The following is a 43395-nucleotide window of genomic DNA, read 5'->3' as shown; positions in this document are numbered from 1 at the left end:
CCTCAACACGTTAAAGAGGGCAGCCGTTTCTTGCGCTGTGAGCGTGGCCGTCGGCTCATCCAGTATAAGCAGGCGAGCTTCTCCGGCTAACGCACTTGCAATCTCAACAATACGCTGCTGTGCAACAGGCAGCGTCCGCACGGGCCGCTTTAGATCGATTGTTACGCCGAGTTGGGATAGTATAGCCCGTGCTCGCTCTTCAACTGCGGTCCGGTCTACCCACGACAGGAGAAGTACTCGCCGAATGGGAAAATCTGAAAGCGAGATATTTTCGCCGACGGTCAAGTCGGGGACGACGTGGATTTCTTGAGGGAGCACACGGATTCCCAGCTGCCGCGCTGCACGTGGTGACTGGAAAGTTCTTTCAATACCATCAAATCGTATTGTGCCACTATCTTTATTATATTCTCCCGATATAATCTTTATCAGCGTAGATTTCCCAGCGCCATTAAGACCAAGAAGTGCCACAATCTCGCCGTAATCTACATGAAAGTCTACGTTATGCAGGACACGCATAGGACCAAAGCTTTTCGTAATGCCCTTGACTTCCAGAAGTGATCTCCGAGTACTCCTCTGCTCGCACATAATCACAGCATCACCCTCTTTTGGGTTACTTCAGTAGCGCCTGGTAGTCCTTCAGGTTGGGATCCTTGCGAAGCTGCTCAACGAACAGCCGATATTCCTGTTCGGGAAATGTAAATACAAAATCAGGCTTACGCTTCGTACACTGGTACTGAGGATAGAATTCACAGATATTTGCTGGTGTTACCATAGGATGTTGAATCAGTACGCCAGGTGGCACAGAATAACCTGCGAGCATCATCAGTGCAAGAGGAATGAGGTAGTTACCGTAGCGCTCAGGGAAGAATCCCACCGAGCCGATCATCCGCTCTTCGGCCATCATCGTGTCGAGCTCGTCAGCATTCATTCCCACAGCCAAAAGATCGTTATAACGACCGGCGGCCTTCACCGCCTGCAGCATGCCGATCGTAGACCCATCATTAATCGCTGTAACCAAGATAGGGGCACCTGCTGGTATCCGCCCTAGGAGATTCGCCATTTCTGTGTACGAAACCTCACGAACATTCTTTGTGTCAATCGTAAGAAGCTGTTCCTTGGGTAAGTCCTTGAGAACAGCAAGGATACCGGCCTTCTCACCGTCTGTACGCATCTTGGGGACGACACCTGATTGAGGCAGTTCGCCCACCACCGCATAGACGTCCTTCATTCGGTCCTGTCCCCAAAGTGCGATCGCGGCTTGGGCAAGATATGCCCCTGCAAGAAAACCGGCGTAGGGGTTATTTGCACCGAAGAAAACGGCATCACCGAGCGGTATGTCGATAGCAACGACTGGGATGTCGGCATTCTTGAACTTCTGCCAAATCTGTGGGCCGAAGTTGACGTCCGTCTGGAACTCAATAACAAAGTCAACATTTCGCTGAATAAAACTGTCAGCTACTTGCAGAGCGACTGGGCCTGAGGCTTGATTATCAGCAATAATCAGCTCAATGCCAGCCAAGTCAGTGTTCTTCTTTATGCTCTGCTCAACAAGCAGGCAGAAATTGATGTCACGAGCCAGATTAGCAAACCCAAATACGTATCTGTCGCCATTCTTTGGCGGGCGCTTTGCCTTTGCAGCTTCAACCATCTGCTGCAGCGTCTCAGAAGGCATTAGACGGCCGTCGTAATTGTCCGGGTTAAAGCCGAAGAACTCTACGGCAGTCAGTGTTGCTTGTGTAGTAGGAACTACTGTGGGGGAGGTCTGAATTGCCACGCCAGGAACTGTGGGGCTAGGGGCCGGCGCCGATGAGGGCGGAGCACTAGTTTCCTGGGTAGCGGTAGGCGCTGGGGTTGCTTGGCGACATGACGTGAGCAGTAGTGAGGCCAAGCCTGTACCCGCGAGTCGCATCATGTCGCGCCGTGTATAGAAGCGTTCTTCAGTATTACCTCCCTCTCGCATTTTCATTCCCTCCTGTTTCAAGCACTTTTGGTTGCCCTCCATAGCATCTCCTCCTTCTATCAATCCGCCGCGGCTCGAGCTACCAATTCATCTTCGTTAACTGTCCATGTTCACCTCCAGATTCTCCTTACCTGCACCCCCATGGCCCGTAGCTCCGCCGCACGCTCCTCGCTGGTATCGGCCAGCAGCACCTGGGAGACAACCTTTACTTGTCCGATGATGTGTAGGCCGTACTGCTGAAACTTCGTCCCGTCCACGAGCAGTATAGCTTCCCGTGACTGCTCAATCATGGCCCGCTTGACGTCCGCCTCTTGGGCGTCAGGATCGGTAAGGTTGCCGTTCGGGGTCACTCCTTTGACACTAAAGAAGGTCTTATCAGCATAGAGAGAGGCGATATCGGCCAATGTCCGCTGGCCAACAAATGACAGCGTCAGCTTGCGCAACGCACCCCCTATCCCGATCAGCTCCAATTGCGGTACCTGGCTGCTGGCAACCAACTCCATGATCGGGAGAGAGTTGGTCGCGATAGTGATTGCAAGCCCGAGATTGACAATACGCCTTGCAAGGTAATACGCCGTTGTCGACGAGTCAAGAAAGATCGCTTCTCCAGGATTGAGCATCGCGGCGGCAATCTCTGCCAACAACTCCTTCGCTTCCACCGCCCGCTCGAGACGTTGGGCAAATGAATCCTCGTGTTGGGCGAAGCTCGGGAGGATAGCTCCTCCATGTGTCCGCTTAAGCTGCCCAGCTCGCTCGAGCGCATCTAGATCCCGACGAATGGTCATCGGCGAGATCCTGAAAAGCTGCCCAAGTTCGGCCACTGTAATGCTTCCGCGCCGGTGCAGAAGTTCCAGAATCTGACGACGGCGCTCCTCTGGCAGTGTGCGAGTCGACGAGCGAATCTGGTCGATCATGGCCTTAATTCGCGATGATCTAGACGAACTCATCCATACAATAGCACACATTCGATCAATCTGCAAGAGATCGACGGGACGGCCCCATTGCTCGGCTGTGCTAGACACGCGCCTGGCCGGAACTCGATGGAGCTCAGTCCAGTGCAGGCAATAGCAGTAGATCCCAGCGGGAGCCGTCGCCGCTATACTCCGCACACCATTTATGGCCACTCTAGTGCGCTAATTCCCGGCGGGGCCCACTGAATGCGTACGAGCCCACTCCCCGTAAAGGCTAGGGAACCAGCATGCGCCTCGCATCGCAACGGTTTCTACTGCCGCTAGCCAGAATACCATTGACGGAGAGAGTGACGCGAATCGAACGTTATGCGGGCAGGCACGCGCCTAGGAAAGGGGGTAGAGGGGCAGACCCTTACGGGGAAACTCGAATGCCTCGTTGCCTTGAGTATGCGCAGCCTCTGCCAGCCAGGTTTTCCCTGAAGCGAGTCTTCCAGCACCTAGATCCCGTGTCCACGCCATTGAGCCCGACGTAAGCCCTCCAGGGTTATTGTTCGAGTAACGCCACATGTTCAAATTAGGAAATGCGAAGCTAAGTCGCCCAGTCAGGGGCACGGCGAGAGTATAGTGCGCTTCGTGAAGCACTTGCGGCATCTAGTCACCATCTTGTGGAACCAATAGGTTAGCCACATCTTCGGGGTTGGACTCTGTAGCAGTTGGCTCGCCGGCAACCTGCTCTTCCACTAGTCACGAGGGATTCCGCCCAAAAGGGGTTTAACAAATAGTTAGGTAACTCAGACACTCGGCCAGGGAGAGACTCCAGCCGCTCTCTCTGTACCACCGGTTCGGGCATCGGCCGGATGCGCCGAAGCTTATCCCATAGAAGCTGCAACCATTCCTGCTGGGACGATTGTGTCCAAGCGGAAACTTGACCATCACGCGCTTGGTGCTCGTGCTGTCAGAGAAGAATAACTGGATGCCGTTCACACGAGCACATGTCAGGTTTTGAGGTAGTTGCGGCTGAACCGGGCATTCTCGCCAAGGTTATCCCGTCAAGATGCCCGTGATGCATGGGTCGGACGCGAATGGCCCAGTGTAGTTCTCGTTCCACAGCTTGCCCTATAGGAGAGTGTTTACTACCGCAGTTGTGCTTTTGAGCGATTGGTCACAATCGGTTGGATTGAAGTAGGGGCACGGCTTGCCGAAGTTGCAGTGGACTGGTTACTGGATCTTGTTAATGATGCCCTTGATCTGATCCCGCCAGTCGAACAGCAGCGAGTGCAACCACAGTGCGCAGTGCGACCCCAGGGAAGTCTGCCGGCGAAGCGCTGCCGGGAAGGCAATCTTGACGAGCACCAGTCTTCATCGCCTGACAACGTAGCGCCCGGCGGGTGTAATCCGCTCGCCGCGCGGCACCGCGTGATTGAACCTCCCAGCCTCACGCACTCAGTGCCGTGGAGTAACGGATCGCCTCAAGGCGCCAAGAACACTAGCAGGGCAGATCGACTCGGCGTATCGGCACACCCACGAACTTAAGAGGTCCGGTGTTTGGGTGCTGGGGATCAGTGCGGAGTGGCGGCCTGTCAATTTGGGAGTTCAGGAGTGCACCCAGCACCTTTGCCTCATCGCTGCAAAGGAGAGTAGTCGCGACTGCCACTACACGAGTTTAACGAATTGAACCAGATCGCAACCAAAGCGATCGAGGCTGTTCCGCAGGGCACGGATATCCTAGATCTTGCATGCCTTAATTAAAATCCTAAGCACTTCACACACGCAGTACGGCGCGTCACCGCCGCTGCGCCACTCAAACCGCACGTGGTGAAGCGCGCCGAAGTAGGCGCCTGAGCTTCCCGCCGCCTTGGCGAGCCAAATACCATTTATGTCTAAGCACTGGGTCAGGACCTTGATCGCCAAGATCAGTTGCGCAGGGTCAAGGACGCGCGACACCCTTACTGTCTTGGCTCCGTGGGGGAAGTCCACGCCTGACACGACCAGCTCAGCAGTCTAGTACGATCAGCCTAAGCCAGAGCTTCGAAGGCACAGGCAAGGGAGTCGACCAGCAGCAATGTGTTAGACGAACTCACTGATATTAACAGGGTAAAATCTGTACGTAAGTAGCTGTACGTAAATAGCCCCACAGCAGCGGACCCGGAGCCAGTCGTGTGTAGGCCTGAACCATCATGTAACCCTTCTCCTCTCGTTTCTGCTCGCACGCCGCGGGGTGGAGCAGCGGCAGCTCGCTGGGCTCATAACCCAGAGGTCGTGGGTTCGAATCCCACCCCCGCTACCACTCCTGAGCTGAGCACCTGGTGATCGCCGGGTGCTTTGTCGTCTTCGGCCGGTTCTGAAAATGTTGGGCCGAGATTCCGCCCACACGACGTGCCCGGTCAGCACGGGCTCCCCTCGATACCGTTCTCGCTGCGAGTCAAATTGTCGTATGCCTGCGCTTGCCGAGTACTGTGGTGTCCTTATCTACCTCTGCAGGCACGCAATGCGACCAATGAGCCCAGCGTGGGGGCGTCTCCGCGCCTTCCACGCTGGGCTCGTTGCGCGCTGGCCGAGTCACTCACGTCGGGGTGATCACCGCGCGTCCAAAGTATCGCCCGTGTTTGAAGTCATCGATCGCCCGGTTGATCTCTTGGAGCGTGTAGCGCTGCGTGAACACGCGGACCTTCCCGCGAGCCACGAGATCGATCAGTTCGACCAGTTCCTTGTAGTTCCCAACCAGGCTCCCGGCGACCGTCAACTCGCCAAAAATCATGCGCACGGTCGGAATCTCCAATGTCCCCCCATAGCCGATGATGAGATGCGTCCCTCCCTTGCGGAGCATCTGCCAGCTCTGCTGCTCGACTCCCTGCTCACCGACGAAGTCGAGCACGACGTGTGCACCACCACCGGTGAGCTCACGAATTTCCGCAGCCAGATCAGGGCTCCCGGCCAGAACATGATCCGCCCCGAGCTCGCCAGCCCGCTCCCGCGCCAACGGCGACCGGTCGACAGCGACGATCCGCACCCCTGCGAGAGCCCGCAGGACCTGGAGCGCGATGTGCCCGAGTCCGCCGATACCGATGATCACCACCCATCCATCCGGTGGGGCAATGCGGCTCGCCCGCTTGGCTGCTCGATACGCTGTCAGCCCCGCGTCGGCCAAGGGTGCGATATCGACCAGATCGACGTCCTCAGGCACCTTCACCAGCGCCCGTTCGGTCGTGACGAGGTACTGGGCGAATCCGCCGTCCGAGTCCAATCCTGGGAACCGCGCGCTGGTGCAGTACATGTCCTCCCCGACCCGGCAGCCGAGACAGAGCCCGCAGGTCGCCTGTGGGTGGCAAATCACGCGATCTCCCACGCGCACGTTGCGCACGGCACTGCCAACTGCCTCGACGATACCCGTGTTCTCATGTCCGAGCGTGTACGGGAGCAGCTTTCCCTCCGGATCGAGAATCGGGCGCCAGACTCCCTCGATGATGTGGAGATCGGTCCGGCACAGCCCCGCTCCCACGATACGGACGATCACCTCGTCCGGTTGCCGGATCGTCGGATCCGGAACGGTCTCGAGGCGCAGTTCTTCCTGCATCGCCGGGTCATACCGATACAGCCGAGCAGCCAGCACCGCCTATCCTCCTCTCGCCCGATGAACTGGGTGCGCCGCGCGGCGCACCCAGTTCGCTTTCCGCCTCGCCCCCGATCAGCTCAGGCCGCCTGCTGAGCAGCCAGCCTCTGGCCGATCGGATCCTGCGCCAGCTTCGCCTTCTGCGCCGCAATGTCGATGCCGTACAGGCGCGCCGCGTTCTCGCCCAAAATCTTCCGCTTGGCCTCCGGCGTCAGATCGACCCCGTACTCCTCTTTGATGTCCTCCGGCAGCTCGAACCGCGCAAACGCCTCCACGATCCACTTCGGTGTCCAAATCGCATAGTCGCTCCCAAACAAGATCCGGTCTTCACCCACCCAGTAGAGCAGGTTGGCCATGATCTCCGCAAAGTAGCGCGGGCGCGTCGCAATGAAGGCCGAGGCCACCGCCAACCCCGCATACACGTTCTTGTCCTGCTTGGCGATCCAGCAGAAATCGTCCAGCCGCGGCAACCCCACATGCTCGATGATGAAGTTCAGCTCCGGAAAGTCGGTCGCCGCATAGTCCACATCGTGCACGTCAAAAGCATCCTTGCTCAGCGGATAGACCGTCGGCCCTTTGTGAACATGCAGGTTCTTGATGCCCAGCTCGCGACACAGCTCCAGATACCGATAGGCCATCGGATCGGTCAGCTTCCAACCACGCGACCCGTCGTACCACTCCGCGGTATAGAGCTTGAGCCCGCGGATCGGATACTGCTCGACCATCCGCCGGAACGTCTCCAGCCCCGCCTCGCCCCAGCGCGGATCGAACGAGCCGCACAGAATGAAGCGATCCGGATACTTCTGGACCAGCACGTAATTTTGCTCGTGCGTGTTGAACCCGTTCTTGAAGAACTCACGCAGGTACGTGGAGTTGAAAATCCCCATGTCGACGTGGCCTTCGAGAAACAGATCCCGAACCAAGTCCTCCTCGCTGTACTTCATGAACTTCTCGAACGGCCAGACCGCCTCCTTCGGACTCAAGGCCAGATGGTAGTCGTAAAAGCACTTGATCCAGCCCTCGCCCCACTGATTCCGCCAGTTCTCCGGGCTGCCATCCCAAAAGTGCATGTGCCCGTCGATGACGAAGACCTCCTGCCCATCGATCGTGATCATGGAACAGCCTCCTTTCGCTCACGAACCCACCACTGTTGCCGACTTTCCAGGAGTGCCTCACACAAGGCGGTACTCGCCCGCAGATTGACGACGGTCGCGCGGAGCCGACGGAGCTCATCGGCCAACTCGCCTTCGGCGATCGCGCGACCATCGGGCCGCAGGAGCAGGGGTGCGTCCGCATCCATGGAAAGCCCGAGCTCGGCACGTCGCGCGAGATACCGGTCGACGAGGCGAGCACGAACCGGTCCGTACCGGTTGTCCTCGGCGCACAACCACGCATCTTCGCCCTTGCTTACGAGGGTAGCCAGCGTGGCTCTCGTCAGAACCGACTCGGGTGCTCCCGCGTTGCGCAACGCTTGGACCAGAACCAGTAACCGACTCAAGTACCCTTTGAGGAGGAACCGTTGGCGGAGTTCTTCGAGGTCTTCGGTCGCCTCATCGGGAAACAGCTCGCAAAAGGAGCGACCGGCACTCACTCCCCGCGAAAGGACATCGCTCGCGAAGTGATCTTCCAGGACAATCTCGACCTGGGAGATTTCCGACCGCTCGAGCAGGGCACGCCGCACACCATCCGCCATGAGGTAGGCAAAGTTCGGCGAGCACCAGTAGGTCGGTAGACGCAGCACGACGCGAACGCGCTGGTCCTCCTGTTCGACGCGCTGCACAAAACCGAGGCGAACGATCGATTCGTCGAGTTCCGGGTCGAGGACTCGCTCGAGCTGCGCCCAGAGCGTTTTCGTCTCCATCGCTGGCTCCCTGATCGATCGATGCTCGGGCAATTCTCGCGAAGAGCTTAGCTACTCGAGGAACCTGGCTCAATGGATACGAGCATTCTTGGCAGATACTGCCAAAAGGACCGGAAAGTCCGATCACGAGAGGGAAGCCATACTCGCAACGCGGCGCAAGACTCCGACCAGAAGCTCACTCTCAGCAGCGAACCGCCGAACCGGCACACTGATCGCAAGGGCGACCGCTACCCGGCCATCTTCGCGTGCCAATGGGACAGCGATGCAAGCCGAACCGAGCGCGTACTCCTCGCGGTCGAAGGCGACTCCGCTGGCTCGGACCTCACGGAGCTCGCTCTGGAGCTGAAGCGGCGATTCGATCGTAGTCGGAGTGAATCGGGGAAGTCGCTCTTGTCGAAGATAGTCCGGCCACTCCTCCAGACGACGATCCACGAGCAGGAGCTTCCCGAGTGCAAGAGCATGCGCCGCACCGCGGAAACCGCGCCCCAAACCCGGCAGCTCACGCACACCGCGCCGACCGTGGACGAAGATCACCTCCACGTCCCGGTCCGACCAGACAGCTAAGTAAGACCGGCAACCCGTCAATTCACTGATCCGGCTCGCCACCGGCTCGAGTTCGATCGGGTGCAGGCGCCCCCCCAGCAGCTGGTTCGATAACCGATAGAGCGCGGGTCCCGGCCGCAGGCAGCGATGCGGCTCCAAAATGACATACCCCGCAGCAGTCAGGGTGTGCACGAGGTGATAGGCCGTGGAAAGACTCACACCCAGTTCAGTCGCCAGCTCTTTGACAGAAAGCCCGGGCTGACGCTCGACGACGAGCTGTAAAACTTGGAGGATCCGCTCTCCCGTACTGAGCGTGCGCGCAGGCCGCACCACTGTCACGAGCCCCTTTCTCGTCGGCCTCGACCGGGCGGTGACATGCTCACCTTACGGCATCGAGAGCCGGCACGTCAAGGGGCGGGATCCGCGATTTGGGGTGCCAGCCAGAATTTCCCGCGTTCGCATGAGTCCGCACGACAAAAGAATGGGATAGCGGAAAACTGGTGGAAGCGAAGGCTCGGCAGCGACGTGCCGGCTCTGTCTGCCGACAGAAGTTCCTGTCGCGCCCGGTACGGCATTCCCCATCCCTGGTGGAGCGGCGCACGTTTTCCGCGCGCAGGGTGGTCCACAGCGCTGCACGATACCCGCCACGACCTTGCCCACCTTGCTCCGCGATGAACGCGCTGTTGGGTGATCGGTGAGGCCGGCTCGGTATCCACCCAGCAGCGCGGGAGCGACCGTCGCTCAGCCTGGCGGCTAGGACAAGGAAAGACGGCGCACCCCTTGACAGACGGCCATCCGAGCGCGCAGAATGAATCCCGACTGACGTGGTCGGGATTCTCCGGTGGCCACCGAGCCCGAACAGTCGGTCCCCCACTGTGGGACGAAGGGAGACGGAGAGACTCGACGACTGAAAGGGGAAACGATGCGTCGCCGCGATCTTCTCCGCGTCGGCGGACTCGGGCTCGCTGCCGGATGGTCACTCCTCGCCGCCTGCCAGAGCGCGGAGCCGACCGTGACCCCCGTACCCCCGACACCGACAGCCGCCGGGACAGGCATGGCGCCGCAGGCCTCACCCACGTCAGGAGCTGCTGCGACACCAACGGCTGGCGCAACACCGACCGTGATGACCCGTCGCCAAGGTGCAGTCGTGACCATCTATTCCGGACGTTCCAAGTCGCTGATCGGGCCACTCCTGGACCGGATCGGTCAGGAACTCGGATTGGATGTGCGGGCGCGCTACGGCGATACCGCCGAATTGGCGACCGCGATCCTGGAGGAAGGGGATCGTTCGCCCGCGGACCTCTTCTTCGGACAGGATGCTGGGGCCTTGGGCGCACTGGCCAAGGAAGGTCGCTTGGCCCCGCTCCCCAGCGAACTCTTGCAACGCGTCCCACAAACCTACCGCTCTCCGAAGGGACTCTGGGTCGGTATCAGCGGACGCGTCCGCACGGTCGTCTACAACACCCAGCGGGTGAAGCCGGAAGAGATCCCTGCCTCGATCCTCGACTTTGCGGGGAACGAGCGCTGGCGTGCCCGACTCGGCTGGGCGCCGACGAATGGATCCTTCCAAGCATTCGTGACCGCTCTTCGTCGGTTGCGCGGAGAGGATGTCGCTCGCTCTTGGCTCGAGGGGATCAAAGCGCTCGACACACGCGTCTTCCCCAACAATGCGAGCATCGTCCAAGCCACGATCAAGGGAGAGATCGAAGCTGGGTTCGTCAACCATTACTACCTCATGCGGGAGCGTGCACAGGCTGGTCGACCACTGCCAGCGGAAAACCATTTCTATACCAATGGTGATCCCGGCGGGTTGGTCAATGTGGCAGGCGTCGGCGTGTTGGTGACGAGCCGCGCGAGCGATGCCGCTCTTCTGCTCGTCGATTATCTCCTGAGCGAACCAGCGCAGCGGTACTTCGCTGAGCAGACTTTCGAGTATCCGCTCCTCGCGGGTGTCCCGGCTCATCCGGATCTGCCGCCGCTCTCGTCGCTCAACCCGCCAGCACTCGATCTCTCCGATCTGGACGATCTCGAAGGAACCCTGGCTCTCCTTCAGGAGGTCGGTCTCCTGTGACAGCGTCAGCAGGGCGAACGACCATCGAGCACTCGCTTCATCGGCGCCGGAGCCTCGCGGCGATCCGCCCCAGCGAAGTCGTGGCGATGATCATCGCGGCGATCGCTCTGGTACCGGTCCTGTACTTGGTCTGGCGCGCCCTGGAGGGAGGCGAGCGGGCACTCGCCTCCCTCACCCATCCTCGTACTGCTTGGCTCGTGCTGCGCAGCCTCGGACTCGCTGTCGCGGTCGCGGTGAGCAGCGCGCTGATCGCCTTCCCACTGGCTGTCCTCACCGAGCGAGTCGCTTTCCCTGGTCGGCGGTGGTTGGCGATCCTGCTCGCCGTACCGCTCGCCGTGCCCAGCTATGTCATGGCGTATGCGGTCGTGGCTGCGCTGGGCCCGCGCGGAACGCTCGCCTCGCTGCTCGAGCGGAGCGTGGGGGTAGATCGGCTGCCGGAGGTATACGGGTTCTTCGGGGCGTGGCTCACCCTGACGCTCGTGACGTACCCCTACAGCTTTCTCGCGCTGCGCGCGGCGTTGCGCGGACTCGATCCGGCCTTCGAAGAAGTCGCGCGCACGCTGCACGCGGGGCGCTGGGCGACGTTGTGGCGCGTCACCGTTCCCTTGCTCGGGCCAGCCTTGCTCTCCGGGATGCTGCTCACAACGCTCTATGTGCTCAGCGACTTCGGCGCGATCGCGATTCTGCGTTACCCGACCCTGACGTACAGTATCTACAACCAGTACCGTCTCTCGTTCGACCGCTCGGCTGCGGCGGCACTGGCGGTGCTCCTGGTCGTCCTCTCAGCGGTCCTGCTGATCGCCGAACGGCGTTGGCAGCGTCGCGCCGCTTTCTATCGCACCGTGGGGACTCGCCGTCCACCGGTCTTGCACCGGCCAGGGTGGGGGAGTTGGCTCGGACTGGGCCTGGCACTGATTTGGGGCACTTGTGCGATCGGTTTGCCAGCGGGCATGGCGACGTTCTGGTTCCTGCGCGCGCGGTCATTGGGGGAACAGCTGCCCGGAATCGGGGAACCGCTCGCGCATTCCCTGCTGGTCGGAAGCGCGGCCGGACTCGTCACGGTCGCACTGGCGCTTCCTGTCGCCTGGGCGGTGGTGCGCGGGAACGGCCGCTTCGTCTCGCTCATCGATTTACCGCTCTGGATCGCCTATGGTCTCCCGGGTATCGTGCTGGCGCTGGCGCTCGTCTCGTTCAGTGTCCGCTTCCTCCCGTGGCTCTACCAGACACTCCCGCTCTTGATCGTCGGGTACGCATTGCGCTTCTTGCCAGAAGCCACGGGGGTCCTACGCGCCACGCTGGCACAACAGAATCCGCGGCTCGAGGAAGCGGCGCGGACACTGGGCTTGCGTCCCTGGCGAGCATGGCTGCGCGTCCTGCTACCACTGACACTCCCAGGGATCGGAAGCGCCTTCGCGTTGGTCTTCCTGACGACCGTCAAAGAACTCCCGGTGACCTTGCTTTTGAGCCCGATCGGTTTTCCGACCTTGGCGACCGCAGTCTGGAACGCGACCGCCGATGCCTACTGGTCGCACGCGGCGCTACCGACACTCTTGCTGCTGGGCATCGGTGTGGTACCGATGGCACTCTTCAGCTGGTGGCAGGAGCGCGGGGCGGGGAGGAGTACCACGTGAGCGAAACGTGCGCGGTCCGCTTGGCGGGAGTCTGGAAGTGGTACCGAGGGTCAGCTGTTCCGGCGGTGCGCGATCTCTGGCTGGACGTTCGCGCCGGAGAACTGCTCGCCATCCTGGGGCCGAGCGGATGCGGGAAGACGACAACTCTGCGACTCATCGCTGGTCTCGAGCGGCCGGACGCGGGGGCGATCGAGATCGGCGGGCGAGTGGTGGCCGGGGGAGGCCGTTTCGTTCCGCCGGAAGAGCGAGGGGTCGGGCTCGTTTTCCAAGATTACGCGTTGTTTCCGCACTTGACGGTCGAGGAGAATATCGCGTTCGGACTCCGGGGATCGACGCGGCAGGAGCGCACTCGGCGCGTTCAGGAACTGCTGGCGCTGACCGGGTTGGAGGCTTTTCGAGCACGCTATCCCCATCAGCTCTCGGGGGGACAGCAACAGCGGGTCGCGATCGCCCGGGCACTGGCACCGCGCCCGGCGGTACTCCTCTTGGACGAACCGTTCGCGAACTTGGACGTCGAACTGCGCCTGCGCATGCGCGAGGAACTGCGACGGCTGCTGCGCGATGTCGGCGTGACCGTGATCCTGGTGACCCATGATCGCGACGAAGCGCTCGCCTTGGCCGACCGCGTGGCCGTGATGCTGGAGGGGACCATCGTGCAGGTGGATACCCCAGAACGGGTGTACCACGAGCCGCGGACGCGTGACGTGGCACGTTTGCTCGGCCAAGCCAGCTTCGTCCCAGCCAGGGTGCTCGGTCGGCTCGGGCGCAGCGACATCGGGTCGTTCGCGCTGGAAGGGGCGGAGGAGTCGACCGAGCAGGTCGAGTTGCTTCTGCGGCCACGCGATGTGGTTCTCGAACGCCATCCGGAGGGGCTCGGAGTCGTCGTCGACCGCCGCTTCGTCGGTGCGGAGACGATCTACCGTGTGCTCTTGCGGTGCGGCATCACCATCGAGACGAGCCAACCGCCTTCCATCGAGTTGGCGATCGGGGAGCGGGTCGAGGTGCGGTGCAATCGGGCGCGTGTCGCGGCATTCGCTGGCGACGAGCGGATCGGGTTGGCAGCACTGCTGGAACGTTTGGGACGAACGCGCCCAGCCGACGCTCAGGCCCCGGTGGCTGGCGGCACCGACGAGGCCGCAACGGGCTGACGACTCGAACGGGGAGCAGCGATTCGGGAGTCCGAACCGCGCCGCGGCGTGGCGCGGGTTTCCGGCACGCCAGAGGACGTCCTCGGACAACTCGGGGCGAGTGGGTTCCACGGGTGGAACTGCACCATCTCTCGGATGCGTATAACTGTGCTTATGCGCTGATAGCAGCGATGACGCGAGCTCGGGCCGCTCGATGGATCACAGGCAGCGATCCGAAGACACCGCGTCGGTCGCCGCACGCCGGCGCGGGCAGGACCAGCGGCGTGGTCCAGCAGCGTGACGTCTGAGCAGCCGCTTGCGGTGCGCCCTTGTTGGCCAGCTCGGCGGCTGCGCAGCTGTCTGCGTGCGACGCAACGGGCGTGCCGGCTGTGCCGGCACGTGCGAGCGATCGGCTCGTGCTGCTGCCTCGCGGCTGGAACGCTGGAGCAGCGAGCAGCCCGCTCACCGCGACGGCGAGCACTCCGTCCGTTCAGAGGGGCTGCGCCCACCACACCCCTACCCTTTTCCGATGCATGATGTTCTGTCGATAGTGGTCGGCCGATGCGGGGCACGGGCTGGACTCTGCTCGGCCGAGCAGCGAGTGGTGGGACGGGTGATGGGTGCTGACCGCTCGGTGCACGATCAGAGGAGGCGGATGGCGACCCCGATCGCTCCACCGACGACGATGAGCCAGGCCGAATTCACCTTCAAACGGACGAGTGCGACGAGCGCTCCGAGCGCCACGAACGCGCTCAGCGGATCGCTGAGCACCGGGCGGCCGAGTTCCCATAGGACACCGGCCATGAGCGCGACTGCTGCGACGTTGAGACCATCGAGGAGCGAGGCGAGTCGGGCCGAGCGACGCAGGCGCGGCGCCACGGGACGGACGGCTGCGACGAAGACGAAAGCAGGCAGAAAGATCGCGATCGTGGCCAGCAATGCTCCCGGAAGGCCCGCCACCAGATACCCGACGAAGGTCGCCGTCGTGAAGACCGGTCCGGGCGTCACTTGCCCGACCGCGATCGCGTCCAGCAGTTGGCGGTCGGTCAACCAGGCGAGCCGTTCGACGAAGTCGCGCCGCAGGAAGGCCAGGAGCACGTAGCCGCTCCCGTACAGGACCGAGCCGATCTTGAGGAAGGTCAGGAACAGTTCGAGCAGACTGACCGGTGTGCTCGGACCACTGACCAGAAACGCGCTGGTCGCGAAGGCTCCCACGGGCGCGAGTGCGAACGAGCCGGTGCGCGGGCGTCCAGTGCGGAACCCCAGCATAGCGAGTGCCGCACCAGCCAAGAGGAGGAGCTCGTGGACTCCCGCGAGGTAGAGAAGGAAGATCGTCGAGGCCAGCACGATCCGGCTCGTTCGCCGCGTGGCCAGCCTCCCCAAGTTCCAGATCGCCTGACCGATGATCGCGAGAAGAACGGGCTTCACTCCCTCGAGGAGCCAGATCGCTGCCGGCACAGTGCCCCAACGGACGTAGAGCCAAGCGAGGACGAGCACGATCGCAGCGGCCGGGAGGATGAAGAGTATCCCACCGACGAGGAAACCAGGCCAACCGGCCCGTCGATAGCTGCAATGGATGACCATCTCGGTCGAGTTCGGTCCCGGGATGAGGTTCGTGATTCCGAGAAGATCGAGGAACTCCTGCTCGCTGAGCCAGTGCCGGCGAACGACGACCTCTTCGCGCAGCATCGCGATGTGGGCAGCCGGACCGCCGAAGGCGAAGCAGCCGAGTTTGAGCGCCACGATCGCAACTTCAGCGAGAGAGCCGCTCTGTCCACTGTCCGTTTCAGCACCGCTGCTGCGCACCGGCGGTGTCTCGCGCACGCTCGTCTCCCAACGGTCGAGCGATGCCGGCCTCGGAGTGCCAGGATGCGTCGGTGGGTCCACCCTGGTCTATCACTATCATGACCGGAGCGAGACGATCGCGCAGCGTTGCAAAAGTTCGTGAACCGGACTCGCCTGCCGACCCAGCGTTTCCCCATGATCGCGCGTCCCGATACGCTGGAGACAGCGCACCCCCCCTCGAGCGGTCGAGTGCCGATCGGCGCTCCCTCGATGATGCCGATGGGACACGCGACAGGTTCCTTCTCTCTGTGCCAGCAAGGCAACTCTTGACTGCGAACAGGTGTTCTACTACGATGCATACGAACGTATGTGCGACTCTCGGCACGGGAAGGGGGACATGTGCCGGTCTCGCGAAACTCTCGCCATGGAGTGAGCACCCTCGAAAGCGAGGCGAGCTCCGTTCCGGAAGTCGTGGACGCAGGCGGCGCGGACGATGCTCGGCGCGAGCGGATTGCCTGGCTTCGCCAGCTCATCGCCGAGCGCTTCGGCCCGCACGTGCTGCTCGACCCGGCACGCCTGACGGTCGACACTGCCCCGATCCACTCAGCGATGCCGCCCCGCTCGACCATGGGTCCGCGGTTCCTCTCGACCGATCTCCTCGGGCTCGATCTCGCGCTCGGCGGTGGCCTTCCCCGCGGCCGGTCGATCGAGCTGGCTGGCCCACCCTACTCCGGCAAGCGGACGCTCGCTAGCTGGTTCGTTCGGTCCGTCCAGCGTGCTGGTGGCTGGGTCGCCTACCTCGATGCAGCGCACAGCGTCGACTTCGATCGCCTGCATCACTGGGGTGTCGCTGTCCTCGATCTCCTCGTCGCACTCCCGCAATCCGTCACCGAAGCACTCGAACTGGCTCGTCTCCTCCTACTGTCCGGAGCGCTCGACCTGGTCGTACTCGATCTCCCACCGCATCGCGCGCTGCGCCCGGAACTCGACCGTGGTCTCCGCCAGCTCCGGCCGCTCCTGCGCGGTCGGCCGACGGTATTGGTCGTCGTCCGGGATCGAGTGGATACGAGCGCGCTCGTTGCGGCACAGGTACGACTCCGGCTCGAGCCGCTCGCCCAGCTCGTCCGACCTGGACCGCTCGCCGCGCAAGCGTTGCCCGAGGGCTTGCGCGCCCATGTCCGCATCGAGCGTGGTCCATTGTGGCCACCGCGCGATCCACCGGTACCGATCGAGTTGTGCCGACGCGAAGGAGTGCGGGTCGCGCTCGAACGGATCGATCTCGGCCTGGCGCTCGGCGTCATCCACCCGCATCCGCTCGGCCTGGTTTTCGCTGAGACCGTCCTCGGGCGAACTCGTGAGCGAGCAGCAGCCCGTCTCCAGAGTGATCCGTCGCTCTGGTCCCAGTTGGAGGAGGAGATCCGTGCCCGTTGGTTATCTGGCGATCGATCGCTGGCCGCATCGACCACTCGATGAACTTTTCGCCCCGCTCACGCCAGCGATCCAGAAAGACGAGCAAGAGCGGGGCGTTTGGTTCGACGCGAGCGGTATCCGGCTCCAGTATGGTGATGAGGGTCGGTACGGACGAGCCGTCCTCGCTACGATCGCGCGTGCTGAAGGAACTGGCCGGATCGGGATCGCCGCGACTCCCTGGGTCGCTCGGCTGGCTGCCCGGCTCGCGACTCCGGACGAGGTCATCGTCGTTCCAGAACCGGAGACGCGCGCCTTCCTCCGCCCACTGCCACTCGAGTGGCTTCCGTTGCCATCCCGCATCCAGGAGCGACTCCGCGCGCTCGGCATCGTGACCATCGGCCAGTTCGCTGATCTCCCGCTCCAGAGCCTCCGCCGGCGTTTTGGAGCCGACATCGCACTCGCGCATCGCCTGGCCCATGGAGACAACCCGACTCCGTTCCGCGGTCGGACGCCGCTCGCTCCCCTGTCTGCAGAGCGCGCGCTCGAGCCACCGGTCGCAACTCAGGATGCTCTCGAGCCAGTGTTCCGTTCGCTCTGCCAACAGATCGCCGATGCCCTCGCTGCGCTCGCTCACGCTGCTCGCAGTATCCAGCTCGAGCTGGTCGAGGAAGCCGATCGGACAGTTTCGCGCTTTCGTCGCCTGCCCCAGCCGTACTGGACAGCGCCTGATCTGTTTGCTGTCGCCTGGTCGCTGCTCACCGGCATCACCATCGTCCGCCCGATCGTGCTGCTTCGTCTCACGGTCGAGGAACACGCGCCCGCGCACGCGAGTCAGCCAGCGCTCTTCGACGATGTCCCAGCACGGACTGCCGAACGCGAGCGTCTCTGGCAGACCGCGCAGCGGTTCGCGGGGGGGCGAGTCGTCCGCCTACTCGAGCATGTGCCCGCTGCTCCGCTTCCGGAACTCCGCTGGCGCGTCCAGGGTACGAGGAATCTCGCTGCGCATCCGCTCCACGGCGAGCCGGTGCACCTGGCACGTCGCCCGAGCGGCTGGTGGCTCCGGCTCGGTGAGCGCTGGATCCCCATCCGACGTGGGGGGTTCTACGAGCGACTCGATCTCTGGTGGCCAGTGGAACACCACCGTCGGACAGTGTGGGTCGAGCTGGCCGATGGCCAGCGGCTGCTGCTCACCCGCGACCACCTCCCGAGCGACGGTGCGTCCGAACGACCGACCTGGCGACTCGTCGGACGACTCGATTGAGGGGAGGAATGCAGGATGTGCGCACCCTACGCCGAACTCCATGCCCATTCCTGCTTCTCGCTCCTCGATGCACCTTGCCAACCCGAGCAACTGGTCGAACGAGCCACGGCACTCGGCTACGAGCACCTGGCACTCACCGACCACGATGCGTTGCACGGTGTCGTGCGCTTCGTCCGCGCAGCCGAGCGCGCCGGTCTCCATCCGGTGATCGGAGCCGAAGTGACGATGGAAGACGGGAGCCATCTCACGCTCCTGGCTGAAGACGGACGCGGCTATGCGACGCTCGCGCGTCTCCTCTCGGCCGCGCGACTCGGCTGGCCGACGCCCGAGGGACCGGGCAGCGAGAATACCGCGCTCGCGGGCTCGCCCGTGCGGCGAGCGGTCGCGCTCCCCTGGCGCTGGCTCGTCGACTACCACGATGGGCTCATCGTCTTGACCGGTTGCCGTCAGGGACCACTCGCACGCGCCCTGACACAGGGAGATCGAGCAGGCGCGCTCGCTCGTGCCGGCTGGCTCGCTCGCGTCTTCGGTCCGGGACGCTGCTTCGTCGAGCTCCAGGACCATGGGGAACGCGGCGATCGCGAACGTTGTGCCGAGCTGGCTCAGCTCGCGAGCGCGACCGGCTTGTCGGTCGTCGCTACCGGCAACGTCCACTATCTCGACGAACAGGGCTGGCGTTTGCAGGATATCCTCGTCTGCATCCGCGAGGGTATTACGGTCGATCTGCCCCATCCAGCCCGCAAGACATCGGCAGCGTACCGGCTCGTCGCACCAGCGACGATGGTGCGCCGGTTTCGCTCCTTGCCGGAGGCTCTCGCGAACACGCTCCGGATCGCTGAACGCTGCCAGGTCTCGCTCGATTTCCGGCAGGTGCGTTTCCCGCCCCTGCCCCATCTCGTGCCACCAGGCGAGACACCGATGCAGGTCTTACGGCGCCAGGCGTACGAAGGAGCGCAGCGCCGCTACGGCCAGCTCAGCGAGCCCGTCGTCCGGCAACTCGAGCACGAGCTCGGGGTCATCGAGCGACTCGGCGTCGCTGAGTTCTTTCTCATTTGTGCCGATCTCGCCAATCGCTTCCGCGGTCGTGGTCGCGGCTCGGCAGCTGACTCGCTCGTCGCCTATTGCCTCGGCATCACCCAAGTCGATCCCCTGGCCCATCGCTTGCTCTTCGAGCGCTTCCTCAATGAGGAACGTCCCTCGATGCCGGATATCGATATCGATTTCGGCCTCGACGATCGCGAGCGAGCGATCGCGTACGTCTACGCGACCTACGGAGTCGAGCATGCCGCCATGGTCTGCAATTACGTGACCTTTCAGGCCCGGAGTGCGATCCGCGATCTCGGTCGGGTACTCGGCTTGCCAGCCGAGATCGTCGATGAGTTGGCCAAGAGCCAGGGGCGTCTGGGCGAGCCACTTCCGGTACTCGCCCGCGCGCTGGCGCCTCGCCTCTCGCCCGATCTCCGTCGCCGACTCGCCTGGCTGGTCCGCCTAGCACCGCAACTGGAGGACATCCCTCGCCACCTCTCGGTGCACGTCGGCGGGATGGTGATCGCCGGCCGGCCGGTCGTCGAACTCACCACTGTCGAGCCATCGCGCATGCCTGGTCGAGTCGTGCTCGGCTGGGACAAGCGGGACATCGAGGAAGCTGGGCTCATCAAAACCGACGTGCTCTGCGTCCGAGCGATTTCGGTCGTTCACCAGGCGATCGCGCTCATCGAGCAGGCGAGCGGTGTCCGCATCGATCTCGAGCGGTTACCGCTCGACGATCCGGCCGTCTATCGTCTGCTGCAGACGGCTGATACGATCGGCACGTATCAGGTCGAGAGTCGTGCCCAACAGCAGAGCTTGCCGCGAACGCACCCCGAACGGTTCGAAGACCTGATCGCCCAGGTCGCCATCATCCGGCCAGGTCCGATCCAAGGTGGGATGGTCCATCCCTACATCCGGCGAAGACGCGGGCTGGAGCCGGTCCGCTATCTCCACCCCAAGCTCGAGCCGATCCTGCGCGAGACGCTCGGCGTCATTCTCTACCAGGAACAGGTCCTCGAGGTCGCCATGGCGATCGCCGGGATGACGGCTGGACAGGCCGATGCGTTCCGGCGGGCGATGGGGAGCAAGCGCTCGCGCGCAGCGATGGAGGCACTGCGCGGCGATTTCCTGGCCGGCGCCGAGCGGAACGGGGTCGCGCGGACGGTAGCCGAGCGGATCTTCGAGCAGATCGCAGCCTTCGCCGAATACGGCTTCTGCAAGAGCCACGCTGCTGCACTCGCTCGCACGGCCTACGAGACGCTCTGGCTCCGCGCCCATTATCCCGCAGCCCTGCTCTGTGCGCTCCTCGACAATCAGCCGATGGGCTTCTATGCACCGGAGGTACTGATCTGGGACGCGCTGCGACGCGGTATCCGGGTGCTCCCACCGGACCTGCTCGCCAGCGCGGCATCGACGACCCTCGCCGGTGATCCCGTCCGCGGTCCAGTGCGCCTCGGGCTCACTGCAGTGCGCGGAGTCGGTCGAGCTGCTGCCGAGCGGATCGTCGCCGCACGGCTCGAGCACCCCTTCCGGGATGCTGCGGATGCCGTCCGCCGGGCGCAACTCGCTCCTGAGCAAGTCGAGGCGCTCGTTCTCGTCGGCGCATTCGATCGGCTGGCACCTGGTCGCAGTCGGCGCGAACTCTTGTGGGATCTTCTCGCCGTCGCAACCGAGCGCCCGGAGTGTCCGCGCCTCCTCGACGTTGCCGAACCGACGGTCGAGCTGCCCGAGCTCGACACAGTCGAGCAGACCTTCCTCGACTACGCCATTCTCGGCTTCTGCCTCGACCGACATCTCATGGAGCTCTACAGCACCCAACGGCGGATTCTCCGCGTTATCCCCGCCGCGCGACTGCGCACGCTGCCACCAGGCGCGACCGCACGAGTCGCTGGCCTGGTCGTCTGCCGGCAAGCACCCCCGACGGCACGCGGCGTCCTCTTCCTCACGCTCGAAGACGAGACCGGACTCGTCAACGTGATCGTCCCACCCGCCGTGCGCGAGCTGCACCGCGCGCTGCTTCGTCGACAACCGGTGCTGGTGATCGACGGGCGCGTCGAGCGCGAGGGAGCACTAGCGAGCCTGGTCGCTGAGGAAGTGCGACCGCTCGGCCGGCCGCTCAGCGGGCAACCGACTCGCGTCAGCACCCTCTCGCACGATTTCCGCTGAGCGGGCGAGTTCCGGCGGCAGGTCGTTCTCGTCAGCCAGGATCCACAGCAACGCCGCGAGCTGACGCCGCTCAGCTCGACTCATCTCCTCCCAGCCGACTAGCCGCTCGCGGATATGCTCGATCGTGGGATGCCCAGCTCGCTGACGTGTCCCGAGAAAGTAACTGGCGAGGCTGCTCGTCACCATCCCGATGACGCCGATCCCGACCAGCATCAGCACGACTGCGACCACTCGACCGACCGGTGTACGAGGTGCGATGTCACCATAGCCCACCGTGGTGACGGTCACGATCGCCCACCAGAGCGCCTCTCCATAACTCTGGACGCCGGGCTCGACCAGACGCAAAACGAGCCCACCGAGCATGACCAGCGCGCCTGCTGTCAGGAGGCCGTACCCGAGCCCGTTCTGGCGAGCGATGGCGCGCAGCTCCCGAGTGGCGCGCCAGAACCAGACACCCGCGCGGAGCAGTCGCACCAAGCGGAGGACACGAGCGAGCCGGAACCAATCCCACGGGAGGATCGCGATCAATTCGATCAGGTGCGCCCGCACGAAACGTCGCCGATCGCCCGCTCGGGCGAGCCGCCAGGCGTAATCAGCGACGAAGACCACCCAGATCACCTGGCTCGCCCTTTCCACTACCGGCGTCGATGGGAGCGTGAGCAGCCAGACCGCGATGATAGCCAAAGCGGCCATGCTCCCCTCGTACAACCACGGAGCGAAGCGTCGCATTGCTCCTGTCCCTGCTACTGGCTCGCTCGACCTGACACGCTGCGCTCCGATCGTACGCTTTGCACGCCGATCCCGCAACGATCGGCACTTCACGAGTCCGCGGATCCTCATCCGGCATGCCTCTAACGCACCATGTCCCCAGAGGTTCCCGCTCTTCCCAGTCACGACCGAACCAGTGAGACCGACGACACCTCATATACCGACTGCCTCGCCGGACTCCATCCCGCGCAGGCTCGTCTCTAGGAAGCGACGATTCGGTACCGCGTTGGGCTCTTCGCTGCAGGCGCTGTCTACCTCGGCAACGCTCGTCTGCGCCCTCCAGTGCATTCCATCTCCTTCTCAGCCAGCGCGACCTCCGCTAGAATGGGCAGCGTATCGGCGGAGCGGGGAGGGAGAGAATGCGTGTTTGTCTCGGCGATCGCCTGTGGACTCGTGACGGACAGGAAGCTGGCACCGTCGAGTGGCTTCTCATCGATCCGCAACGACTGCGGGTCAACGCGCTCGTCATCCGGCGCGGGCTGATTCTCCGGCATAGTCTCGTCGTACCGCTCGAGGTGATCGGACTGGAGGAAAACGGTACGCGCTCGATCCTGCGCTACACGAGCCGCGAGCTCGATCAGCTGCCGGAGTTTCACCGCGAACTCTACACGGGCGAAGTCACCTGGCGGCTGACCGGAGAACGAGCGAGCCCGTTCTTTCTTCCCGGTTGGCTACCACCAGCTTCCCTCTCTGAGCCTCCGCCACCATCTCCCGAGGTGATCGAGCTCGGTGAGATCGTCCGGACACTCGATCAGGCTCATGCTGTCCTCCACCGTGGAGCCGCGGTCGTCACTGCAGAGGGAGAACGAGTCGCGCACCTGCATGACCTTTGTGCCGAAATTCCCAGCGGTCGGCTCCTCCACGTTCGCGTCCGGTACGGCCTTCCTCCGCACGATCTCGATATCCCGGTCGATGCCGTGAGCAGCGCTGACGACGGTGTGTTGTATCTCCGCTGGTGGCGTGACGAATTCGAGCGCGCAGCCCACGGGGCGACTGGAACGGAACGCTGAGGGGGTACGATGCCGGAGGAGATCCGCGGTATCGTCGTCGGCAGCCGCAACGCGGCAGTCGGGTTCCCGCGAGCCATCGAGATTTTGCGGAGTGGCGGCAGTGCCCTCGAGGCAGCGATCGCAGCAGTCAAAGCCGTCGAGGACGATCTCCGCGACCAGGGAGTCGGAACTGGTGGTATCCCGAATATCCTCGGTGAAGTCGAACTCGATGCCAGCATCATGGACGGCCGGACGCTGGCCGCCGGTGCAGTCGGCGCGCTCAAGCATTATCCGCATCCGATCGAGGTTGCCCGCCGGATCATGGAGTGCACACCGCACGTCATGCTGGTCGGGGAAGGAGCGGAACTGTTCGCCCGGACGCACGGGTTCCAGCCTGCCAACTTGCTCACTCCGGAAGCTGAAGCGATCTGGCGTGCGGTGATCGAAGGGCGACTCGCTCCCGAGCAGAACGTCTACGAGGACCGCTACCAACTGTACATGGCGGTCGTTCGCCGCTGGACTGAACTCCTGCACCGCGAACTCTTCGGCACGACGAACGTGATCGCTCGTGATCTCGAAGGGAACATCGCCTGCGCGGTGTCCACGAGCGGCTGGGGATTCAAGTGGCCCGGACGGCTCGGCGATTCCCCCATTATCGGAGCTGGTAATTATGCCGATAACCGGTATGGCGCTGCCGCGTGTACTGGACGCGGCGAGATGGCGATCCGCTGCGCGACCGCCCATAGTGTCGTCATGTTCCTTCGCTTCGGCTTGCCGCTCGAGGAGGCCCTCCGCCAAGCGATGCTCGACCTCCGCCACCTCGACGATCCCTATGCCGAGGCTGACACCGTGATGAACATCGTTGCCATGGATCGCTACGGAAATGTGGCCGCAGCCTCGACGTCGCCCGAAGCCACTTATGTCGTGCAGACGATCGAGATGGAGACGTACGAGGAACGGCCTCGCCTGCACGTCCCGCTCCGCGAATGAACACGCGCTGAATCGTCACTGGCCAGGATTCGGTGGGCAGGGTGTGATCCGCTCCGATGAGCCGCCGGAACGTGGGCGTGCGGAGCGGCGCTGGCGGTCTACGCCAGCTGGATCGCACAGGAAGTGCAGTCTGTCCCACCGAAACACGTTCCGTACCTGGCACGGTGAAGAACGGGCACTCGATCCCCGTGCTCCCCAGGGTGTTCCGTACTGCGTCTGTCGGTGACCTTCGTCTTCCTGACGGCACCGGAAGGCGTAGCGGTCGCTGCACTGACGCTCGTATCGACGGCATCCAGCGAGCTGGCCGTGCAGAGTTTCGCACCGTTCCGCAGACTCGGAACTCCGGTCTTCGAGGAGACCGTCCGGCTGCCGTACACTGCGCAGCAACGCATGCTCGACCAGGTTGCGGCACCGGGGTTCCGCTACTACGGTCGCGGCAACTTCCTCGACACGCTCGATCCGCTCGTCATCGAACCACTGGCCACTGCCCACGCAGAGGCAACGTCGCCGCAGAGTCGCATCCTGTTCGTTCGCCTCGGCGGCGCAGTCGCTACCATGCCGATGCAAGCCACAGTGTTCCCGCATCGCAACCGCCCCTGGGGTGGTGACCGCCCTGGCGATCTGGCGTGACCCGGCCGAGGACGGTGCGAACCGGGCCTGGATCGAACGAGTCTGGAGCGCGTTGCCTGCTCTGCCGAAGGCCGCCTGCGTCAACGAACTCGGTGACGAGGGGAACGGAGGCGTGCGTGCTGCCTACGGCCCGAATGACGAGTGTTCGAGCCAGCTCGAGCGACGGTACGATCCGAACAACCTCTCCGCTTGAACCAGAACATCGTCCCGGCTCGACACATCCTGTGCGCCCAGGCAGCCTCTCGTGCCCGGGTGCACGTGCTGGTCAGCCAGCGAGGGCGACGCCGAAGAGTCGTCCGACGCCAAAGGTGATCGCGGCAGCTGCCAGTCCGATCACCACCTGCCGCAACCCAGAGCGAAGTGCGCTGCGACCGGTGATGACCGTGATGCCAGCTCCGAGGAGAAACAGGGCCAGTCCACTCAGTACGACGCTCGCTACCGCTGCCCGTATCCCGCCCAAGGCGATGTACGGCAGGATGGGGACGATGGCTCCGACCGAAAAGAGCAGAAAGGAGGCGACCGCCGCTTCCCAAGCCGATCCGCCTAACTCCTCCGGGTCGATCGCGAGTTCTTCGCGAACCAGCGTTTCCAGTGCCGGCGCTCCCTCGCGAACGAGCCGATCGGCCAACTCGCGAGCCGTTTGGGGCGGGAGTCCCTTCGCGCGATAGATCAATTCCAGCTCTTCACGCTCTTCCTCCGGGAAGGCGATGAGTTCCTCCTGCTCGATCCGGATCTGATGCTCGAAGAGTTCCCGCGCGCTCTGCACGGAGAGCCATTCGCCCATCGCCATGGAAAGCGAACCAGCCAAGAGGCCGGCGATGCCGGTCAGGAGGATCACCTTGGGAGCCAAGTCAGCACCGGCCACCCCCATGACGAGACTCAGGTTGGACACGAGCCCATCGTTCGCACCGAGCACAGCAGCGCGCAGCGCGTTTCCTCCGACAGCACGATGACGGCCCTCCAAGACGGCCAGCGCGCTCCCTGGGAGACCGCTCGGCCGTTCGCGCCCGATCAATTGGAGCAAGCGTGCATGTCGATGCTCGGTCGCCGGCAACGGAGTCGTCGCAGCCTCAGGCTGCGCATCGTACTTGGCCTGGTCAGCCCATTCCCGAGCGGTAACCGTCGGGAGGACCAGCGCTGCACCCCAATGCCGCGCGATCGCGATGAGGACACGCGTGCGCCAGCTTGGGCGGAGCTGGGGAACCGGCACGCCGAGTTCGCGGAGTTTCTGTTCCCAAAATCGGGCGTGTTCCTGCTCCATGGCTGCCAGCCGCTGGAAGACCTCCCGGAGCTCCGGCGAACGCTCAGCTTCAGCCAGGGCTCGATACAACGCGGCACTGTCGATCTCGGCCTGAAGATTGCTTCGATAGCGAGCGATGGCATCGTGTGCGTCGGTCATCGCTGCGCATCCTCCGTTTCGCCCGTCGCGCCTGACACTACCATGAGTCGGTCAGGTGCGGTAGGCTCTCGCTCCAGGCGAGCAGGCACGCTCCTCGCCTTGCCGGTCGCACACGGCAGGGTGTGGCACCTTACCGAAGCGGAAAGTAGAACGTCGGTACGGTCAACAGGATGGGGCTGTAATGGACTTCCTGGATTTCTGGTCGCGGACAAGCGGCACATGGATCAACGCCACGACAGTAGCGATCGGAACCGCTTTCGGTCTCCTGCTCCACGGTCGCTTACCGGATCGCATGCAGCGAATCGCTGTCCAAGGTGTCGGCCTCACGACCGTCTTCATCGCGCTCTCCATGGCCGGGAGTCTCGGTCAGGCGACGGTCGGGCGTTTCGATGGCGTCGTCCTCGGACTGGTGACACTCGTGTTGGGTGGACTGCTCGGCGAGTGGTGGCGCGTCGAGGAGGGGCTCGAAACGCTGGGAAACTGGATCAAACGGCGCGTGGGTGGCGGCGGATCGTTCACCGAGGGATTCGTGGCAGCGAGCCTGCTCTTCTGCGTGGGGCCGATGACGCTGATCGGCTCGCTCAACAACGGCCTGACCGGTGACGCGACACTGTTGGTCATCAAGGCGACGTTAGATGGGATCTCCAGTGTCGCGCTCGCCAGTGCGTATGGGGTCGGGGTCGGGTTCTCTATCCTCGTGATCCTCCTGTATCAGGGAGGCGTCTCGCTCGCAGCTGGTGCTCTGGCCCAACTGCTCCCTGATCCCGCCAATGACCCGCGCATCCTCCTGGTGACCGGTGTCGGCGGCGTGATGATGATCGGGATCGCGATCAACTTGCTCAGCTTGGGACGGGTCCGCGTGGCCTCGTTCCTCCCCGCGCTCGTGCTGGGTCCACTCGTCTCCACGCTCGCGCGCTGGTTGAGCTGACCCTGCCTCTGCCGCTCCCTCAGGAGTCGACGTACACGGTGACGGTCGCGAGAGCCACCCACGGTTCGGTACCGTCGTCTCCTGGGGTGGCGAGCGACAGCGAGATCGTCAATTGCGAACCGGCGAGAAGCTGGGATTTGTCGATCACCCAGGCGAAGGTCCCCCACTCGCCACGCGGGAAGGGGCTCACACCTTCCCAGACCGTCAAGCCATTGATGCCGATGCGCACGACCGGCGCGAGCGATCCTGGATTGGTCATCCCTTCGGCGACCAGCACGATGCGCTGCACCGGACTGGACGGGTTCAGCCAGATGCGGCCCTGCGAGGCTCCACTTTGCGTTCCGTAGAGAACAGCCGCAGTCGCTGGGAGGGACAGGTGCGCGACGGCATCGGAATCTGCCGGTGCCGCGCCCGCGAGAGCGTTACCGGCGAAGGGATACGGCGTGAGCGTTCCGAGGATGCCACCGATACTCGCGACGGGCACCGGCTGCCCGACACGGGCCATCGGCGGCAAATCGCGCCAGGGATCAGGCGTGGGCGTCGGGCTGGGCAGCGGCGTCGCGGTCGGCTCTGGGATAGCCGCGACCGGCGGACCGACTGACGGCCATGGCGACTCGGTCGGAGTGGCGACCGGTGTCGGCGACAGTTCCAGCTGCGGAACGGGAGTCGGAGTCACCGCAGGCGAACTCGTCCTCGGCGGGACGACTGGTGCAGTCGGGGCGACCGCTGCCGGTGAGGGGATCGCCGTGACAGCCGGCGAAGGCGTCGACGTCGGCTCGCGGGTCGGGGTGGCGGTCGGTGAAGGACGCAGAGCCGGTGTCGGCGTCGGCGTACTGGCGCGACTCGCCGAGAGCACCGGCAGCCCGGGCAATTGGGCCGGTGCCGGTAATGGAGTCGGTGTCGGTACCGGCCGATCGGTCCGGAGCGTAAAGGCTGGAGCGCTGGTCACCGTCCTTTGCCCGGCATCGATTGCCGGTCGATTCGTCACCAGCGAGTTGGCGAGGGCGATGCCGGCCCACAGGCCGCCGAGCAGTGCGGTAGTCAGAACGGCCACTGCCAAGGGGCGACGGGTGAGGTCGATCAGTCGCTGGCGCAGGGCCGCAGTCGGTCCCCTTTGGGAGCGAACGAATGCTGCGCCCGCTGCCGGAGCTGTTCCCCCAGTTGGCCCCACACTGCCCATCCCAGCTGGAGTCCAAGCTCGCTGCGAAGCGAGGAGATCCAGCAGATACGAACCCGGTTGTGGTTCGGGTTCACCACGCGTGAGGCGCAGGCGTGGACAACTCTCGAACGAACCGAGACAGTAGGACGCTTGCCAGGCCAGATCGGCGAGCGGCCGGTGATCCGCTGCGCACACCCGCTGCTCACCGAGCGAGAGCGCATGGGCCTCCGGATCGACGAGCAAGCGGAAGTACGGGCAGGCTGGCCGCCGTTGCGGTGTCGGCTCATCGCTGTATCGTGCCCCGCTGAGCATCCCCGCTGTCCCCCCGCGTTGGCCGGTCCCTCCGCATCCCTCGGCGCCTGCTTACCGCCCCGTTCCTCGGTGTACCCGAGCGGAGCACGCAGCGGGGAGATGACTCCGGTCCTAAATCGGCCAGTCCGGTCGGGAGAGAGGTGTGTCCGCGTTTCCTAGGTCACGGGAAGCGCCGGGCACAGGCAGACAAGGAGAACCACGGCCGAGCAGATGCGAGCGATGCCGCACCAGCGAGCACGACGGTGGTGACGTCCTCGTCAGGGGACGAACTGGGAGACTCCCGGACAGCTATCGCGCCTGCTCAGTGCGGGGTGCCCCAGCCACCGCCCCCGGGTGTTTCGATGCGGAGCCGATCGCCCGGATGGACTGTCAGGCGCTGCTTCCCCCGGAGGAGAAGGTCCTGCTCGCGGCCGTCCGGCCGGCGCGTGATCAAGAGATTCCGTCCGGTCGCGCCCGGCTCGCCACCCTGTAACCCCCATGGCGCAAAACGCCGACGCTCAGTCAGCAAGGTCACCTCGGCGCTCGTCAAGAACTCGAGCTCGCGGACGAGTCCATCTCCGCCCCGGGCAGCACCGCGTCCCCCGGAACCGTCGCGCAGGCTATACCGCACGACGCGGACGGGATAGGCATACTCCAAGGCTTCGACCGGCGTATTGCGCGTGTTGCTCATATGGACGTGAACACCGGATAGCCCATCCAGTCCCGGGCGTGCTCCCATCCCCCCGCCCATCGTCTCGTAGTACGCGAACGGTGTACCGGTGCGCGGGTCGATGCCACCGATCGTGAGGTTGTTCATGGTCCCCTGACTCGCCGCGGGGATGACATCGGGCAACGCCCTCGCCAGTGCGCCGAACAGGACATCGACGATCCGTTGTGACGTCTCTACGTTGCCGCCAGCGACTGCCCGTTGCGGTCGGGCGTTGACGACCGTACCCTCCGGCGCGATCACCCGCACGGTCCGGAAGACGCCGTGGTTCATCGGTGCATCCTCCGGCATCAGGCAGCGCAACACGTAATACACGGCTGACTTGGTGACGGTCTCGACCGTATTGATGCTCCCGGTTCGCTCAGGAGACGTTCCGGTGAAATCGACCTCCAGTATCTCGCCATCGACGGTAATCGTCGCAGTGATCGAGACGGGTTCTTCGCTCACACCGTCGTCGTCCAAATAGTCAGTAAAAGAGTACGAACCGGGCGGGATTTGGCGGATGGCAGCTCGGGCCAGGCGTTCTCCGTAGTCGAGGAGTGCTGCCGAGAGCGCCTGGTACGACGCCACTCCATACCGAGCGACCAGCTCGCGCACCCGTCGCACACCGGTACGGTTCGCTGCGTACTGGGCGAGGAGGTCACCGTGACGCTCGTCCGGCGTACGCACGTTGCGCAAGATGAGGGCGAGCGCCGCCTCATTCAGCTGACCGCGCTGCCACAGCTTGATCGGCGGAATGATGATCCCCTCCTGATACAGCTCGGTCGCGATCGGCATCGAGCCCGGGCTGATACCACCGACGTCAGCGTGGTGCGCCCGATTGGCCACATAGCCGAGCAGGACGCTCCCACTGTCGTCGAGAAAGACCGGGGTGACCATGGTGATATCGGGGAGATGATTGCCTCCCAGATAGGGGTCATTCAGGACGACGACGTCGCCGGGCGCGAAGGGAGCGCAGTGCTCGATGACCGCGCGCACCGAGTCAGGCATCGAGCCGAGGTGCGCCGGTATGTGGGCGGCTTGCGCGAGCATCTGTCCAGCTGGATCGAAGACGGCACATGAAAAATCGAGCCGCTCCTTGATGTTCGGCGAGTAACTGGAGCGCTGCAGCGCAGCACCCATTTCCTCGGCGATCGCACTGACCGCGGCCGCGAAGACAGCGAGCGAGATCGGATCGATGCGCGCTTCACCGCTCATCGCTCGGCCTCCGAGTCATGGTATTTCCTATCGAGGAGTTCCACCCCGTCACCCCGCTGGCGGAGGACGAGCGAGAGTCCCCCGTCGACGAATCCTCGCCAACCAGGCGGGATCACGGTCGTGCTGTCGTACTGCGTAACCAGTGCTGGACCGACGAGCACGGCTCCAGGACCGAGTTCTTCTCGCCGGTAATGCGGCACGCGATGAGGCACAACACGATGACCGGTACGGAAAAAGACGGCCCGCTCATCGATCGGGGTCGGTTCCCATAGTTCGGCAATGGGTTCTGGCGGTGGAAGTTCGGCTGGGCCCGGCGAACTGACCCGCAGGCGCGCTGACACGACCATCACCGGTTCGCCGGGCATGGCATAGCCATAGCGATCCTGATGCGCGGCATGAAAGGCACGCACGGTCTCGGCCAGCGATGACTGGAAGGGAATCGTCAGCTCGTACGATTGCCGCGCATAGCGCATGTCGAGAGCGCGGTGGAACACCAGCTGGTCGGGCGTCGTTCCGTCGGCCGCCGCATCGCGCAGTGCCGCAGCCTCGAGTGCGGCGAACGCCTCGCTGACTGCCGACGCTGCCGTAGGCTCGTTCGCCTTCAGCATCAGACTCCGGGTGTAGTCGCGCAGTCGGTCGGCTGTCAGCAGGCCGAGGGCGGAGAGCGTGCCGGGATGCGGCGGAATGAGAACGAGTGGGATATGTAGCGCGGAGGCGAGCAGGCACGCCATCATCGGCCCCGCTCCACCGAATCCCACCAGCCCGTATTCCCGCGGATCCTTCCCGCGCTCCACCGTGATCACCCGGATCGCTCCCACCATGTTCGCCTGCGCCACCTCCAGGATTCCCCAGGCCGCTTCCTCCAGCCGCACGCCCAGCACCCGCGCCACTCGACCGAGCGCATCCCGCGCTCGCTCCACCTCCAGCCGCATCTCCCCACCCAGAAAGGCATCCGGGAGCAGCCATCCGAGAACCACGGCCGCATCGGTGACCGTGGGTTCGCTCCCACCCCGCCCGTACGCCGCTGGTCCCGGCACCGCGCCCGCCGACTGCGGTCCGACCCGCAGCACGCCACCGGTATCGAACCACGCGATCGAACCACCCCCGGCGCCGACCGTGTGCATGTCCAGCATCGGAACCCGAACGGGGTAACCAGCGATTTCGCCTTCGCTGCGCTCGCTCGGCGTCCCATCGATCAGGCAGACATCGGTGGAAGTCCCACCCATGTCGAAGCTGATGACGCGCGAGAACCCGGACCGCGCAGCGACTGCCCGTGCCCCGATCGCTCCAGCCGCCGGTCCGGACAGAATGGTGCGTACCGCTTGTCGCCCAGCTACTGCCGCGCTCACCAACCCACCGTTCGATTGCATGATGCCGAGCGCACAGCCGGCGGGAAGACTCGCCGCCAGACGCTCCAGATACTGTCCCATCACTGGGGCAACGAACGCATTCAGGACCGTCGTCGACGTGCGCTCGTACTCGCGATATTCGGGTGAGATCTCGTGTGATGCCGAAACGAGGAATCCCCGAGCGCGCAGGAACTCCGCAACCCGCTTCTCGTGCTCCGGATTGACGAAGCTGAAGAGAAGACAGACCGCGACCGACTCCACGCCTGCCAACCGGAGTTCCGCCACTACGCTGTGCAGGTCATCGTCGACCAGCGGCACGAGCACGCCACCGCGCTCGTCCAAGCGCTCGCGCACTTCGAAACGGAGCGCCCGCGGAACCAGCGGCGGAGGCTTCGTCTGCCGCAGATCGTAGAGCCGTGGCCGGTTCTGTCGGCCGATCTCCAGCACGTCGCGGAATCCCGCTGTCGTCACCAGCGCGGTACGGGCTCCCTTCCGTTCCAGGATCGCGTTCGTTGCCACTGTCGAACCGTGGAGGAGTTCGCGCACTGTCGGAAGGACGCCGAGCCGTTCGAGTCCACGCACGATCGCTCGTGCCGGATCGTCCGGGGTCGACGGTTCCTTGTGGAGACGAACACCAGTGCCATCCAGGACGACGAAATCGGTAAAGGTCCCACCGGTATCGACACCGACCCGAACCATCGCCGCTCCTTCGCTGTGACGACGTACTCCTCAGAACCTGACCCACGGTAGCATAGCTGGCTATGGTACAAGTCTGCCGCCCCGAACGCACCTGGAACGTGCACGGCATCCGACCATACCGATACCTGCTCCCTCTCAACGGCCCGGATCGGTCGATCCCTGGCACGTGAGCCCGTGCGCCTTCCGTCGGGGGTACCGCGGCAAAGAACTGGAGCGCGTTTCTCCTCACCGGACGGTCAGAAGAAGCGGGCGAGCGTCGACATGCGAGTTCGGCTCAGGATGCACGCAACATCGGTGGAAGCTCTCGCTGGCTACCACGCGCTCTGGTGTACCTCATCGGGGAGAGTAGGGCCGAAGGACAGGAAACGCAGGAGCACTCGCCTGCCGACCACCGGAGAGGGTTCAAAGATCTGTACTGCTTGCCGACCGGACCGACTGCACGACACGCTCGTCGTCCAGCGAGTGGCGGAAGCGATCGACCCGGGAACACCGGGATCACGATCGCTTCCACGCTGCCGGGAATGCCGGCGCTGGCAACCACTTCTCGTTCACCGTTCTTCACTGGTCCAGGGCGAGTGTTACCGCCGGGGCACGGACGAGCCGTCCAGTGACCGGAACTTCGAGCCGCACGCGCTGCGTGCCCTCCGGTGGGAGCTCGAACTCGAGTGTCGAAGCTCCGGCGAAGACCCCGCCTTTCTCGTCCCGTTCCAATCCTGCACTCCCACCGATGTTGCGATAGACCTTGCCCATCTCCGCTCGGAGAACGATGCCCTCCCAGACCGGTCCGACGAGGAGCATCCGACGCGCTTCCGGGTCGAGCAGGTTCCGCACGACCAGTACCATCTCGTCGCCCCGACGCTGCACGCTCGTCACCGTGAGTGGCTCACCGCCCAACTCGAACGCCGTCCCGAGCGGGACGATCGCCCCCTCTGGTACTTCCCAGCGTGGCCTCAAGTCCAATGCGATCCGAACCGGCTCGGGGTGCGCGACGATCCACGGGTACCACTCGCTCGTGTCTGCCCGCCCAGCGGGGGAAACTCCGCCACGCGTGACCCGTCGGGCAGTGGCCATTCACCCGAGGCTTCCACCAGTCCCCCGTTGGACAAGCGCACCCGTAGGCCATTGTCGAGGACATGCGAAGGGCCCAGCTTTCCGGTCTCGAGCCGATAGACGATGCCGGTGCCGGCTCGGCTGGAAAAAAGATGGTGCAGCACGATTCGGAGGTCGGGGTGGTCAGTAGCTATCTCGCGCTCCACCGCAAACACGGTCGGCGCTACAGCCGCTCGATCGAAGACGCTCTTCGGGAGGACAAAGGTCCAGGGACCTTCGATCCGGCGCGGGCTACCGTTCAAACCCGTTTCCGGCGCCACCAAAAGCCATTCGATCGTCACGGTGGCCTCTCCAGGCTCGGCGGGCCGGTAGCCCACGAGCAGGTCGACCGGAAGCCAGCCGTCGCGTTCCGGATAGCTCACGAGACTTCCCCAGAGACGCTCGTCACCGACGAATCCGGTCACGTTCAGCATATCGGCGGCGATCGGGAGGAACGTCTCGCTCGGCCGCGTGGCCATTTCGCGTCGCAGCTCCAGGCGCAAGACGGTGCCGATGAGCCGCGCCTGCACGTCGGTCAAACGAATGCGGATGCCGCTCGCTCGCGTTTCGACCGGCAACCCGGTCGCGCGAGGACTCTCCGCTGTCCCGCACCCGATCAGGAGCGGTCCAGCGAGAAGCATCGCCATCGCGGCGACGCTCCACCGCCCTGCTGCACGCTGCCTCCACCCGCCCCGATGCATGGCGCACCTGCTATCGGGTCATCGCCTGCCAGTACCAGTACGTCGGAAACCGGTACGACTCGATACCGGCTGCCCGCAAGAAGCCTGCCGAACTGCCACAGCTATCCTCGCCACTCGTCATGTGCTCGATCCAAACCGGCGTGTTCGGTCCACCCCAGTCGATGCGCTGTCCGAAGGCTTCGTACGTCCATCGCGGCGTATTCCAGTAGTACAGCGGAAACGCCGCCCCGTTGTCCCAGAACCGGCCGTTGTACGGGGCTGGCGCCGAGCGCGTCCAGCGAGAGTCTTCACAGACCGCACGATGGCCGACCGTCATGACGTTGACCCGCAAACCGAACGACTGGACGAGAATGTAGTCGCTGTACGGGGTATGCCGCACGCGGGCAATCGATCGATAATCGTTCCCCGCTGCATCGCGTAGGGCATACTCGGGGAAATCGGCATCGAGCGCCTTCGCTCCAGTGACAGTCACGAGCGCGGCGGCGAGAGCGAGCAACGAAGCCTGCCGAGCATGTCGCATGAGGCGATCCTTTCCGTAGCTGGTCGACTGGCCACACTCAAAATAGCAGAGAGAGACTTGTCGAGTGTTCAGCGAGCGCGCTCGATCCCGATCGACGGTTCACGTCACCGGCGAAGAGCAGCCAACATCGCGCGCGATCCCCGGTCTCGCGCCGCGCTGCTCGTTTTCGCACACGACCGTGCCGTGAGCGAGTCAGCGACCGTCCGCCGGTGCACTGCACCGATCCCGCGTTCCCACAGTACAATGCGGCAAGCGGATCGCTGGACGAAGCAGAGAGGAGACCGCCATGAGCGACCTTTTGCGGATCGGACTCGTGCAAATGAACTCCCGCTCGGACAAAAGCGAGAACCTCGCCGTCGCTGAACGGCTGATCGAAGAAGCGGCCAGGCAAGGTGCCGAACTGGTCGCTCTGCCCGAGTACGTCAACTTTCTCGGACCCCGCGAACTCCACGAGGCGAACGCCGAGCCGATTCCCGGTCCGACCACCGAGCGGTTCGCCACGCTCGCCCGCCGCTACGGCATCTACCTCCTGGGCGGCTCGATCCTCGAGCGCTCAGCGATCCCCGGCAAGTACTACAACACGAGCGTTCTCTTTGCGCCCGACGGTGAAATCATCGCCAGCTACCGCAAGATCCACCTCTTCGATGTCGATCTGACCGGCAATGTCTCCAGCAACGAGTCGGCGACCATCTTGCCCGGTGACCGGGTCGTGACCGCCGAGGTAGCAGGGCACGTGGTCGGGCTGACCATCTGCTACGATCTGCGTTTCCCCGAACTCTATCGCCTGCTCGCGCTCGAAGGAGCCGAACTCATCCTCGTTCCCGCCGCCTTCACGCTCTACACCGGCAAGGACCACTGGCACGTGTTGCTGCGCGCCCGAGCGATCGAGAACCAGTGCTACGTTGCCGCGCCAGCCCAAATCGGTCCACACGATCCGGGGCAACAGTGCTATGGCCACTCCCTCGTCGCCGACCCCTGGGGAACCGTCATCGCCGAGGCGATCAATCGCGTCGGTGTGGTCGTGACGACGCTGGACTTCGCCTACCTTCGCGAAGTACGAACCCAGCTCCCGTCACTGGCCAATCGCCGGCCGGAAACCTATGGGAGTCTCGCTCTGACACGTTGAACCGGACGAGAAACTCGCTTCATGGTGGGCTGGACCGATCGAATCAGCCCCCTCGGTCCAGCCCACGCGCTCTTCCCGGGTACCCCACGACGGATGCGCAGACCTTCCGGACACTCCGCGACGCGCCCGAATCAGGTCAGCGCAGCGACGAGCGCGCCGAGAATCGCGGCTGGCACCACCACGAAGAAGAAATAAACGATCCAGGAAACGACCGCCGTCAGGATCGCGCGGCCAGTCGAGAAGTCGCAAGCCTGGCGAATCGCGATAACGCTCGCGACCAAGATCCAGATGCCGATCACAAAGCGGATCAATCCGCCCACCACGGGTAGGAGGCCGAGGACGTAGAGGACACCCGGCGCCTGGGCAAAGCCGAGCGTGCGCAGGAGCTGGCCGATCGTCACGCGCGTTTCGCTCGTCGCGAAAAGCTTACCTCCGATCAAATAGGCGATTCCCGCGTACAGGACGAACCCGATCACGCCGAAGATCACTCCACCGACGAGTCCCGGGATACCCGCATCTCGTAGATTTCCGATCCCACTCGCGATCGCTGAGAGGACCACGATGGCGAGCGCGGTACCAGTCGCCGCCTCGTCACGCTCGACACTCTCGTAGGCCTCCGCATCCAACCGCGCCGCACCGAGAGCACGCTCGATCACACCCGCATGCGCCATTTTCCCCTCCTCGTTCGGCTATCTTCTCCGGAACTACGGAGTCATTTTCGTACAAGGGATCCATGAAGTCAAGATCTGATTCGGCAACGCTCGTTTTCGAAATCATGACCGTCTTGTCGACCTCTCGTCTCCTGCCCTGGCCCCGTGCCTCTCGCGTACACTTGAAGGTCGGGCAGCACTGCCCCGATTCGGTAGCCAGGAGCGCCCGATGCGCCACGGTGAGTACAAGACACCCGGTGGCAAGCTGGTGCAAGTCGACTGCGAGGTGATCGGTGGTCGACTGCGCAACGTGCAGGTCACGGGCGATTTCTTCCTCGAACCTCCCGAAGCGCTCGATGCGATCGCGCAGGCGCTGGAAGACGCACCGGTCGATGCCAGCGAGGAGGAACTGGTCGAGCGGATCCAACGTGCGCTCGAGCCCTTCGGGAGCAGCCTGGAACTTCTCGGCTTCTCTCCCGAAGCCGTCGCACGAGCGACCCGGAGGGCGATCGGATGACCCATCTGGAACGCTGGAGGCGGTACCGCTGGCAGTTGATCGCTGGGGAAGGATTCGATCCAGCGATGCAGATGGCGCTCGACGAGGTGCTGACGCGTCGAGTGGGAGCGGGCGAGCGCCCTCCCACGCTCCGCTTCTGGGAATGGACGGCTCCCGCAGTCGTGATCGGTCGCTTCCAGTCGCTCCGCAACGAGGTCGATTTTGCCGAGGCCGAGCGTTATGGCATCACGGTCGTCCGCCGCATTACCGGTGGTGGTGCCATGCTGACCGAGCCCGGTAAAGTGATCACCTATTCGATCTATGCGCCGCCGGAACTGGTCGCCGGGATGTCCTTCCAGGAATCGTACGCCTTTCTCGACCAGTGGGTCGTCGAGGCGTTGCGGGCGCTCGGCGTCGACGCGTGGTACCAGCCGATCAACGACATCGCCTGCGCGCGTGGCAAGATCGGTGGCGCAGCGCAAGCTCGCCGCTACGGTGCCGTCTTGCATCACACGACTATGGCCTACGATATCGAGCCTGAGAAGGTTCCGCGCGTCATCCGCATCGGACGCGAGAAACTGAGCGACAAAGGTGTGCCGAGTGCAGCCAAGCGAGTCGCTCCATTGCGGCAGCAGACTGACCTGCCGCGGGAGGTGATCCAGGAACACCTCATCCGGACGTTCGCCGAACGTCATGGCCTCGAGGAAGGCATGCTCTTCCCCGAAGAGATCGACGAGGCCCGCGAACTGGTCCGCACCAAGTTCGGAACCTGGGAGTGGACGGCGATCCTGCCCTGAGCGCTACTGGAACAGCTTCGAGCCTGTTCCCCGTCGCCGGCGACCTTCCTCGAGGATCGCCGCGATTTCTGCCTTGCTGAACAGTCGCTCGCAGAAGGTGGAGGCCAGACGGGTACCAGGCTGGGGGCGCCGCATTCCTCGTACGAGGACACCGGCCTCTGTCTGCACGATCATCACGTCGACGAGCTGCTCCTCGTCGATGAAGCGTCCGACAGCTCGCAAGATGTCCTCGTACCGGTAGACCAGTGTCTCACCGGTCGAATTCGTCACGTGTGCCTGGAAGTCCTCGGCTTCTACGCGGGGTACACTCCTCTCGCCGTCCGGCGAGGAAGGCAGTGCCGAGCCTCGTCCCGCTAGTCTCCGCAGCATGTTTCCGCCTCACCGCAGCCGAAAACGCTTGTTCGCCACATAGTCCATCACGATGTACTCGCCGAGATGATCCGGCGTCGCGAAGAAGGCACGACCTTTGTTGATCCGCGTCATCTCGTTCACGAAACTCGCCAGATAGGGGCTCCGCTCCAACATGAACGTGTTGATGACGATCTCCTCGCGTGTGCAGCGAGCGACTTCCTTGAGCGTCTCTTGGAAGGTTTGGTAGGTCGGCGGGTAAGAGAAACGCACCTGCTCGCCATCGAAGTAGGCCGTTGGTTCCCCATCGGTGATCAGGATGATTTGCCGCGTTCCCCCTCGGTGCCGAGCCAGGAGCTGTCGGGCCAACATGAAGCCATGCTGCATGTTGGTCCCGTAGTTGTACTCGTCCCAGGTGATGTGCGGCAGTTCCTCCGGCTCGAGGACCGAAGCGACGTAGGAAAAGCCGATGATGTACAGCACATCGCGGGGAAACTGGGTGCGGATCAGACTATCCAACGCGAGAGCGACCTTCTTGGCCGCGAGAAAGCAGCCGTTATAGAGCATCGAACGGCTCATGTCGACCATGAGCACGGTCGCGGCCCGGGTCATCGTTTCGGTCCGGAATACCTCGAAGTCCTCTGGCCGCAGCCGCACTGGCGTCCCCGGCCCCTCCCGCTGGATCGCGTTCATGACCGTCCGCGGCAGATGCAAGAGGAACGGATCCCCGAACTCGTACGCCTTGGTTTCCTCGAGCGGCTCACCGCCGCGACCGCTCCGCTCGATCGGGTGCTGGCCGAAGCGATTTCGCTTGAGATGTTGGAAAATCTCGCGCAGAGCCTTTTGCCCGATCCGCCGGATCGCACGAGGCGTCAGCTCGTAGCCCCGGCGTGTCCGCTGGATATACCCCGCCTCCTCGAGCAGGCGCGTGATCTGACGGAGCGCATCGAGCTGCGCGGCCAACTCATCACCGTACAGCTCGCGCAGCCGCTCGAAATCGACTCGTCCGAGATCGCGCCAATCGCGGACACTCTCCAGCTGCTCCTCGAAGTCCTGCATCTCGCGCAGTTGCTCCATCAGCCGCAACGCTTGGCTCAGCGTCAGTTCCTCGCTCCCGCTGAACGGCTGCGCCTGCCGATAGGGATTCTCCGGCATGAGTTGTCCGAGCATTCGGCCGAGCTGGCGGAGTTCCTGCTGCAGTTCGGGATCGCGCAGCGCCGCCTCGAGTGCTTCCTCGAGTTGCTGCCGCATTTCGGGCGGCAGGGAATCGAGCAGACTCTGCACTGCTGCCATCTGGCGAGCCAGGTGATCGAGGAGTTCCTCGACACTGGCGAAATCGCGCCCGAAGTAGTGTCCCCAGCGGTGCTTGAAGCGGTCCAGATCGGGCTGACCACCCTGAGCGTGCTCGCGCAACAGCTCATTGAGATCCCGCAGCATCTGCCGGAGCTCTTGAAGCGCCTCGGGGGTCAGATTCTGAATCGCCTGCTGCAGACCTTGGAATGTCTGCTCGAGTACCTGTCGTTGCAACGAGGCGAGCAGCTCTTGGAACTTCCGTCGCGCTTCCGGATCCATGAACTCGTAGTCGCTGAGCGCGCGGATGCGCCCTGCCGGATCAGCCGGAAGCTGATCCAGGAAGGCCAGCTTCTGTTGCGCCATCCGCTCCAGCAAGCGCTGCAGCGCCGGATCGGCCGGCGCGGCCTCGCCTTCCCCCACCTCTGACTGCGTCCCACCTCTCTCTCCTCCCTCGGACACCGGCGCAGCCCGCTCCTGCGCACGAGCGAGCCGCTCACGTCCTTCTTGGACGCGTCGCTCGATCCCGGCCCGCTCCGTTCGGATCACCTCGTCCAAGCGCTGGTTGAGGTCGTCGAGAACCGAGCCGAGGTCGTAGCGCTGGAGCAACTGCTGGCGCTGCTGGCGAATCCGTTCCAGGAGTTCGCGGAATCCAGGCATCCGGGCATCGGGGCGATCCATTCCCCAGCGGAAGAGCCGTTGTAGCGCTCGGTTGACATCCCCTTCGGCCAGGAGGTCGTCGGCCATCGCTTCGAGCAACTCCTCGGCCGTGAAGGCAGCGATCTCCTGGGTTCCGTCCCAGCGACTGTAGCGGAAACGATTCGGCGTACCGGCCACGGTGCACCTCCTGGCGCTCTCTCCTCGTCAGCTCCGGTAGCGGGCGGCACCGCGTCCGGTGGCACGCTCCTTGTTCACGCGCCGGTTCAAGTGCAGTCCCTCGAGCACGAACTCGACTGCCGCCGCGACCAGCGCCGGGTCCCCCGTCGCACCGAGCCGCTGCGTAGCACGCCGCAGGCTCTCGATATGGGAGACCTGATGGACATAGCGCATCGCTGGCTGGAGATCGGAGGCCTCCACGGTCAGGCCGTTCTCGAAGGCGAGGATGAGATCGTCGAAGTCCCGCACCGAGAAGTAGCGATTGAAGGTCGCCACGACTGCCCCGTTGATCAACTTCTCGATGATCCGATCCTCCTGCACCTCGCCCAGCGTTTCGAACTCCAGCTTCCCGAGCGTGGAGGCGACGAGCGCCGGGAGATCGCTGATCCGCGGCACCGCATGCTTCTCGCCCAAGCGGAGAGCCCGCTTGACCGCATTGCTGATCAGCGTCTCGTAATTGGCGACCGACATGCGCGCGCTGACCCCGGAGCGCTGGCTGATATCCGGACTGCGGCGTGCGAGGTGCGTGATCTCGGCGACGATCTCGCGCATGTACTGTGGCACCGTCACCGCGATACCAGGCACCTCGACCGGCGTCCGCTCCTGCTCCATGATGGCGATTTCGTGCTCGATGGTCCGCGGGTAATGGGTCCGGATCTGCGCACCGAAGCGATCCTTGAGCGGGGTGATGATCCGCCCGCGATTGGTGTAGTCCTCGGGATTGGCGCTCGCGACGACGAACACGTCGAGCGGCAGTCGCACCCGATAGCCCCGAATCTGCACGTCTCGCTCTTCCATGATGTTGAGCAACCCCACCTGAATCCGCTCAGCCAGGTCGGGAAGCTCATTGATGACGAAGATGCCGCGATTGGTCCGCGGGATCAGGCCGTAGTGGATGGTGAGCTCGTCGGAGAGATAGCGTCCCTCCGCCACTTTGATCGGGTCGATCTCGCCGATCAGATCGGCGATCGTCGTGTCTGGGGTGGCCAGCTTTTCCGCATAGCGCTCCTCGCGCCGGATCCACGCGATCGGCGTCGCGTCGCCCCTCTCGGCGATGAGATCCCGCGCATACTTCGAGATGGGAGCGAACGGGTTATCGTTCACCTCGCTGCCGGCGACGATCGGAATCTCCTCGTCCAAGAGATTGACGAGGAGCCGCGCCATGCGCGTCTTGGCCTGGCCGCGCTCACCGAGGAAGATGATGTCCTGCCCGGCCAAAATGGCATTCTCCACCTGCGGGATGACCGTCTCCTCGTACCCGATGATGCCAGGGAAAATCGGCTCTCCTGCCTGAATCTTGGCGATGAGGTTCTTGCGCATTTCTTCCCGAACAGGAAGGACGCGGTAGCCGCTCTCGCGTAGCTCGCCTAGCGTTCGTGGTCTCTCCATGTCGGCTCCTCGATCGTCGTTTCCAGTGCGTCGGCGTCGACGTGGTGAAGTGCTTCCTCAATCCTACTCCGCGCCGGCAACCCGTCAACTCCTTCTGTCGACTGCCGGCGCTCGGCGGCGAGCGCGCTCCGGAAGGCATCGCGCCCGCGGAGTCCTTCCGCCACCCAACGCGCGATCCACCGCTGCCGTCGCGCGAGTTCGCGGCTCGCTACCTCGACCGGCAAGCCGAAACGATCGCGCAAGGTCTCCAGGAAAACGGACGGGTACACCGCGAGCGGTGAGCGCAGCGTCTCGCGCAGCGCGAGCAACCGGATCGCTGGACGATTTTCCGGAGCGCCGATCGCCTCGACGCGGACCACGCGTCGCAGCAGTCCCTCGCTCGTCACCCCCATACCGAGCGTCACCACCAGGTCGAGCGCGACCAAGTGCTCGGCCGGCACCTCGAGCGGGAAGCTGTTCAGCAACGCAAAAACCTCGTCAGCGCCCTGGGCGTGCACGGTCGCCCCGAGACGCCAGCCTGCAGCCAGGAGCGCGAAGAGGCGTCGCACCCCTTTCCCCCACAAGTAGATCGGCAAGTGATCGCTGATCTCGTTGACGAGGAGATAGGTTCTGTGTGGATCGAGCTCGCTGGCGAAGGCGAACCGCTCGTACCAACCGCGCAGGTAATAGCATGTCGTCCCCGCCGGGAGAAGGTCAGCCAGCGCGGTGAGCAACGTCGTCTTCCCGGCCCCATGCTCGCGGGCCGCGACGATGACGGACGCTCGCTGCTCGAGCGCGATCCAGAGGAACGCGGCGGTGGCGGCATCCATGCAGCCCAGACGCACGAGATCGACGAGCGAGAGGTCGCCGCTCCCTCGCGCACCGTATCGTCCCCACCAATCGGCCGGGGGAAACTCGGTCAGCTCCGGATCGGGCGGTCTCCTCCAACGCTCCATGGGTCAAGGATACCCGAGAGCCGCATCGCCTCGCCTGACCCGCCGCTCATACTCGGAAGCGATGCCGCCTCAGCCCCGCTGCTCCAGCGGCACGTAGTGCCGGTTCGTCGGCCCGACGTACTCGGCGCGCGGCCGGATCAAACGATTGTCGGCCTGCTGCTCCAGGACGTGCGCGGTCCAGCCCGCAATGCGGCTCGCCGCGAAGACCGGTGTCATGAGCTCCTTTTCGATCCCCAAATAATGGTAGACCGAGGCCGCGTAGAAGTCGACATTGGGATAGAGTCCCTTTTCCCGCTGCATCACCTCGGCGATCGCCACCGAGAGCTCGTACCAGCGGAGATCACCACGTGCTTCCCCGAGTCGGCGCGAGAGGTCGCGGAGCCACTTGGCACGCGGATCTTCCCCCTTGTACACGCGATGGCCGAAACCCATGATCCGCTCCTTGCGAGCCAGCTTCTCCGCGATGTACGGCTCGACCCGGTCGAGCGTTCCGATCTCCTCCAACATCTGCATGACAGCAGCGTTCGCCCCGCCGTGGAGCGGCCCTTTGAGTGCCGCGATCGCCGCCGTGACTGCGGCATGCATGTCAGCCAGTGTCGCGGCTACGACCCGCGCCGCGAAGGTCGAGGCGTTGAACTCGTGATCGGCGTGGAGCACCAGGATCTTGTTCATCGCCTCGACCTCGAG

37 protein-coding genes and 1 tRNA gene are annotated in these 43395 nt (G+C 64.0%); 15 read left to right on the top strand and 23 right to left on the bottom strand.

The window, feature by feature from the left end:
- From ACWIVK_RS00190 to ACWIVK_RS00180, 3 genes are all read right to left on the bottom strand, one after another.
- A partial coding sequence (locus tag ACWIVK_RS00190) for an ATP-binding cassette domain-containing protein (RefSeq protein WP_448574528.1) occupies nt 1-516 on the bottom strand: 516 nt, incomplete at its 3' end.
- Nucleotides 517-610: 94 nt separating this feature from the next.
- Nucleotides 611-2002 carry a sugar ABC transporter substrate-binding protein gene (locus ACWIVK_RS00185; RefSeq protein WP_448574527.1) on the bottom strand — a complete coding sequence of 464 codons (1392 nt, stop codon included), beginning with the start codon at nt 2000-2002 and terminating at the stop codon, nt 611-613.
- 68 nt (nt 2003-2070) lie between these two features.
- Nucleotides 2071-2874: a DeoR/GlpR family DNA-binding transcription regulator gene (locus ACWIVK_RS00180; protein WP_448574526.1), complete on the bottom strand. Its 804-nt coding sequence runs from the start codon at nt 2872-2874 to the stop codon at nt 2071-2073.
- Nucleotides 2875-5083: 2209 nt separating this feature from the next.
- Between ACWIVK_RS00180 and ACWIVK_RS00175 the strand changes: the two genes are divergently transcribed.
- A tRNA-Met gene (locus ACWIVK_RS00175) sits at nt 5084-5158 on the top strand.
- A gap of 276 nt (nt 5159-5434) precedes the next feature.
- Here ACWIVK_RS00175 and ACWIVK_RS00170 read toward each other — a convergent pair.
- The 4 genes from ACWIVK_RS00170 to ACWIVK_RS00155 all read right to left on the bottom strand — a co-directional run bounded on the left by ACWIVK_RS00170 (nt 5435) and on the right by ACWIVK_RS00155 (nt 9224).
- Nucleotides 5435-6481 (bottom strand): NAD(P)-dependent alcohol dehydrogenase, encoded by a 1047-nt coding sequence (locus ACWIVK_RS00170; protein WP_448574525.1) that lies wholly within the window; start codon nt 6479-6481, stop codon nt 5435-5437.
- A gap of 80 nt (nt 6482-6561) precedes the next feature.
- On the bottom strand, nt 6562-7596 hold the full coding sequence (locus tag ACWIVK_RS00165) for an amidohydrolase family protein (protein ID WP_448574524.1): 1035 nt from the start codon (nt 7594-7596) through the stop codon (nt 6562-6564).
- Nucleotides 7593-8342 carry an iron-sulfur cluster assembly protein gene (locus tag ACWIVK_RS00160; RefSeq protein WP_448574523.1) on the bottom strand — a complete coding sequence of 250 codons (750 nt, stop codon included), beginning with the start codon at nt 8340-8342 and terminating at the stop codon, nt 7593-7595. The genes ACWIVK_RS00165 and ACWIVK_RS00160 overlap by 4 nt, the downstream gene beginning before the upstream one ends.
- A gap of 123 nt (nt 8343-8465) precedes the next feature.
- Nucleotides 8466-9224 carry an IclR family transcriptional regulator gene (locus tag ACWIVK_RS00155; RefSeq protein ID WP_448574522.1) on the bottom strand — a complete coding sequence of 253 codons (759 nt, stop codon included), beginning with the start codon at nt 9222-9224 and terminating at the stop codon, nt 8466-8468.
- 583 nt (nt 9225-9807) lie between these two features.
- Here ACWIVK_RS00155 and ACWIVK_RS00150 point away from each other — a divergent pair.
- Genes ACWIVK_RS00150 through ACWIVK_RS00140 form a run of 3 tightly spaced genes read left to right on the top strand, consistent with a single transcriptional unit; the run spans nt 9808 to nt 13735 of the window.
- Nucleotides 9808-10956 carry an iron ABC transporter substrate-binding protein gene (locus ACWIVK_RS00150; RefSeq protein WP_448574521.1) on the top strand — a complete coding sequence of 383 codons (1149 nt, stop codon included), beginning with the start codon at nt 9808-9810 and terminating at the stop codon, nt 10954-10956.
- Nucleotides 10953-12587 carry an ABC transporter permease gene (locus ACWIVK_RS00145; protein ID WP_448574520.1) on the top strand — a complete coding sequence of 545 codons (1635 nt, stop codon included), beginning with the start codon at nt 10953-10955 and terminating at the stop codon, nt 12585-12587. Before ACWIVK_RS00150 ends, ACWIVK_RS00145 begins: the two co-directional genes overlap by 4 nt.
- Nucleotides 12584-13735, top strand: a complete 1152-nt coding sequence (locus tag ACWIVK_RS00140; RefSeq protein ID WP_448574519.1) for an ABC transporter ATP-binding protein — start codon at nt 12584-12586, stop codon at nt 13733-13735. Before ACWIVK_RS00145 ends, ACWIVK_RS00140 begins: the two co-directional genes overlap by 4 nt.
- Before the next feature lie 621 nt (nt 13736-14356).
- Here ACWIVK_RS00140 and chrA read toward each other — a convergent pair.
- Nucleotides 14357-15538, bottom strand: a complete 1182-nt coding sequence (gene chrA, locus ACWIVK_RS00135; RefSeq protein ID WP_448574518.1) for a chromate efflux transporter — start codon at nt 15536-15538, stop codon at nt 14357-14359.
- A 360-nt stretch (nt 15539-15898) separates the two neighbouring features.
- Between chrA and ACWIVK_RS00130 the strand changes: the two genes are divergently transcribed.
- The 3 genes from ACWIVK_RS00130 to ACWIVK_RS00120 are packed head-to-tail and all read left to right on the top strand — an operon-like array spanning nt 15899 to nt 21365.
- Nucleotides 15899-16972: a recombinase A gene (locus tag ACWIVK_RS00130; RefSeq protein WP_448574517.1), complete on the top strand. Its 1074-nt coding sequence runs from the start codon at nt 15899-15901 to the stop codon at nt 16970-16972.
- Nucleotides 16920-18170: a DNA polymerase Y family protein gene (locus ACWIVK_RS00125; protein WP_448574516.1), complete on the top strand. Its 1251-nt coding sequence runs from the start codon at nt 16920-16922 to the stop codon at nt 18168-18170. The genes ACWIVK_RS00130 and ACWIVK_RS00125 overlap by 53 nt, the downstream gene beginning before the upstream one ends.
- A gap of 15 nt (nt 18171-18185) precedes the next feature.
- Nucleotides 18186-21365 (top strand): DNA polymerase III subunit alpha, encoded by a 3180-nt coding sequence (locus ACWIVK_RS00120; protein ID WP_448574515.1) that lies wholly within the window; start codon nt 18186-18188, stop codon nt 21363-21365.
- Here the strand turns inward: ACWIVK_RS00120 and ACWIVK_RS00115 are convergent.
- Nucleotides 21270-22094 (bottom strand): potassium channel family protein, encoded by an 825-nt coding sequence (locus ACWIVK_RS00115; protein ID WP_448574514.1) that lies wholly within the window; start codon nt 22092-22094, stop codon nt 21270-21272. The genes ACWIVK_RS00120 and ACWIVK_RS00115 overlap by 96 nt on opposite strands.
- Before the next feature lie 192 nt (nt 22095-22286).
- A complete protein-coding gene (locus tag ACWIVK_RS00110) occupies nt 22287-22421 on the bottom strand; it encodes a hypothetical protein (protein WP_448574513.1) in 135 nt (44 codons plus the stop codon).
- Between the two features lie 71 nt (nt 22422-22492).
- Between ACWIVK_RS00110 and ACWIVK_RS00105 the strand changes: the two genes are divergently transcribed.
- From ACWIVK_RS00105 to ACWIVK_RS00090, 4 genes are all read left to right on the top strand, one after another.
- On the top strand, nt 22493-23143 hold the full coding sequence (locus tag ACWIVK_RS00105; protein ID WP_448574512.1) for a hypothetical protein: 651 nt from the start codon (nt 22493-22495) through the stop codon (nt 23141-23143).
- Nucleotides 23144-23152: 9 nt separating this feature from the next.
- Nucleotides 23153-24112, top strand: a complete 960-nt coding sequence (locus ACWIVK_RS00100) for a N(4)-(beta-N-acetylglucosaminyl)-L-asparaginase (RefSeq protein ID WP_448574511.1) — start codon at nt 23153-23155, stop codon at nt 24110-24112.
- Nucleotides 24113-24418: 306 nt separating this feature from the next.
- Nucleotides 24419-24742, top strand: coding sequence for a hypothetical protein (locus ACWIVK_RS00095; protein WP_448574510.1), 324 nt, complete (start codon nt 24419-24421; stop codon nt 24740-24742).
- 52 nt (nt 24743-24794) lie between these two features.
- Nucleotides 24795-24935 (top strand): hypothetical protein, encoded by a 141-nt coding sequence (locus tag ACWIVK_RS00090; RefSeq protein ID WP_448574509.1) that lies wholly within the window; start codon nt 24795-24797, stop codon nt 24933-24935.
- 72 nt (nt 24936-25007) lie between these two features.
- Here ACWIVK_RS00090 and ACWIVK_RS00085 read toward each other — a convergent pair whose 3' ends face one another.
- Nucleotides 25008-26141 carry a VIT1/CCC1 transporter family protein gene (locus ACWIVK_RS00085; protein WP_448574508.1) on the bottom strand — a complete coding sequence of 378 codons (1134 nt, stop codon included), beginning with the start codon at nt 26139-26141 and terminating at the stop codon, nt 25008-25010.
- 181 nt (nt 26142-26322) lie between these two features.
- On the opposite strand from ACWIVK_RS00085, the gene ACWIVK_RS00080 reads away from it, so the two are divergent.
- Complete coding sequence (locus ACWIVK_RS00080) at nt 26323-27069, top strand: DUF554 domain-containing protein (protein ID WP_448574507.1); 747 nt, start codon at nt 26323-26325, stop codon at nt 27067-27069.
- Between the two features lie 19 nt (nt 27070-27088).
- Here the strand turns inward: ACWIVK_RS00080 and ACWIVK_RS00075 are convergent, their stop codons facing one another.
- From ACWIVK_RS00075 to ACWIVK_RS00050, 6 genes are all read right to left on the bottom strand, one after another.
- Entirely contained in the window at nt 27089-28540 is a 1452-nt protein-coding gene (locus ACWIVK_RS00075; protein WP_448574505.1) for a Tat (twin-arginine translocation) pathway signal sequence domain-containing protein, read from the bottom strand.
- A 301-nt stretch (nt 28541-28841) separates the two neighbouring features.
- A complete protein-coding gene (locus ACWIVK_RS00070; RefSeq protein ID WP_448574503.1) occupies nt 28842-30443 on the bottom strand; it encodes a hydantoinase B/oxoprolinase family protein in 1602 nt (533 codons plus the stop codon).
- Nucleotides 30440-32491, bottom strand: coding sequence for a hydantoinase/oxoprolinase family protein (locus ACWIVK_RS00065; protein WP_448574502.1), 2052 nt, complete (start codon nt 32489-32491; stop codon nt 30440-30442). Before ACWIVK_RS00065 ends, ACWIVK_RS00070 begins: the two co-directional genes overlap by 4 nt.
- Before the next feature lie 558 nt (nt 32492-33049).
- Nucleotides 33050-33445 (bottom strand): hypothetical protein, encoded by a 396-nt coding sequence (locus ACWIVK_RS00060; RefSeq protein ID WP_448574501.1) that lies wholly within the window; start codon nt 33443-33445, stop codon nt 33050-33052.
- Nucleotides 33442-34227: a hypothetical protein gene (locus ACWIVK_RS00055; protein ID WP_448574499.1), complete on the bottom strand. Its 786-nt coding sequence runs from the start codon at nt 34225-34227 to the stop codon at nt 33442-33444. The genes ACWIVK_RS00060 and ACWIVK_RS00055 overlap by 4 nt, the downstream gene beginning before the upstream one ends.
- 64 nt (nt 34228-34291) lie before the next feature.
- Nucleotides 34292-34801, bottom strand: coding sequence for a hypothetical protein (locus tag ACWIVK_RS00050; RefSeq protein ID WP_448574497.1), 510 nt, complete (start codon nt 34799-34801; stop codon nt 34292-34294).
- 298 nt (nt 34802-35099) lie between these two features.
- Here ACWIVK_RS00050 and ACWIVK_RS00045 point away from each other — a divergent pair, with 298 nt between their 5' ends.
- A complete protein-coding gene (locus ACWIVK_RS00045) occupies nt 35100-35927 on the top strand; it encodes a carbon-nitrogen hydrolase family protein (RefSeq protein WP_448574529.1) in 828 nt (275 codons plus the stop codon).
- A gap of 131 nt (nt 35928-36058) precedes the next feature.
- Here the strand turns inward: ACWIVK_RS00045 and ACWIVK_RS00040 are convergent, their stop codons facing one another.
- The gene (locus tag ACWIVK_RS00040) at nt 36059-36598 is read right to left on the bottom strand and encodes a YIP1 family protein (RefSeq protein ID WP_448574496.1); all 540 of its coding nucleotides are present in this window, start codon (nt 36596-36598) and stop codon (nt 36059-36061) included.
- 208 nt (nt 36599-36806) lie between these two features.
- Here ACWIVK_RS00040 and ACWIVK_RS00035 point away from each other — a divergent pair, with 208 nt between their 5' ends.
- Nucleotides 36807-37094, top strand: a complete 288-nt coding sequence (locus ACWIVK_RS00035) for a biotin--protein ligase (protein WP_448574494.1) — start codon at nt 36807-36809, stop codon at nt 37092-37094.
- Entirely contained in the window at nt 37091-37870 is a 780-nt protein-coding gene (locus ACWIVK_RS00030; RefSeq protein ID WP_448574493.1) for a lipoate--protein ligase family protein, read from the top strand. Before ACWIVK_RS00035 ends, ACWIVK_RS00030 begins: the two co-directional genes overlap by 4 nt.
- 3 nt (nt 37871-37873) lie before the next feature.
- Here the strand turns inward: ACWIVK_RS00030 and ACWIVK_RS00025 are convergent, their stop codons facing one another.
- The 5 genes from ACWIVK_RS00025 to ACWIVK_RS00005 form a co-directional block, all read right to left on the bottom strand.
- Nucleotides 37874-38140 carry a hypothetical protein gene (locus ACWIVK_RS00025; RefSeq protein WP_448574492.1) on the bottom strand — a complete coding sequence of 89 codons (267 nt, stop codon included), beginning with the start codon at nt 38138-38140 and terminating at the stop codon, nt 37874-37876.
- A 108-nt stretch (nt 38141-38248) separates the two neighbouring features.
- Nucleotides 38249-40345 (bottom strand): VWA domain-containing protein, encoded by a 2097-nt coding sequence (locus ACWIVK_RS00020; protein ID WP_448574491.1) that lies wholly within the window; start codon nt 40343-40345, stop codon nt 38249-38251.
- Between the two features lie 27 nt (nt 40346-40372).
- The gene (locus ACWIVK_RS00015) at nt 40373-41773 is read right to left on the bottom strand and encodes a sigma 54-interacting transcriptional regulator (protein ID WP_448574490.1); all 1401 of its coding nucleotides are present in this window, start codon (nt 41771-41773) and stop codon (nt 40373-40375) included.
- Nucleotides 41752-42708 carry a type II secretion system protein E gene (locus ACWIVK_RS00010; RefSeq protein WP_448574488.1) on the bottom strand — a complete coding sequence of 319 codons (957 nt, stop codon included), beginning with the start codon at nt 42706-42708 and terminating at the stop codon, nt 41752-41754. Before ACWIVK_RS00010 ends, ACWIVK_RS00015 begins: the two co-directional genes overlap by 22 nt.
- A 69-nt stretch (nt 42709-42777) precedes the next feature.
- Nucleotides 42778-43395 (bottom strand): citrate/2-methylcitrate synthase (locus ACWIVK_RS00005; protein ID WP_448574487.1); only part of this gene is annotated, 618 nt, incomplete at its 5' end.

Source organism: Thermomicrobium sp., from assembly GCF_053493975.1.
Note: the sequence above shows the minus strand (reverse complement) of the source record. Positions and strands in the feature narration are given on the sequence as shown.

What these genes read in the sequence shown, in the direction of transcription:
- ACWIVK_RS00075 (WP_448574505.1), bottom strand. Translation starts at nt 28,540, where the DNA reads ATGCTCAGCGGGGCACGATACAGCGATGAGCCGACACCGCAACGGCGG.
- ACWIVK_RS00040 (WP_448574496.1), bottom strand. Translation starts at nt 36,598, where the DNA reads ATGGCGCATGCGGGTGTGATCGAGCGTGCTCTCGGTGCGGCGCGGTTG.
- ACWIVK_RS00100 (WP_448574511.1), top strand. Translation starts at nt 23,153, where the DNA reads ATGCCGGAGGAGATCCGCGGTATCGTCGTCGGCAGCCGCAACGCGGCA.
- ACWIVK_RS00070 (WP_448574503.1), bottom strand. Translation starts at nt 30,443, where the DNA reads ATGAGCGGTGAAGCGCGCATCGATCCGATCTCGCTCGCTGTCTTCGCG.
- ACWIVK_RS00015 (WP_448574490.1), bottom strand. Translation starts at nt 41,773, where the DNA reads ATGGAGAGACCACGAACGCTAGGCGAGCTACGCGAGAGCGGCTACCGC.
- ACWIVK_RS00055 (WP_448574499.1), bottom strand. Translation starts at nt 34,227, where the DNA reads ATGGCGATGCTTCTCGCTGGACCGCTCCTGATCGGGTGCGGGACAGCG.
- ACWIVK_RS00165 (WP_448574524.1), bottom strand. Translation starts at nt 7,596, where the DNA reads ATGATCACGATCGATGGGCAGGAGGTCTTCGTCATCGACGGGCACATG.
- ACWIVK_RS00160 (WP_448574523.1), bottom strand. Translation starts at nt 8,342, where the DNA reads ATGGAGACGAAAACGCTCTGGGCGCAGCTCGAGCGAGTCCTCGACCCG.
- ACWIVK_RS00010 (WP_448574488.1), bottom strand. Translation starts at nt 42,708, where the DNA reads ATGGAGCGTTGGAGGAGACCGCCCGATCCGGAGCTGACCGAGTTTCCC.
- ACWIVK_RS00105 (WP_448574512.1), top strand. Translation starts at nt 22,493, where the DNA reads ATGCGTGTTTGTCTCGGCGATCGCCTGTGGACTCGTGACGGACAGGAA.
- ACWIVK_RS00150 (WP_448574521.1), top strand. Translation starts at nt 9,808, where the DNA reads ATGCGTCGCCGCGATCTTCTCCGCGTCGGCGGACTCGGGCTCGCTGCC.
- ACWIVK_RS00030 (WP_448574493.1), top strand. Translation starts at nt 37,091, where the DNA reads ATGACCCATCTGGAACGCTGGAGGCGGTACCGCTGGCAGTTGATCGCT.
- ACWIVK_RS00110 (WP_448574513.1), bottom strand. Translation starts at nt 22,421, where the DNA reads ATGCACTGGAGGGCGCAGACGAGCGTTGCCGAGGTAGACAGCGCCTGC.
- ACWIVK_RS00115 (WP_448574514.1), bottom strand. Translation starts at nt 22,094, where the DNA reads ATGCGACGCTTCGCTCCGTGGTTGTACGAGGGGAGCATGGCCGCTTTG.
- ACWIVK_RS00080 (WP_448574507.1), top strand. Translation starts at nt 26,323, where the DNA reads ATGGACTTCCTGGATTTCTGGTCGCGGACAAGCGGCACATGGATCAAC.
- ACWIVK_RS00035 (WP_448574494.1), top strand. Translation starts at nt 36,807, where the DNA reads ATGCGCCACGGTGAGTACAAGACACCCGGTGGCAAGCTGGTGCAAGTC.
- ACWIVK_RS00180 (WP_448574526.1), bottom strand. Translation starts at nt 2,874, where the DNA reads ATGATCGACCAGATTCGCTCGTCGACTCGCACACTGCCAGAGGAGCGC.
- ACWIVK_RS00185 (WP_448574527.1), bottom strand. Translation starts at nt 2,002, where the DNA reads ATGGAGGGCAACCAAAAGTGCTTGAAACAGGAGGGAATGAAAATGCGA.
- ACWIVK_RS00065 (WP_448574502.1), bottom strand. Translation starts at nt 32,491, where the DNA reads ATGGTTCGGGTCGGTGTCGATACCGGTGGGACCTTTACCGATTTCGTC.
- ACWIVK_RS00085 (WP_448574508.1), bottom strand. Translation starts at nt 26,141, where the DNA reads ATGACCGACGCACACGATGCCATCGCTCGCTATCGAAGCAATCTTCAG.
- ACWIVK_RS00050 (WP_448574497.1), bottom strand. Translation starts at nt 34,801, where the DNA reads ATGCGACATGCTCGGCAGGCTTCGTTGCTCGCTCTCGCCGCCGCGCTC.
- ACWIVK_RS00120 (WP_448574515.1), top strand. Translation starts at nt 18,186, where the DNA reads ATGTGCGCACCCTACGCCGAACTCCATGCCCATTCCTGCTTCTCGCTC.